Annotated in this window: 46 protein-coding genes and 1 tRNA gene; 20 read left to right on the top strand and 27 right to left on the bottom strand. The window is 74.9% G+C overall.

The window, feature by feature from the left end; genetic code table 11:
• Positions 1–45 precede the first annotated feature (45 nt).
• Entirely contained in the window at positions 46–2,607 is a 2,562-nt protein-coding gene (gene otsB, locus ACL02O_RS21735; protein ID WP_412819994.1) for a trehalose-phosphatase, read from the top strand.
• Positions 2,608–2,747: 140 nt separating this feature from the next.
• Here the strand turns inward: otsB and cobA are convergent, their stop codons facing one another.
• Genes cobA through cobC form a run of 3 tightly spaced genes read right to left on the bottom strand, consistent with a single transcriptional unit; the run spans position 2,748 to position 6,138 of the window.
• Positions 2,748–3,983, bottom strand: coding sequence for a uroporphyrinogen-III C-methyltransferase (gene cobA / locus ACL02O_RS21740; protein ID WP_412819956.1), 1,236 nt, complete (start codon positions 3,981–3,983; stop codon positions 2,748–2,750).
• Positions 3,980–5,050, bottom strand: a complete 1,071-nt coding sequence (gene cobT, locus ACL02O_RS21745) for a nicotinate-nucleotide--dimethylbenzimidazole phosphoribosyltransferase (protein WP_412819995.1) — start codon at positions 5,048–5,050, stop codon at positions 3,980–3,982. Before cobT ends, cobA begins: the two co-directional genes overlap by 4 nt.
• On the bottom strand, positions 5,050–6,138 hold the full coding sequence (cobC, locus tag ACL02O_RS21750; RefSeq protein ID WP_412819957.1) for an Rv2231c family pyridoxal phosphate-dependent protein CobC: 1,089 nt from the start codon (positions 6,136–6,138) through the stop codon (positions 5,050–5,052). The genes cobT and cobC overlap by 1 nt, the downstream gene beginning before the upstream one ends.
• Before the next feature lie 133 nt (positions 6,139–6,271).
• Between cobC and ACL02O_RS21755 the strand changes: the two genes are divergently transcribed.
• Complete coding sequence (locus ACL02O_RS21755) at positions 6,272–8,407, top strand: transglycosylase domain-containing protein (protein WP_412819958.1); 2,136 nt, start codon at positions 6,272–6,274, stop codon at positions 8,405–8,407.
• A gap of 201 nt (positions 8,408–8,608) precedes the next feature.
• Here ACL02O_RS21755 and ACL02O_RS21760 read toward each other — a convergent pair whose 3' ends face one another.
• Together ACL02O_RS21760 and ACL02O_RS21765 are read right to left on the bottom strand one after the other, a co-directional pair.
• Entirely contained in the window at positions 8,609–9,178 is a 570-nt protein-coding gene (locus ACL02O_RS21760) for a GNAT family N-acetyltransferase (RefSeq protein WP_412819959.1), read from the bottom strand.
• Entirely contained in the window at positions 9,175–10,542 is a 1,368-nt protein-coding gene (locus ACL02O_RS21765) for a cobyrinate a,c-diamide synthase (protein ID WP_412819960.1), read from the bottom strand. The genes ACL02O_RS21760 and ACL02O_RS21765 overlap by 4 nt, the downstream gene beginning before the upstream one ends.
• 205 nt (positions 10,543–10,747) lie before the next feature.
• On the opposite strand from ACL02O_RS21765, the gene ACL02O_RS21770 reads away from it, so the two are divergent.
• Positions 10,748–11,569, top strand: coding sequence for an SURF1 family cytochrome oxidase biogenesis protein (locus ACL02O_RS21770; protein WP_412819961.1), 822 nt, complete (start codon positions 10,748–10,750; stop codon positions 11,567–11,569).
• Between the two features lie 15 nt (positions 11,570–11,584).
• Here ACL02O_RS21770 and ACL02O_RS21775 read toward each other — a convergent pair whose 3' ends face one another.
• The 6 genes from ACL02O_RS21775 to ACL02O_RS21800 all read right to left on the bottom strand — a co-directional run bounded on the left by ACL02O_RS21775 (position 11,585) and on the right by ACL02O_RS21800 (position 17,544).
• The gene (locus ACL02O_RS21775) at positions 11,585–13,177 is read right to left on the bottom strand and encodes an ATP-dependent DNA ligase (protein WP_412819962.1); all 1,593 of its coding nucleotides are present in this window, start codon (positions 13,175–13,177) and stop codon (positions 11,585–11,587) included.
• A 331-nt stretch (positions 13,178–13,508) separates the two neighbouring features.
• Positions 13,509–13,715, bottom strand: a complete 207-nt coding sequence (locus tag ACL02O_RS21780) for a hypothetical protein (protein ID WP_412819963.1) — start codon at positions 13,713–13,715, stop codon at positions 13,509–13,511.
• A gap of 77 nt (positions 13,716–13,792) precedes the next feature.
• The gene (locus ACL02O_RS21785) at positions 13,793–15,145 is read right to left on the bottom strand and encodes a dipeptidase (protein ID WP_412819996.1); all 1,353 of its coding nucleotides are present in this window, start codon (positions 15,143–15,145) and stop codon (positions 13,793–13,795) included.
• Between the two features lie 36 nt (positions 15,146–15,181).
• The gene (locus ACL02O_RS21790) at positions 15,182–16,321 is read right to left on the bottom strand and encodes a M48 family metallopeptidase (protein WP_412819964.1); all 1,140 of its coding nucleotides are present in this window, start codon (positions 16,319–16,321) and stop codon (positions 15,182–15,184) included.
• 78 nt (positions 16,322–16,399) lie between these two features.
• The gene (locus ACL02O_RS21795) at positions 16,400–17,056 is read right to left on the bottom strand and encodes a uridine kinase family protein (RefSeq protein WP_412819997.1); all 657 of its coding nucleotides are present in this window, start codon (positions 17,054–17,056) and stop codon (positions 16,400–16,402) included.
• A complete protein-coding gene (locus tag ACL02O_RS21800; protein ID WP_412819965.1) occupies positions 17,023–17,544 on the bottom strand; it encodes a PadR family transcriptional regulator in 522 nt (173 codons plus the stop codon). Before ACL02O_RS21800 ends, ACL02O_RS21795 begins: the two co-directional genes overlap by 34 nt.
• A 55-nt stretch (positions 17,545–17,599) precedes the next feature.
• Between ACL02O_RS21800 and ACL02O_RS21805 the strand changes: the two genes are divergently transcribed.
• Positions 17,600–18,364: an alpha/beta fold hydrolase gene (locus ACL02O_RS21805; protein ID WP_412819966.1), complete on the top strand. Its 765-nt coding sequence runs from the start codon at positions 17,600–17,602 to the stop codon at positions 18,362–18,364.
• Between the two features lie 162 nt (positions 18,365–18,526).
• Complete coding sequence (locus ACL02O_RS21810) at positions 18,527–18,928, top strand: rhodanese-like domain-containing protein (protein WP_412819998.1); 402 nt, start codon at positions 18,527–18,529, stop codon at positions 18,926–18,928.
• Positions 18,929–18,968: 40 nt separating this feature from the next.
• On the opposite strand, the gene ACL02O_RS21815 is transcribed toward ACL02O_RS21810, so the two are convergent.
• From ACL02O_RS21815 to ssb, 3 genes are all read right to left on the bottom strand, one after another.
• Entirely contained in the window at positions 18,969–20,507 is a 1,539-nt protein-coding gene (locus ACL02O_RS21815; protein WP_412819967.1) for a cobyric acid synthase, read from the bottom strand.
• Positions 20,504–21,490, bottom strand: a complete 987-nt coding sequence (locus tag ACL02O_RS21820) for a cobalamin biosynthesis protein (protein WP_412819999.1) — start codon at positions 21,488–21,490, stop codon at positions 20,504–20,506. Before ACL02O_RS21820 ends, ACL02O_RS21815 begins: the two co-directional genes overlap by 4 nt.
• 227 nt (positions 21,491–21,717) lie before the next feature.
• A complete protein-coding gene (gene ssb / locus ACL02O_RS21825) occupies positions 21,718–22,473 on the bottom strand; it encodes a single-stranded DNA-binding protein (protein WP_412819968.1) in 756 nt (251 codons plus the stop codon).
• A 289-nt stretch (positions 22,474–22,762) separates the two neighbouring features.
• Between ssb and ACL02O_RS21830 the strand changes: the two genes are divergently transcribed.
• A complete protein-coding gene (locus ACL02O_RS21830; RefSeq protein ID WP_412819969.1) occupies positions 22,763–23,185 on the top strand; it encodes an HPF/RaiA family ribosome-associated protein in 423 nt (140 codons plus the stop codon).
• Between the two features lie 140 nt (positions 23,186–23,325).
• Positions 23,326–24,354 (top strand): alpha/beta hydrolase, encoded by a 1,029-nt coding sequence (locus ACL02O_RS21835; protein WP_412819970.1) that lies wholly within the window; start codon positions 23,326–23,328, stop codon positions 24,352–24,354.
• Between the two features lie 9 nt (positions 24,355–24,363).
• Here the strand turns inward: ACL02O_RS21835 and ACL02O_RS21840 are convergent, their stop codons facing one another.
• On the bottom strand, positions 24,364–25,104 hold the full coding sequence (locus ACL02O_RS21840) for a hypothetical protein (protein WP_412819971.1): 741 nt from the start codon (positions 25,102–25,104) through the stop codon (positions 24,364–24,366).
• A 167-nt stretch (positions 25,105–25,271) separates the two neighbouring features.
• Between ACL02O_RS21840 and ACL02O_RS21845 the strand changes: the two genes are divergently transcribed.
• A tRNA-Arg gene (locus ACL02O_RS21845) sits at positions 25,272–25,347 on the top strand.
• Positions 25,348–25,506: 159 nt separating this feature from the next.
• Here the strand turns inward: ACL02O_RS21845 and ACL02O_RS21850 are convergent.
• Positions 25,507–26,067, bottom strand: coding sequence for a hypothetical protein (locus tag ACL02O_RS21850; protein ID WP_412819972.1), 561 nt, complete (start codon positions 26,065–26,067; stop codon positions 25,507–25,509).
• A 511-nt stretch (positions 26,068–26,578) separates the two neighbouring features.
• On the bottom strand, positions 26,579–27,400 hold the full coding sequence (locus ACL02O_RS21855) for a phytanoyl-CoA dioxygenase family protein (RefSeq protein ID WP_412819973.1): 822 nt from the start codon (positions 27,398–27,400) through the stop codon (positions 26,579–26,581).
• A 157-nt stretch (positions 27,401–27,557) separates the two neighbouring features.
• On the opposite strand from ACL02O_RS21855, the gene ACL02O_RS21860 reads away from it, so the two are divergent.
• Positions 27,558–28,271 carry a class I SAM-dependent methyltransferase gene (locus tag ACL02O_RS21860; protein WP_412819974.1) on the top strand — a complete coding sequence of 238 codons (714 nt, stop codon included), beginning with the start codon at positions 27,558–27,560 and terminating at the stop codon, positions 28,269–28,271.
• Here ACL02O_RS21860 and ACL02O_RS21865 read toward each other — a convergent pair.
• The gene (locus tag ACL02O_RS21865) at positions 28,241–28,822 is read right to left on the bottom strand and encodes an alpha/beta hydrolase (protein ID WP_412819975.1); all 582 of its coding nucleotides are present in this window, start codon (positions 28,820–28,822) and stop codon (positions 28,241–28,243) included. The genes ACL02O_RS21860 and ACL02O_RS21865 overlap by 31 nt on opposite strands.
• A 300-nt stretch (positions 28,823–29,122) precedes the next feature.
• Here ACL02O_RS21865 and ACL02O_RS21870 point away from each other — a divergent pair, with 300 nt between their 5' ends.
• Together ACL02O_RS21870 and ACL02O_RS21875 are read left to right on the top strand one after the other, a co-directional pair.
• Positions 29,123–29,647 (top strand): SigE family RNA polymerase sigma factor, encoded by a 525-nt coding sequence (locus ACL02O_RS21870; RefSeq protein ID WP_412819976.1) that lies wholly within the window; start codon positions 29,123–29,125, stop codon positions 29,645–29,647.
• Positions 29,644–30,834 carry a hypothetical protein gene (locus ACL02O_RS21875; RefSeq protein WP_412819977.1) on the top strand — a complete coding sequence of 397 codons (1,191 nt, stop codon included), beginning with the start codon at positions 29,644–29,646 and terminating at the stop codon, positions 30,832–30,834. The genes ACL02O_RS21870 and ACL02O_RS21875 overlap by 4 nt, the downstream gene beginning before the upstream one ends.
• A gap of 69 nt (positions 30,835–30,903) precedes the next feature.
• On the opposite strand, the gene ACL02O_RS21880 is transcribed toward ACL02O_RS21875, so the two are convergent.
• Together ACL02O_RS21880 and ACL02O_RS21885 are read right to left on the bottom strand one after the other, a co-directional pair.
• Positions 30,904–31,518: a dihydrofolate reductase family protein gene (locus tag ACL02O_RS21880; protein ID WP_412819978.1), complete on the bottom strand. Its 615-nt coding sequence runs from the start codon at positions 31,516–31,518 to the stop codon at positions 30,904–30,906.
• A gap of 105 nt (positions 31,519–31,623) precedes the next feature.
• Entirely contained in the window at positions 31,624–31,863 is a 240-nt protein-coding gene (locus ACL02O_RS21885) for a hypothetical protein (RefSeq protein ID WP_412819979.1), read from the bottom strand.
• Between the two features lie 96 nt (positions 31,864–31,959).
• On the opposite strand from ACL02O_RS21885, the gene ACL02O_RS21890 reads away from it, so the two are divergent.
• On the top strand, positions 31,960–32,811 hold the full coding sequence (locus tag ACL02O_RS21890; RefSeq protein WP_412819980.1) for an alpha/beta fold hydrolase: 852 nt from the start codon (positions 31,960–31,962) through the stop codon (positions 32,809–32,811).
• 168 nt (positions 32,812–32,979) lie between these two features.
• Here ACL02O_RS21890 and ACL02O_RS21895 read toward each other — a convergent pair whose 3' ends face one another.
• Both ACL02O_RS21895 and ACL02O_RS21900 read right to left on the bottom strand, forming a co-directional pair.
• Complete coding sequence (locus tag ACL02O_RS21895) at positions 32,980–33,489, bottom strand: hypothetical protein (protein ID WP_412819981.1); 510 nt, start codon at positions 33,487–33,489, stop codon at positions 32,980–32,982.
• 370 nt (positions 33,490–33,859) lie between these two features.
• Positions 33,860–34,861, bottom strand: coding sequence for a sigma-70 family RNA polymerase sigma factor (locus ACL02O_RS21900; RefSeq protein ID WP_412819982.1), 1,002 nt, complete (start codon positions 34,859–34,861; stop codon positions 33,860–33,862).
• A 133-nt stretch (positions 34,862–34,994) separates the two neighbouring features.
• Between ACL02O_RS21900 and ACL02O_RS21905 the strand changes: the two genes are divergently transcribed.
• The gene (locus ACL02O_RS21905; protein ID WP_412819983.1) at positions 34,995–35,402 is read left to right on the top strand and encodes an SgcJ/EcaC family oxidoreductase; all 408 of its coding nucleotides are present in this window, start codon (positions 34,995–34,997) and stop codon (positions 35,400–35,402) included.
• A gap of 45 nt (positions 35,403–35,447) precedes the next feature.
• On the opposite strand, the gene ACL02O_RS21910 is transcribed toward ACL02O_RS21905, so the two are convergent.
• On the bottom strand, positions 35,448–35,900 hold the full coding sequence (locus ACL02O_RS21910) for an Rv0361 family membrane protein (protein ID WP_412819984.1): 453 nt from the start codon (positions 35,898–35,900) through the stop codon (positions 35,448–35,450).
• 78 nt (positions 35,901–35,978) lie between these two features.
• Between ACL02O_RS21910 and ACL02O_RS21915 the strand changes: the two genes are divergently transcribed.
• On the top strand, positions 35,979–36,794 hold the full coding sequence (locus ACL02O_RS21915; protein ID WP_412819985.1) for a class I SAM-dependent methyltransferase: 816 nt from the start codon (positions 35,979–35,981) through the stop codon (positions 36,792–36,794).
• 55 nt (positions 36,795–36,849) lie between these two features.
• Here the strand turns inward: ACL02O_RS21915 and ACL02O_RS21920 are convergent, their stop codons facing one another.
• The gene (locus tag ACL02O_RS21920; protein WP_412819986.1) at positions 36,850–37,737 is read right to left on the bottom strand and encodes an NAD(P)-dependent oxidoreductase; all 888 of its coding nucleotides are present in this window, start codon (positions 37,735–37,737) and stop codon (positions 36,850–36,852) included.
• Between the two features lie 175 nt (positions 37,738–37,912).
• On the opposite strand from ACL02O_RS21920, the gene ACL02O_RS21925 reads away from it, so the two are divergent.
• The 4 genes from ACL02O_RS21925 to ACL02O_RS21940 all read left to right on the top strand — a co-directional run bounded on the left by ACL02O_RS21925 (position 37,913) and on the right by ACL02O_RS21940 (position 41,822).
• Positions 37,913–39,091, top strand: a complete 1,179-nt coding sequence (locus ACL02O_RS21925) for a sensor histidine kinase (protein ID WP_412819987.1) — start codon at positions 37,913–37,915, stop codon at positions 39,089–39,091.
• Positions 39,081–40,319: a hypothetical protein gene (locus ACL02O_RS21930; RefSeq protein ID WP_412819988.1), complete on the top strand. Its 1,239-nt coding sequence runs from the start codon at positions 39,081–39,083 to the stop codon at positions 40,317–40,319. The genes ACL02O_RS21925 and ACL02O_RS21930 overlap by 11 nt, the downstream gene beginning before the upstream one ends.
• Positions 40,289–41,005: a response regulator transcription factor gene (locus ACL02O_RS21935; protein WP_412819989.1), complete on the top strand. Its 717-nt coding sequence runs from the start codon at positions 40,289–40,291 to the stop codon at positions 41,003–41,005. Before ACL02O_RS21930 ends, ACL02O_RS21935 begins: the two co-directional genes overlap by 31 nt.
• Before the next feature lie 73 nt (positions 41,006–41,078).
• Complete coding sequence (locus tag ACL02O_RS21940; protein ID WP_412820000.1) at positions 41,079–41,822, top strand: hypothetical protein; 744 nt, start codon at positions 41,079–41,081, stop codon at positions 41,820–41,822.
• Between the two features lie 138 nt (positions 41,823–41,960).
• Here ACL02O_RS21940 and ACL02O_RS21945 read toward each other — a convergent pair whose 3' ends face one another.
• From ACL02O_RS21945 to ACL02O_RS21955, 3 genes are all read right to left on the bottom strand, one after another.
• On the bottom strand, positions 41,961–42,881 hold the full coding sequence (locus tag ACL02O_RS21945) for a GlxA family transcriptional regulator (protein ID WP_412820001.1): 921 nt from the start codon (positions 42,879–42,881) through the stop codon (positions 41,961–41,963).
• A gap of 84 nt (positions 42,882–42,965) precedes the next feature.
• Positions 42,966–43,619 carry an isochorismatase family protein gene (locus ACL02O_RS21950; RefSeq protein ID WP_412819990.1) on the bottom strand — a complete coding sequence of 218 codons (654 nt, stop codon included), beginning with the start codon at positions 43,617–43,619 and terminating at the stop codon, positions 42,966–42,968.
• A gap of 74 nt (positions 43,620–43,693) precedes the next feature.
• Positions 43,694–44,443, bottom strand: coding sequence for a lysophospholipid acyltransferase family protein (locus ACL02O_RS21955; protein WP_412819991.1), 750 nt, complete (start codon positions 44,441–44,443; stop codon positions 43,694–43,696).
• A 121-nt stretch (positions 44,444–44,564) separates the two neighbouring features.
• Here ACL02O_RS21955 and ACL02O_RS21960 point away from each other — a divergent pair, with 121 nt between their 5' ends.
• Complete coding sequence (locus ACL02O_RS21960; RefSeq protein WP_412819992.1) at positions 44,565–45,212, top strand: alpha/beta hydrolase; 648 nt, start codon at positions 44,565–44,567, stop codon at positions 45,210–45,212.
• 19 nt (positions 45,213–45,231) lie between these two features.
• The gene (locus ACL02O_RS21965; RefSeq protein WP_412819993.1) at positions 45,232–45,624 is read left to right on the top strand and encodes a VOC family protein; all 393 of its coding nucleotides are present in this window, start codon (positions 45,232–45,234) and stop codon (positions 45,622–45,624) included.
• Positions 45,625–45,631: the final 7 nt, after the last annotated feature.

The raw sequence follows: 45,631 nt of genomic DNA on the forward strand, positions 1-45,631 counted from the left end.
GGTGATCCAGTGAGCTCCCCCACCGCCACCCCGCACAGCGGCGTGATGGATCCGGAGCTGCGCGCCGCCATCGGGCGGATCGCGCGGGTCCCGCAGCTTCTGGTCGCCTGCGACTACGACGGCACCCTCGCGCCGATCGTCGAGGACCCGAGCAAGGCCGTACCGCTGCCGGAGTCGGTGGCCGCGGTGCGCGCGCTCGCCTCGCTGCCGCAGACCAGCGTGGCGGTGGTCTCGGGCCGTGCGCTGCGCGACCTGGCCGCGCTCTCCCGGCTGCCCAGCGAGGTTCACCTGGTCGGCAGCCACGGCTCCGAGTTCGACATCGGCTTCGTCGAGCGGCTCACCCCCGAGCTGATCGCGACCCGGGCGCGGCTGCGCGACACGCTGCGCGAGATCGCCACCGCCCACCCCGGCGTACGGCTGGAGCGCAAGCCGGCCAGCGTCGCCGTGCACACCCGCGGGGTGGACCCGCAGATCGCCGCGTCCGCCGTCGAGGCGGTCCGTAGCGGCCCCGCCACCTGGGACGACGTCACGGTCACCCAGGGCAAGGAGGTCATCGAGCTGTCCGTGGTGGCCACCCACAAGGGCACCGCGGTGGACCAGTTGCGGACCCAGCTCGCGGCCAGTGCGGTGCTCTTCATCGGTGACGACGTCACCGACGAGAACGCCTTCGGCAATCTCCACGGCCCGGACGTCGGCATCAAGATCGGCCCGGGCGACACCCAGGCCGACTACCGGGTGGCCGAGCCGATCGAGGCGGCCCGGGCGCTGGGTCTGCTGCTGGAGACCCGGCGGCACTGGCTCTTCGGCGAGCGGGCGGTGCCCATCGAGCGGCACTCGATGCTCGCCAACGGGCGGACCGTCGCGCTGGTCACCCCGGAAGCCAAGATCACCTGGCTCTGCCACCCGAAGCCCGACTCGGCGGCGATCTTCGCCGACCTGGTCGGCGGCAGCCCGGCCGGGCATTTCACCGTCGGCCCGGAGCGCGGCGGCATCCCGCTCGGCCAGCGGTACCGCAGCGGCACGATGACCGTGGAGACCCGCTGGTCGGGGCTGACCGTCACCGACTGGCTGGACCTGCCGGCCCGGGAGACCACCCCGGACGGCCCGGCGATCGTCACCGGCGACTCGACCCTGGTCCGGGTCCTCAGCGGCACCGGACGGGCCCGGATCGAGTTCGCCCCGCGCCCCGAGTTCGGCCAGGTCGCGGTGCAACTCCAGCCGCTGGACGACGGGCTGCTGGTGCTCGGCTCCAACGAGCCGGTCGCGCTCTACGCGCCCGGCGTCACGTGGGACGTCACCAACGACGGCGGGTACGAGACCGCCAAGGCCGTGGTGGACCTCTCGGCCGCGGGCGGCCAGGTGGTGCTGGAGCTGCGCTTCGGCACGCAGAGCCTGGAGCACCATCACGTCCCGATTCACGATCGGCAGGTCAGCGCCGAGCAGCCGTGGAAGGGCTGGGTGGCCGGGCTGCGGCTGCCCGGCAGCGCCCGGGACCTGGTGGCCCGCAGCGCGCTCACCCTGCGCGGGCTCTGCCACGAGCCCAGCGGCTCGATCCTGGCCGCGGCGACCACCTCTCTCCCGGAGGAGTTGGGCGGCGTCCGGAACTGGGACTACCGCTACTGCTGGCTGCGCGACGCGGCGATGACCGCGCGGGCGCTGGTCGACCTCGGCTCCACCGAGGAGGCGGAGGCGCTGCTGCGCTGGATCGACGGCGTGGTCGAGCGGACCGGCGGGCACCCCGAGCGACTGCACCCGCTCTACACCGTCGACGGGTACGAGCTGGGCGCCGAGGCGGTCATCGACACCCTGCCCGGGTACGCCGGCTCCCGGCCGGTCCGGGTCGGCAACCTCGCCAACCACCAGCTCCAGCTGGACGTCTTCGGCCCGATCGCGGACCTGATCGCCGCGGTGGCCGACGCCCGGGGCTCGGTCCGGGAGGACGAGTGGCGGGTGCTGGACAACATGGTCGAGGCGGTCCGCCGCCGCTGGCACGAGCCTGACCACGGCATCTGGGAGGCCCGCCTCCCCCCGCGGCATCACATCTTCTCCAAGGTCATGTGCTGGATGACCGTGGACCGGGCGCTGCACGTGGTGCGGCAGCACGGGCACGAGGACCGGCCGGAGTGGGTGGAGCTGCGCGACCGGATCGGGTCCAACGTGCTGGAGTACGGCTGGCACGAGGAGGCCGAGGCCTACAGCGTCGCGTACGGGCACGACGAGATGGACGCCTCGTCGCTCTGGATCGGCCTGTCCGGGCTGCTGCCGGGGGACGACCCGCGCTTCCTGTCCACGGTGCTGAAGATCGAGGCGGAGCTGCGCAGCGGCCCGGTGGTCTACCGGTACCACTGGGACGACGGTCTGCCCGGCCGGGAAGGCGGCTTCCACATCTGCACGGCGTGGCTGATCGAGGCGTACCTGCGCACCGGCCGGCGGACCGACGCGGAGGAGCTGTTCGCCCAGATGATCGACACGGCGGGCCCGACCGGGCTGCTGCCCGAGCAGTACGATCCGCTCGCGGAGCGCGGGCTGGGCAATCACCCGCAGGCGTACAGCCACCTCGGCCTGATCCGCTGCGCCCTGCTGCTGGACAACATGCTCAAGCAGTGACCTGACCGGCGACGACGGCGGCCCGCGGCCTGACGGTCCCGGGCCGCCGTCCGTTTGTCCGCGCTTTGACGACTCGGTTTGCGGCAGCTCGGCTTTACCCAGTCATGGGAAGGGCCGACCTGCCGCAGCCCGGGTGTCGGTCAAGGAGTGGTGGGCGGGGTCGTGAGGGTGTGGACGACGTCTCCGACGACGACGATGGCGGGCGGGCGGAGGGCGGCGGCGGTCACGTCGGCGGCGACGTCGGCGAGGGTGGAGCGCAGCGTGCGCTCGGCACGGGTGGTGCCCTCCTGGATCACCGCCGCCGGAGTCGCCGGCGGTTTCCCGTGGGCGATCAGGGTGGCGCTGATCGCGGCCAGGTTCTTCAACCCCATCAGGATCACCAGGGTGCCGCGCAGGCCGGCGAGCGACTCCCAGCGCACCAGCGAGGCCGGCGAGTCGGGCGCGACGTGCCCGGAGACCACGGTGAACTCGTGCGCCACCGCCCGGTGGGTGACCGGCACCCCGGCCACCGCGGGCACCGCGACGGCGCTGGTCACCCCGGGCACCACGGTCACCGGTACGCCCGCCCCGGCGCAGGCCAGCAACTCCTCCCCGCCCCGGCCGAAGACGTACGGGTCGCCGCCCTTGAGCCGCACCACGGCACGGCCGGCGAGGGCCCGGTCCACCAGGATCCGGTTGATCTCCTCCTGCGTCCGGGACGGTCCGTACGGAATCTTCGAGGCGTCGACCAGCTCGACGTCGGGGCGCAGCTCGTCGAGGAGCAGCCCGGGGACGAGCCGGTCGGCGACCACCACGTCCGCCTCGGTCAGCAGCCGCCAGCCCTTGAGGGTGATCAGCTCCGGATCGCCCGGTCCAGCGCCCACCAGCGCCACCCGGCCGGGGGTGCCGCCGGTCGTACCGCCGGGCAGGTCGGGCCGGACGCTCAGCAGGTCGCGGACCGCGTCGCGGACGGTCATCGCCCGGCGGGGATCGCCGCCGCCGAGCACGGCGACGGTGACCGGGCCGTGCCGGGTGACCGCCGGGGTCCACGCGGTGGCCGCCGCCCGGTCGTCGGCGCGGACGCAGAAGATCCGGCGTTCGGCGGCGGCGGCGCTGACCGCGGCCGCGGCGGCCCGGTCGTCCACCGCGACCTGGACCAGCCAGGCCCCGTCCAGGTCGTCGGGGGCGAACCGGCGCGGCTCCCAGTGCAGCCGGCCGGCGTCGACGTGGGCACGCAGCGCCGGGGTCAGCTGGGGCGACACCAGCAGCACGTCCGCGCCGGCGTCGAGCAGTGCCGGCACCCGCCGGGTGGCCACCGCTCCCCCACCCACCACGACCACCCGCCGGCCGGCCAGCCGCAGCCCCAGTGGGTACGGGTTGCCGCTGCGCCCGCTCACTTCTCGGCCACTCCCGCCGAGTCGAAGGTGGCCACCTCGTGCAGCACCCGGACCGCGCCGGTGACCACGGGCAGCGCGAGCAGCGCGCCGGTGCCCTCGCCGAGGCGCAGCCCGAGGTCAATCAGCGGGTCGAGGCCGAGGTGCCGCAGCGCCGCCGTCGCGCCCGGTTCCGCCGAACGGTGCCCGGCGACCATCGCCCCGACCGCGTCCGGGGCGAACGCGGCGGCGGCGAGCGCGGCGCTGACCGCGATCACCCCGTCCAGCAGCACCGGCACCCGGCGGGCGGCGGCGCCCAGGATCAGCCCGCACAGCGCGGCGTGCTCCAGCCCACCCACGGCGGCCAGCACCCCCAACGGGTCCGCCGGGTCGGGGGCGTGCCGGTCCAGCGCGGCCCGCACCACACCGACCTTCCGGGCGTACGTCCGGTCGTCCACCCCGGTGCCGCGCCCGGTCGCCTCGGCCGGGTCGACGCCCGCGAAGGCGGCGATCAGCGCGGCGGCCGGGGTGGTGTTGCCGATGCCCATGTCCCCGGTGAGCAGGATGCCCGCCCCACCGTCGATCAGCTCCCCGGCCACCCGGATGCCGGTCTCCACGGCCGTACGCGCCTCGTCGCGGGTGAGCGCGGCGGTGACCGTCAGGTCGCGGGTGCCGGCCCGCACATTCGCCGCCACCAGGCGCGGACCGGCCGCGGCCGCGGCCCCGCCCACCGGCAGCGGGGTGGCCACCCCCACGTCCACCACGGTGACCGAGGCGCCGGCCTGCCGGGCGAACGCGTTGACCACCGCGCCGCCGGCCAGGAAGTTTCCGATCATCTGGGCGGTGACCTCCTGCGGCCAGGGGGTGACGCCCTGGGCGTGCACGCCGTGGTCACCGGCGAAGATCGCCACCGCGGCCGGCTCGGGCAGTGGCGGCGGGCAGGTCCCGGCCAGGCCGGCGAGGCGTACCGAGAGGGGCTCCAGGGCGCCGAGGGAGCCGGCCGGTTTGGTCAGCCGGCCCTGGAGCTCGCGGGCGGCCGCCGTGGCGGCCTCGTCGAGCGGACGGATCGCCGCGACGGTGGACTCCAACATCATGCCTCCAGGATCTCCGCCAGCACGTCGCTGAACGCGTCGGTCGTCGCCGGATCGCGCACCGCGATCCGCAGCCAGTCCGGGCCGAGCCCGGGAAAGGTGTCGCCCCGGCGTACCGCCCAGCCGTGCTCGCGCAGCCGCTCCCGCAGCGCGGCGGCACTGGGCCGGTGAACCAGGACGAATGCGCTGGCCGGGCGGCCCGCGACGCGTACGCCCGGCAGGCCGGCGAGGCGGGCCACCAGGTGCTCGCGATCGGCGGCGAGTTCGGCGGCGATGGCCCGCTCGGCCGCGACGGCGGCCGGGGCGGCGCAGGCGGTCGCGGCGGCGAGTGCCGGGGTGGAGACCGCCCACAGCGGCTGGGCCTCGGCGCACCGGGCGAGCAGGCTCGCGTCGCCGAGCAGGTAGCCGACCCGCAGCCCGGCCAGCCCCCAGGTCTTGGTGAGGCTGCGGACCACCACGAGGCCGGGCAGGTCACGACGGGCGGCGAGGGACTCGGGTTCGCCGTCGACGCCCGGGGCGATCGTGGTGTCGGCGAACGCCTCGTCGACCACCAGGACCCGGCCGGGGCGGGCCAGCGCGGCGAGCGTCTCGGCGGGGTGCAGCACCGAGGTGGGGTTGGTGGGGTTGCCGACCATCACCAGGTCGGCGTCGGCCGGCACCCGGGCCGGGTCGAGCCGGAACTCCTCGGCCGGGTCGAGCAGCACCCGCTCCACGGTGTGGCCGGCGGCTCGCAGGGCGGCCTCCGGCTCGGTGAACTGCGGGTGCACCACCACCGGTCGCCGGGCGTCCCGCAGCGCCCGGGCGAGCAGCACGAAGCCCTCGGCCGCCCCGGCGGTGAGGAGTACCTCCTCCGCGGGTCGCCCGTGCCGGTGAGCGACGGCCGCCCGGGCCGGTGCGGGGTCCGGGTACGCGGAGAGCCGGCCGAGGGCGGCGACCAGCGGATCGGCCAGCCAGTCGGGCATCGGGGCGCGACGGACGTTGACCGCCAGGTCGACCAGGCCGGGGGTGGCCTCGACGTCCCCGTGGTGCCCGAGGTCGGGCTCGTCCGGCGCGGCGGCCGGCGCGGTCCCGGTGAGCTGAGCGCGCATGTCCGCGATCCTGCCGGGAAGCCGCCGCCCGGGACAGCGGATCCCGGCGTGGGCCGCGTCACCACCACTGCGCCCGCTCGCCCGTTTATGAATTCTTCTCATTTTCGAATCGGAAATGTCATAGCTTGACCTTGTGAGCAACCGACCCCTTGCCTCCGCTGGTCGTGCCATTCCTCTCCTCCGCGCCGGACTGATCGCCGGCATCGTGGTCGCCGCCGCGGCGTACCCGCTCGCCGCCGTCACCGGCATCGGCGCCAAGGCCACCGCACACGCGGTGGAGCAGAAGACGAACATCCTGAAGACGGCGCTGCCCGCCGAGACCTCGTACGTCTACGCGCCCGACGGCAAGACGGTGCTGACGATGTTCTACGAGGAGTACCGGCAGTACACCAAGATCGACGACATGTCGCCGAACATCCAGCAGGCGATCGTCGCCGCCGAGGACAACCGCTTCTACCAGCACCACGGCGTCGACCCGAAGGGTGTGGCGCGGGCCTTCGTGTCCAACGCCCGCTCCGGCGGCGTCTCCCAGGGCGCCTCGACGATCACCATGCAGTACGTCCGGATGGCCCTGCGGGACAGCGCCACCACGCCCAAGGAGGTCCAGGAGGCCACCCAGCAGACCAGCCTGCGCAAGGTCAAGGAGATGCGCATGGCGCTGGACATCGAGAAGCACCTCAGCAAGGAACAGATCCTGGAGCGCTACCTCAACTCGGCCTACTTCGGCCACCGGGCGTACGGGATCTACGCCGCCTCGCAGATCTTCTTCTCCAAGACGCCGGCCACCCTGAGCGCGGTCGAGGCGGCCACCCTCGCCGGACTGGTCAAGTCCCCGTCGGAGTACGACCCGATCACCTCCGACCAGAAGGACGCCACCGCCCGGCGCAACTACGTCCTCGACAACATGTCCCGCCTCGGCTACCTGTCCCCGGACGCCGCCGCGCAGGCCAGGTCCGAACCGATCAAGCTCAGGCTCACCAACCCGCCGAACGACTGCGCCGCGCTCGACGAGAAGTACCGGGCCACTTGGGGCTTCTACTGCGACTATCTGAAGAACTGGTGGAGCTCCCAACCCGCGTTCGGCAGCAACCGGCTGGAACGGATGGACAAGCTGCGCCGCGGCGGCTACCGGATCGTGCTCGCCCTCGACCCCAAGATCCAGGCGTCGGCCGAGAAGTACGTGGGGGCCAAGGACGGCACCGGCAGCCCGTTCGCCAACGGGATCGTGGTGGCCGAGCCGGGCACCGGGCGGATCAAGGCGATGGCGGTGAACCGGACCTACTCGCTGGACATCAGCGAGAACCCGAGCAGCTCCAACCCGGAGGCCGGCCCGAAGGTCAAGGCGAACTACCCCAACACGGTCGCGCCGTTGCTCGGCGGTGGCACGCTCCCCGGCTACCAGGCGGGTTCGACGTTCAAGATGTTCACGATGCTCGCCGCGCTCAACTCCGGGACGAAGCTCTCCGACACCATCAACTCGCCGTTCAAGTACCAGTCGAGGGTCTACGACGGGTGGGCCCCGGTCAACGCCAGCGGCGCGATGACCGGCGTGCAGACCATGTGGTCCGGCTTCGGCAAGTCGGTGAACACCTTCTTCGTCCAGCTGGAGGAGAAGATCGGCGCGGAGAAGGGGGTGCGCATGGCCGAGCAGCTCGGGCTGCGCTGGCGTACCGACGTGGACCGCGAGCACGCCGCGCCGGACAAGGCGAACAAGTGGGGCGCGTTCACCCTGGGCGTCTCCGACGCCACTCCCCTGGAGATGGCGAACGCGTACGCCGCCGTCGCCGCCGACGGGCGGTACTGCGAGGCGATCCCGGTGAACTCGATCATGAACCGGGACGGCACGCCGGCCACGTACACCACGGCCGGCGGGGTGCAGCGGGAGATCGCCAAGCCGCGCTGCCGGCAGGTGGTCAGCGCGGACGCCGCCCGGGCGGCCACCGACGCGGCCCGCTGTCCGACCGGAGACACCCCGGCCAAGGGGGGCTGCGGCGGCTGGTCGACCGCCGACAGCGTCCGGGGCACGGTCGGCCGCCCGGTCGCCGGCAAGACCGGTACCACGGACAGCACCCGGTCCGCCTGGTTCGTCGGCTACACCGCGGAACTGGCGGCGGCGAGCTTCATCGCTGACCCCGACAATCCGTTCAACGCGGTGGGCGACGGGTTGTCCCAGGTCCCGGTGAACGCGGTGGCGATGACCCTGCGCGACGCGCTCAAGGGGCAGCCCACCCGCCAGTTCACCCCACCGTCCGACCAGATCGTCGGCTGACCCGCCGACCACCCCGACGGCTCCGGCTCGGCGCGTCCGCAGCCACGCCCCGACCGGAGCCGTCGCCCGACCGCCCGGGGGTGCGCCCGGGCTGATGGTCAAGAGGTTCGCGGCCGCTGCCCGCGAACCTCTTGACCGCTTCCCGCCCGGGTCGGCGGCGCTCAGGGCAGGTCGGCGGTGCTCGGCGCGGATCGGCCGCGCTCAGCGCAGGTCGGCGGCGACGAACGACCAGAGTTCGAGATCGACCCGGGCGCCCCGGACGAAGGCGGCGTTGCGCAGCAGGCCCTCGTAGCTGAAGCCGGCCTTCTCGGCGACCCGCCGGGAGGCCACGTTTCCCGGGGCCACCCGCAGCTCGACCCGTTGGAAACCGTGCTCCAGGATCAGCGCGATGGCCACCGCGTCCACCGCCTCGGCGGCCAGGCCGAATCCGCGGGCGTGCGGGGCGAGCGCGTACGAGACCTCGGTCAGCCGGGCGCCCCAGTCGGTGCGCCGGGTCCACAGGCAGCCGATTACCCGCTGGTCCTCCCGGCGGACCACCCCGTAGTGGTCGCCGTCGCCGCTGTCCCGGCGCTGCCGGGCCAGCTCGGTGCACCAGGCCCGCCCCTCGATCCGCCCGGAGGGGTCGGCCAACGGCAGCCAGCGCTGGGTCTGCCGGTCGGCGAACACCTCGTCCGCCGCCTCCGCGTCCCCCGCCACCAGCGGCCGCACCTCGGTGCGCGGGGTGGACACGGTCAGCGCCGGGAAGCGGCGGACGGCCACCTGCCCGATCACGCCGGGGCCTCCGCCGGGGCCGCGGCCGCCGCGACCAGCCGGGCCGCGATCTCCGGGTACGCCGCCCAGTGCGGGACGAGCTGCGACGCGTGCACGCCCCGCCAGACGAAGCCCTCCGGCGCGCCGCCCGCCCAGCTCCACGCCGCCCGCTCGCCGGCCCGCGGGGTGAGCACCGCGGCGTGCTGCTTGTGCCCGACCACGGCGGCGCCGGCCCGGGCCACCACGCTGTCGGTGGCGGCGGTCGCCTCCCGGTAGCCGATCACCAGGCCGTCCCGGCTCGTGCCGACCGCGTCGAGCACTCCGCACATCGGCAGCCCGTCCAGCTCCCGGGCCAGCCAGAGCAGGCCGGCCCCCTCGGCGATCACCGGCCGGCCGGTCCGGGCCAGCTCGGCCACCGCGATGCAGAGCCGGCGGTTGGCGGAGAGCCGGTCCGCGTACGTCTCGGGGAGCCCGCCGCCGACGACCAACCCGCGGGTCCCGGCGGGCAACGCCTCGTCGCGCAGCGGGTCGACGGTGACCACCTCGGCCCCCGCGGCGCGCAGCAGCTCCGCCGTCTCCGGGTGGCTGTAGCTGCCGCCCGGGCCGCCGGCCAGCGCGATCACCGGCCGCTCCCCGGTCGGTGGATCATCGGCCGGGGCCGGCGACCACGGCTGCACCGTCAGCGCCGGCGCGGAACGGGCCAGCCCCAGCAGCCGGTCCAGGTCGACGGTGGCGGCCACAGCCTCGCCGAGACGGCGCACCGCGCGCAGCGCCTCGGCGTCCCCCTGGACCACCAGGGCCGTCCCGTGACGGCGGGCGGGGAGCACCGGCGGCAGCTCGTGCCGGCGCAGCGCGCCGTAGACCGGCACACCGACGTCGTCGAGCGCCTCGCGCAGCATCGCCTCGTGCCGGGGCGACGCCACCCGGTTGAGGATCACCCCGCCCAACCAGAGCTGCTCGTCGTACGCCCGGAAGCCGTGCACCAGTGCGGCCACCGACTGGCCCATCGCGGCGACGTCCACCACCAGCACCACCGGGCTGCGCAGCGCGACGGCCACGGCGGCGGTGGACTCGGACTCCGGTCGGCCGGCCACCGAGTCGTACAGGCCCATGCTGCCCTGCACCAGCGCGACGTCGGCGTCGGCCGCACCGTGCGCGAAGAGCGGCGCGACCCGTTCCGGGCCGACCAGCCGAGGGTCCAGGTTCCGGCCCGGACGCCCGGCGGCCAGCCCCAGGTACGCGGCGTCCACCTGGTCCGGCCCGACCTTCCAGCCGGACACGTCCAGCCCCCGGTCGGCGAGGGCCGCGAGCAGCCCGAGGGCCAGGGCACCGGTGCCGTGCCCCGAGGAGGGCGCGCTGAGCACGACGCGCGGCACGAGGGTCATCATCGGCTCCTGGTCTGGGGTCGTTTCCGCCCGCGTGACCATACCCGCCCGGACCGACGCGCGGCGGCCGCCGACCGGCCGGGTCCGCGGCGCGGCATCCGCCCCGCCCCTCTCCCGTGCCGGCCGCCAGACAATCCGGCTCCCGGACCGGCTCGCGGGCCGGCGCGGGCCGGTGGCGCCGCTCACACGGGTAGCCTTGGCAAACGTGTACCGGTTCCTGCTGACCCCGCGCTGGCTGGGCTATCTCGCGCTGACCCTGGTCGCCGCCGCGTTGATGGTGTTCCTCGGCAACTGGCAGCTGGACCGCTACCGCGGCCGTACCGCCATCAACGAGCGGATCGACGTCGGGTCGACGATGGCCCCCGCGCCGCTGCGCGCCGCCCTGCCCGCCCCGGGCGGCGGCCCCGGCAGCATCGGGCCGGCCCCGGCCGAGCGGCTGACCTGGACCAAGGTGACCGCCACCGGCCGGTACGACACCGCGAACCTGGTCCTGGTCCGCGCCCGTACCGTCGACAGCGAGGTCGGCTTCGAGGTGCTCACCCCGCTGGTGCTCACCGACGGCAGCGCCGTACTGGTGGACCGGGGCTGGATCCCGCCGGCCCCGGACGGCAACGCCACCACCCAACCGCAGGTACCGGCCGCGCCCACCGGCGACGTCACGGTCACCGGCCGGGTGGTGGCCGGCGAGAGCGGCGGCGGCGCGGTCGACCGGCGCGCGGGCAAGCTGGAGACCCGGCGGATCAACATCCCGCGGATCGCGAAGCAGCTCCCCTACCCGGTGGCCGGCGGCTACGTGCTGCTCGACCAGCAGACACCGGCCGCCGACCCGGCGTTCCATGCGGTCCCGATCGGGCACACCAACAACTGGCAGAACTTCGGGTACGTGGTGCAGTGGTGGCTCTTCGCCGGCATGAGCCTCGTCGGCTACGGCTGGGTGGCCCGCCGGGAGGCGCACCGGACGGCCGGCCTCGACCGGCCGCGTACTCCGGTGGACCGGGCCGCCGAGCCGGCGTCGCCTTCCGCCTGACCCCGCCGATCGGCCTCAGCCGGTGACCCGGCCCTCGTGGATGGCCCGGACGGCGTCGATGGTGTCGGCCTCGGCGGCGGCCTTGTCGTCGCGGTAGCGCACCACCCGGGCGAACCGCAGCGCCATCCCACCCGGATAGCGGCTGCTCGTCTGCACCCCGTCGAAGGCGATCTCGACCACCTGCTCCGGGCGGACCCGGACCACCCAGTCCCCCTTCTCCACCGCCAGGCCGAGGAAGCGCTCGGTCTGCCAGCGCAGCAGCTCGTCGGTGAGCCCCTTGAACGTCTTGCCGAGCATGACGAACTCCCCGGTGCGCGGATCGCGGGCACCGAGGTGCAGGTTGGACAACCAGCCCTGTCGGCGGCCGCTGCCCCACTCGACCGCCAGCACCACCAGGTCGAGCGTGTGCCGGGGCTTGACCTTGACCCAGGCCGAGCCGCGCCGCCCGGCGTCGTAGGGCGCGGCCGGATCCTTGACCACCACCCCCTCCTGGCCGGCGTCGACCGCCGCGGCGAATGCCGCGCCGGCCTGCTCCGCGTCGTCCACCTCCACTCGACCGACCAGCAGCGTCGGGTCGACCACCCGGGCCAGCGCGGCCCACCGTTCCCGACCCGCCAGGTCGATCAGATCCGCACCGTCGAGGTGCAGCAGGTCGAAGAAGTACGGCGTCAGCACCGTGTCGCCGCTCCGCTCGGCGGCGGCGAGCACGCCGGGCGCCACCGGCGTGGCCCCGGTGGTGCTGGGGGTGGTCCGCCGGGCCACCCGGCTGGAGGTCTGCTGGAAGGGCAGCGGGCGGCCGGTGGCGTCCAGCCCGATCGCCTCGCCGTCGAGGACCAGTTCCCGGGCGGGCAGCGCGCGCACGGCGGCCACCACCTCGGGCAGCCGGGTGGTGATGTCGTCCAGGCTGCGGGTGAAGACCGCGATGTCCTGGCCGGACCGGTGCACCTGGATCCGGATGCCGTCGAGTTTGACGTCGACCACGGCCGGGGTGCCGGTGGCGGTGAGCGCCTCGTCGACCGTGGGGGCGCTCTGGGCCAGCATCGGGGCGAGCGGACGGCCCACCTGGAGCCCGAACCCGGCCAGCGCCGCGGCACCGCCGGTGAGCGCGGCGACCGCCACGGCCCGCAGGTCACCGGCGAGCAGCAGGGCCCGACGGACGGCCGCCACCGGCACCTCGGCGGCCCGGGCCACCGCGTCGGCGAGCAGGCCGGCCTGGGCACCCTGGCGCAGCTCGCCGCGGAACAGGCCGACCAGCAGCCGCTGTTCGTCGGCGGTGGCGGCGGCGAAGAGCCGGCCGACCAGCTCCCGCCGACGGGCCTGCGAGCCGGGACCGTGGACCGCCGCGATCTCCTCGACCGCCGCGTCGACACCGCCCACGGTCAGCGTCGGCTCGGCCGCCGGTGGCGGCAGGTCGCGCAGGCCCGCCCAGCCCACCCCGGTCTGCCGCTGGCGCAGCTCCCCGGCGAGATAGCCGGCGCCCGCCGGCACCTCGTCGGGGTCGAGCGACCGCAGGGCGGCGGCGAGCAGCTCCACCTTGGCCCGCCGGCCGCCGGTGGCACCCACCGCGGCGGAGGTGGCCGCCAGGTCGAGGAACCGCACGGCACTCATCCTGCCAGCCACCCCCGACCCGGCGCGGCATCCCGGCCGGCGACGGGTCCCGCACGTCACCCGACCGGGCCGGCCGGCCGCTGATCCACCCCGGGATGCGGCACTCCGCGGCCTCCGGCCGGACGATGGGGCCGGCCTGCCGCATCCCGAGTTGATCATCGTCGACCGTCCGGGCCGGCGACGCCCAGCGACGGCCCAGCCGTGGTCGGCCGGGCGGGCCGGGCGGGCGGGCGGGCGGGCGGGCGGGCCGGGCGGGCGGGCGGGCGGGCGGGCCGGGCGGGCGGGCCGGGCGGGCGGGCGGGCGGGCCGTGGCGATCGGGGGCCGGCCCGGTCAGGCCGAGACCGGCTCCTCGATCCGCAGGCCGCGGGCCCGGACCTCGTCGGCGACCCGGGTCAGCAGCGTGTCGAGCGTGACCAGCGCGGTGGACAGCTCACCGAGCTGCTCCTTGAGCGTGTCCTCGGGCCACGCGGAGACATCGACGTCCCCCAGAGCACTGACGGCGGCCTGGAGCCGCGCCATCTCGTTGTTCGTACGCATGTTCGAAAGGCTATAACACCTCGTCGGCCGACACACCGGAAACTCCGACATCGGCCCCGAAGTTACGGTTCCGACACCTAACTCCTGCTCGCGCCGGCCTCGGCGACCTTCGCCAGCAGCAGCGCCTCGGCCAGGCAGACCCGGGCGAACTCGCCCAGATGCAGGCTCTCGTTCGGGCCGTGGGCCCGGGCGTGCGGGTCCTCCACGCCGGTCACCAGGATGGCCGCTGCCGGGAACATCTCCTGGAAGGTGGCGATGAACGGGATCGAGCCGCCGACCCCGATGTCCACCGGATCGGTGCCGTCCCACGCCCCGCGGAACGCCGTCCGCGCCGCCTCGAACATCGGGCCGCTGGCGTCGATGACGCAGGGCGCCCCGTCGTGCTCGAAGGTCACCGTCACCTGCGCTCCCCACGGGGCGTGCCGCTCCAGGTGGGCGGTGAGCGCCGCGTACGCCTTCTTCGGGTCGTCGCCCGGCGCCAGCCGCACGCTCAGCTTCGCCTTGGCCGACGGGACCAGCGCGTTCGGCGCTTCACCGGTGGCCGGGGCGTCGACGCCGAGGATCGCCAGGGCCGGCTTGGTCCAGAGCCGGTCGGTGATCCGGCCGGTGCCGAACAGCTCGGCGCCGTCGACCAGGCCGGCCTCGGCGCGGAACCGGCCCTCCGGGTAGTCGACGCTGGCGCCCTCCCGGCCGACCAGGCCGTCGACGGTCACGTTCCCGGCCTCGTCGTGCAGCGTGCCGAGCAGCTTGACCAGCGCGGTCAACGCGTCCGGCACGGCACCGCCGAACATCCCGCTGTGCACCGCGTGGCCGAGGGTGCGCACCTCCACGAAGCAGTTGACGATGCCGCGCAGCGAGGTGGTCAGCGCCGGCACGCCGATGTCCCAGTTGGTGGAGTCGGCGATCACGATGACGTCGGAGGCCAGCTCCTCGCGGTGCTCGGCGAGCAACCGCTCCAGCGAGTCCGAGCCATACTCCTCCTCGCCCTCGATGAACAGGACCACGCCGACGGGGAGCTGGTCGCCGAAGGCGCGCAGCGCGGCGACGTGCGCCATGATGCCGGCCTTGTCGTCGGCGGCGCCGCGCCCGTAGAGGCGGCCGTCCCGCTCCACCGGCTCGAACGGGTCGGACTCCCAGAGCGAGAGGTCGCCGACCGGCTGGACGTCGTGGTGGGCGTACATCATGACGGTGGGCGCGCCGGACGGGGCGGCCTTCTTCCCGATCACCGCCGGCTGGCCGCCTGAGCGCACGATCTTCGTGTCGAGGCCGCAGCCGCGCAGCAGCTCCGCCACCGCCTCGGCGGAACGCTCGACGTGCGAGTGGTCGAAGCCCTCGAAGGCGATACCCGGGATGCGGACGAGGCGTTCGAGGTCGGCACGGACTCCGGGCAACTCACGCTCGACGGCGGCCCGCAGCTCGGACTCGGACATGATCGGTGTGGTCATGACCGGCATCGTATGCCGGCCTTACCCGGCGGCACCGTCCGAGCCCGTCGGCGCAGCTCCGGCCGTACCCCGATCGGGCTCCCCGGTGGCGCGGCGGGCCCGGGTCGCGGCCTCCGCCGCGCCGTCCATCCAGGAGCGGGCCCGCCCGGCCGCGCCACCGATCCGTTCCGCCACGTCGCCGGCCACGTCGCCGGCCCCGTCGCCCAGCTTGCGCAGCAGCCCGACCAGCGGGTCGGTCGAGCGGCCGAACTCTTCCCGGTACGCCTGTGCCGCGGCCCGGATCTCCGCCGAGACACTGGCCGTCGCGTCGTCGACCCGCCGGGGATAGTCACCGGCGAGAATCCGCCCGTACGCCCCGGAGTCGATCCAGCGGCGCAGCTGCGCGGCCCGGGCCACCGGCACCGGATGGGTGCTCCACGCGGTCATCCGGATCTTGTGCAGGCTGTCCCGCAGGTCGCCACCGCCCTCGTACTCGGCGGCCTGCTCCAGGAACGCGGCGGTGTCGATCTCACTCAGATCGCCGCCGCCGGCCAGCTTCATCAGCAGCCGCACGGCGGCGGCCGGGTCCTGCCCGGCGAGCAGGCCGGCCCGGTCGGCGGAGAGCTCCGCCTTGCGCCACCACTCCAGCATCGCCGCGATGATCGCCCGCAGCGCGAGCGCGCCCACCGGCAGCCAGCTCAGGTTTGCCGCCCACCTGGTCAGGATCATGAGCATCGTCTTGTGCACGGCGTGCCCGCTGCCCACGTGCCCCAGCTCGTGCCCCAGCAGGCAGCGCAGCTCGTCGTCGTCGAGCTGCTGCAGGCAGGCCGAGCTGACCACCACGAACGGCCGGTCCAGGCCGATCGCCTCGGCGCTGAGCCAGGGCGACGCGGTGACGTACAGCTCGGGCAGCTCGGCCACGTCGAGCGTCGCCGCCGCCTCGGTCCACCGCTGGTAGACCCGCGGGTACTGGCGGTGGTCGACCCGGATGCCCGCGGCCAGGAAGGAGAGCCGGAAGGCCCGCTCGTTCCACATCCCGAAGAAGGCCCGGACCACCTCGTCGAAGCCGCGCAGCTCGCGCAGCGCCACCAGGGCGCCCCGGTCGGCCGGGTGCTCCCAGGCCCGTGAGCTGATGCCGGTCAGGGTGACCCGGCGACGCGCGGGCGCGTCGGCTGCCGACATGGTGAACCCCCGATCCCCGTGTCCCGGTCTCCCCGCATCGTGCCCCACCCGCCGCCCGCCGTCCATGCCCCCATTGGGTCACCGGCGACGGACGAAGTACCGGGTGGGGTCGTGGGGCAGCTGGGGCGCGCCGTCGATCACCAGGTCCGCCGCCGCCTCGGTGCCGTCGGCGGCGAAGTGCGCCCGCTCCCCGGCGTGCCAGCGACGCAGCTCGGGAAGGATCTCCGCACCGTCGCGGTCGAGCGCGCGGGACAGCCGCAGCTCCGCCGGCGCGGTGACGAAGACCGACCGGGTCAGCTCCGGGCGCGCCCGCGCCCGCGCCGCGCTCACCCCCTCGACGATGAGCACCGGACCGGCCGGCACCGGGACCGGCCGGTCCAGGAACCGGCGCCGCACCCAGCTGTACCGGCGGTAGACCCCCGGCCGGCCGCTGCGGACCGGGCCGAGCACCCACTCCTCCAGCCGGGACCAAAAGGTGAGCTGATCGTCCCACCCGTCGAGCAGGTCGTCGGTGCGGACCACCGGTGGCCGATCGCCGCCGGGCAGCCCGGCGAAGGCCTCCGCGAGCCGCGTCGCGAACAGGCTCTTGCCCGCGCCGCTCGGCCCGTCGACCGCCACCAGTCGGGTACGCCCCAACCGCGCCGGCCCGGCCAGCACCACCCGGGCCAGCCCGGCGTACGCCTCGGCCACCGCCAGCGGCCTCACTCCGGCTCGCCCAGCGTCTCCCGGAGCCAGGCCAGCTCGGCCCGGCTGGTGGCCCGGGCGATGGTGAGCAGCCCGCGCCGGTACGGGTCGTCCAGTTCCTCCGCGCGCACCGGCCGGCCACCCTCGTAGAAGAAGCTGCTCGGGGTGCGGAGGAAGGCCAACCGGCGCCGGAGCACCGCGTCGCGGGCCGCCGGGTCGTCGAGGTGGCGGAGGAAGGCGAGCAGGGTGAACCAGCGGTTCTCGTCGCTGATCTCCACCTCCTCGGGCTCGGCCAGCCGGCGCCGGAGCTCGGCCCGACCCGGCTCGGTCAGGACCAGCATCTGGCGGGGCGCCGCCCGGCTGCCGGGCTCGGCGCGTCGGGTCAACCAGCCCGCCCGTTCCAGCCGCTTGATCGCCGGATAGAGCGTGCCGTCGGCGATCGGCCGCACGTGCCCGGTCAACTGGGCCACCCGCCGCTTGAGGTCGTAGCCGTGCAGGGGCTGCTCGGCGAGGAAGCCGAGGATCGCGAGTTCGAGCACCCGCCAATGATATCCCGGTCCCGAGATACCTCGGCACGGATGTATTGTGACCGCCATGCGTGCGGCAACTGTGGGCCCGGACGGGGCCCGGATGCGATGGGTGGAGATCGCCGGCGAGGAGCCGGCCCGGGTGTACGTGCACGGGTTGGGGGCGACGTCGGCGGCGTACTTCGTGCCGGCGGCCACCCGCCCCGGGCTGGCCGGGCACCGGTCACTCCTCGTCGACCTGCTCGGCTTCGGCTTGAGCGACCGGCCGGCCACCTTCGGCTACACCCTCGAGGACCACGCCGCGGCGCTGGCCGCGACGCTCGACGTGGCCGGGGTGCGGGGCGCCGACGTGGTGGCGCACAGCATGGGCGGCGCGGTCGCGATCGTGCTCGCCCACCGCCGGCCGGATCTCGTCGGCCGGCTGGTGCTCGTCGAGGCGAACCTCGACCCGAACCCGCCGACAACCGCCGGCAGCAGCGGCGTCACCCGGTACGCCGAGTCGGACTTCCTGGTCGGCGGCTACGCCGAGACGCTGGACCGGGTCGGGCCGCTGTGGGCCGCCACCATGCGCCTCGCCGACCCGGTCGGCCTGCACCGCACCGCGGTGGGCCTCGTCGCCGGCACCCGGCCCACGATGCGCCACCTGCTGGAGCGGCTGCCGATGCCGCGGACGTACGTGCAGGGCGGCCGGAGCGGTCCGGTGACCGGCGCGGCCGGGCTGTCGGCCGCGGGCGTGCGGGTGGTCACCGTCCCCGGCGCGGGGCACAACGTCATGCTCGACGCGCCCGAGGAGTTCACCGCGGTGGTGGCGGCGGCACTCGCCACGACCTGACGCCACCGGGCCCACACCCGGTAGTGGTAGTCCCACGCCCTGACCCGCCGCCGCCGGCTACCGCCTCCGAGGGATTTCGTCGGGGCGGCCCGGCGCTGGCCGGTCGTTCACCCGGCGTGGCCTGCGGCCGGCCGGCATCATCGGGTGGTGCTCCATGACGTGATGAGTCCGGGCGTCGACGCCCTGCTGGAACAGGCCCGGGCCGGGCTCCGCCGGCTCACTCCGAACGAGACCGTCGAGGCGGTCCGCGCCGGGGCGCTGCTGATCGACACGCGTACCGAGGCGCAGCGACGCGAGCAGGGCGAACTGCCCGGGGCGATCGTTGTCGACCGGACCGTGCTGGAGTGGCGGCTGGACCCGGCGAGCGTCTCGCGGATCCCCGAGGCGACCGGGTACGACCGCGAGATCGTGGTGGTGTGCCGCCACGGCTACAGCTCCAGCCTGGCCGCCGCCAGCCTGCAGGCGCTCGGTCTGCGCCGGGCCACCGACATGATCGGCGGCGTGCAGGGTTGGCGGGAGGCGGGGTTGCCGATGTCCGACCGTCCCGCCGACCTCCGCTGCTGAGTCGGTCCGCCGGGCAGCCGGCCGACCCGCCCGAGGTGGGCTAGCGCGGCGCGCCGGGCGGGATGAACGGCAGGCCCGGCGGCGGGCCCGACTCGACGAGCCGCCACAGGGCACCGGTGTCCAGGTGCTCCTCGACCAGGTCGCCGAGGAGGTCCAGGGTCCGCTCGCGGACGGCGGCGAACTCGGTGTCCGGGGCGACCTTGAAGCCGGTCCGGCCGGCCACCAGGGCGACCTCGGTGAGGAACCGGCGGCGGAAGCCGTCGGACTCGAAGGCGCCGTGCCAGTGGGTGCCGTACACCGCGCCGGTCCGGGCTCCCTCGGCGGTGCCGTCGGCGTAGCGCAGCAGGGGCGGCAGGCCGGGGTCGGCGGCGGAGACCTGCCCGTGGTGGATCTCGTAGCCGTGCACGGGGACGTCACCGTCGGCCGTGCCGCCGGCGCGACGGACCGTCTTGCGCGGGTCGAAGGTGATCTCGACGGGCAGCAGCCCGAGCCCGGGGACGCTGCCCTGCCGACTCTCCACCGGATCGTGGATCGCCCGGGCCAGCATCTGGAACCCGCCGCAGATGCCGAGCAGCGGACGGCCGGCGGCGGCGTGCGCTGACACGGCGTCGGCCAGGCCGGTCTCCCGCAACCAGGCCAGGTCGGCCACGGTCGACTTGGAACCGGGGAGCACGACGAGGTCGGCGGCGGCCAGTTCGGCCGGCTCGATGGTCAGCCGCACCCGGACGCCCGGCTCGGTGGCGAGCGCCTCGACGTCGGTGGCGTTGCTGATCCGGGGCAGCCGGACGACGGCGACGTCGAGCCAGTCGGTGCCGCGCGGCGCGGCCGGCCGGCCGAGCACCCGGCCGTAGGCGAGCGAGTCCTCGGCGTCCAGCCAGAGGTCCAGCGCCCAGGGCAGCACCCCGTACGTGGGGCGGCCGGTGACCTGGTGGAGCATGTCCAGCCCGGGCTGGAGCAGCCCCCGCTCGCCGCGGAACTTGTTGATCACGAAGCCGGCGACGAGGGCCTGGTCGGCCGGGTCGAGCAGGGCCACGGTGCCGAACATCGAGGCGAACACGCCACCCCGGTCGATGTCGCCGACCACGATCGTGGGCAGCCCGGCGTGCCGGGCCAGCCCCATGTTCACGTAGTCCCCGGCACGCAGGTTGATCTCGGCCGGGCTACCCGCCCCCTCGCAGATCACCACGTCGTAGGCGGCCCGCAACTCCTCCAGCGCGTCGTACGCGGTGGCGGCCAGCCGGGGACGCAGCTCGCGGAAGTTGCCCGCGGTGACCGTGTCGACCGCCGCGCCGAGCAGCACCACCTGGCTGGCGTGGTCGCTGCCGGGCTTGAGCAGCACCGGGTTGAAGCGCAGGTCCGGGGCGAGCCCGCAGGCGGCGGCCTGCATCGCCTGGGCCCGGCCGATCTCCCCGCCGCGCCCGTCCGGGCCGACCACCACGGCCGAGTTGTTGGACATGTTCTGCGCCTTGAACGGCGCGACGCGCACCCCCCGGCGGCGCAGCCAGCGGCAGATGCCGGCGGTGAGCACGCTCTTGCCGGCGTCGGAGGTGGTGCCGGCGACCAGCAGTCCGCCGCTCACCGCCCGCTCCCCCGCCGCGCCCGGCGCAACGCGGACCGGCCGGCCGCCCCGACCAGACGCCCCGCCGTCACCGGGTACGCCGCGGCGAGGCCGAGCGCGGCCAGCCCGACCGCACCGGAGATCCGGGCGGCACGCTTCAGGTGTCGCGCCTCCGGCCGGGGACCGTCACCGAGGAACGGGCGGGTCTCGGAGCGGCCGAAGTAGACGTTGCGCCCGCCGAGCCGGACACCCAGCGCCCCGGCCATCGCCGCCTCGCACTGACCGGCGTTGGGGCTCGGGTGGTCGTTCCGGTCCCGCCGGAAGACCCCCCAGGCCGCCCGGCGGTCCCCGTGCGCGCTCGGCGCCACGGCCACGGTGAGCAGCCCGGTCAGCCGGGCCGGGGCCAGGTTGAGCAGGTCGTCCAGGCGGGCGGCCGGGGTGCCGAAGCGGGCGTAGCGGGGCGAGCGGTGGCCGACCATCGCGTCGAGCGTGTTCGCCGCGCGGTAGCCGAGCAGGCCGGGAAGCCCGGCGACCGCGCCCCAGAACAGCGGCGCGACGACGGCGTCGGAGGTGTTCTCGGCGACCGACTCGACGGTGGCCCGGGCCAGTTCCGGCTCGTCCAGGGCCGAGGGGTCCCGCCCGCACAGATGGTTGAGCCGCCGCCGCGCGGCGGGAAGGTCACCGGCGCCCAGTGCCCGGGCCATCGCGCGGGACTCGTGGCGCAGGGTGCGACCGCCCAGCACGGTCCAGGTGCCGGCCGCCACCAGCGCGGCGCGGGCCAGCGGTCGACGCCGGGTCGCGAGGGCGCCGGCCACCCCGAGCAGCACCGGGGCGCCGACGGCGAGCGCGGTGAACGCCGCCCCGGCCGCCCGGTCCGGCCGGTACATCCGCCGCTCCAGGGCGCCGGCGGCCCGGCCGAAGCCGGCCACCGGATGCCACCGGCGCGGATCGCCGAGCAGCGAGTCCAGGGCGTAGCCCGCCGCCAGTCCCGCGGCGCTCGCCATGGCGGTCACCTGCCGCACCCGCACCACCTCCGGGCGGCCAGCCTAGGCCATCTCCCGCCGATCATCGTCCGGACCGTGGCGGGCCCGGGCGACGACCGACGGCACTGTCGGGACCGCCGCCTGGGTTCCACCGCACCGGCACGATCGGGCGGACCCGGCCTGGCCGTGCGGCGGGGTGGCCACGTCGGCGTCGCCACCCCGCTGCCCGTCGCACGATCGGTCCGGGCTCAGGCGGGCACCGGGGCCCGCCGCCCGCCCCGCCGGCCGCGGCCGGTCGGGGTGACGCCCTCGGCGTCGCTGGCCGGAGCCGGCTCACCGGCCTCGCCGGGCCCGGCGGGCGCGGCGGTGTCCGCGTCGTCCGGCTCGTCACCGTCCCCGTCGGCCGGGTCGTCGAAGGGGTCCGCCGCCTCGTCGAAGTCACCCGTCGGCGGCCCGTCCAGGTCGTCGGGGAGCCCGTGCCCGGCACGTGGCCCGGCGAGCGCCAGCCCTTCGAACTCGTCGTCGAACGGCCGGTCGTCGAGCGAGACCGGCGCGTGCGCGTCCGGCACCGGCTCGGTCGCCTCACCGTGCACCCGGCGCTCAGCCTCGGCATCCTCCACGCTGCTGGTCGCCGCGCTCGGGCGGTTGCGCAGGAAGCGGCCGCGGCCCCGGGACAGGTCGTGCCCGACCGCGACCGCCTCCAGTTCGTAGAGGGTCCGGTGGTTGCCCGCGTCGTCGGTCCAGTCACGGGTGTAGAGGCGGCCGGCGACGACCACCGGGTCGCCGACCATCACCGAGGCGGCCACCCCCTCGGCCAGCTTCCGCCAGCAGTTCACCCGCACCCGGAGGCTGTTCCCGTCGACCCAGCGGCCGGAGTCCCGGTCGAGCCGGCGGGCGGTCGAGGCGACCTTGAAGTTGGCCACCAGCGTGTTGCTCTGGGTGGTACGGCGCCACTCGGGCGCGGTCAGCACGTTGCCGACGATGGTGACGTACGTATCGAACATCGCCCCTCCAGAAAGACTCGGCTTGTCGGGCCGAGCCTCGACCGCCGGCGGTCACGCCACCAGCGGCGACGGCGGGAGCTGTGGACGACGGGACGGGCTGTGTACAGCGACCTGATCAAGGTCCCGTCTGCTAGGGACCACGGTCCCTGTGCCGCCGGCCTGCGACGCAACATGATCGAAAGGGCCCACGGACGATGCGGTTCCGGACGCGCGCCGACTGGGTAAGGAGTTGATCAACCGAGAGAAAGGGAGCGACGATGCTTCTCCGAGACGTCTGCGAGGCCGGTCGATGAGCGCCGTGGCGAACCCCGCGACCGTGGCCGAGTGCCTGCGGGTCGGCGCCGGGTTCTCCCAGGGCGACCGGAACTGGATCGCGGAGCAGTTCGCCACCCTCGACGCCCGGCTCGCCGGGTTCCACGCCGACGCCACCGAGTTGGAGGTGTCGGTGAAGGACCGCGAGTCGCGGGGCCAGAAGGTGACCCTGGAGTGCTGGATCGCCGGCCGGCAGAAGATCGTCACCACCTCCGCCGAGGAGGATCTGCACGCCGCGCTGAACGACGTCCGGGACGACCTGCGCCGCCGACTCAACGACGCGAAGACGAAGCAGGAGCCGCGGCACAACAAGCACATCCGGCAGCTGGCCCAGGGCGGCGCCGGCCAGGCGGCGGACGACGACGCCGATCTCGGCCGGGTCGACGCCGAGACCGCCTGACCGCGCGGGAGAGAGATCCGTTCGGGGTGCGGCAGGTCGCGGGTGCCGGGAGACCGGGACACCGCGACCTGCCGCATTCGGGCTCCGGACGGTCCGGCGGGGGCTACCGCCGGGTAGCGTGGCGGCGTACCGTCGCGGTCGTGGAACCCGACGTGCTGGGCCCGCCGTACGAGCGGCAGACCATCGACCTGGGCACCGACGACGAGGGCCCGGTCGTCGCGACGCTGGTGCGCCGCCGGGCCGACCGCCCGACCGGCCGGGCCGTGCTCTACGTGCACGGCTTCGTCGACTACTTCTTCCAGACCCACGTCGCCGACTTCTTCGCCGAACGGGGCTGGGACTTCTACGCCCTCGACCTGCGCAAGTACGGCCGCAGCCTGCAACCGCACCAGACCCCGAACTTCTGCTGGGACCTGAGCGAGTACTTCCCGGAGCTGGACGCCGCCGCAAAGATCATCCGCGACGAGGAGGGGCACGACACCCTCCTCGCCATGGGTCACTCCACCGGCGGCCTGATCATCTCGCTCTGGGCGCACGCCCGCCGCGAGGCCGGCCTGGTCGACGGGATCTTCCTCAACAGCCCCTTCTTCGACATCAACGCGCCCTGGCCGATCCGTCGACCCCTCGCGGCCGCCGTCTCCCGGCTGGGCCGCCGGGCGCCGCACCGCATCCTCCCGTTCGGGCTCGGCACCGTGTACGGCGAGAGCCTGCACGCCGACCACCGCGGCGAGTGGCGCTACGACCTGGCCTGGAAGCCGCTCGCCGGATTCCCGGTACGGGCCGGCTGGATCAACGCGATCCGGACCGGCCAGCGGCAGCTGCGGGCCGGCCTGGACATCCGGGTGCCGGTGCTGCTCGCCTGCTCCACGCGCAGCTACCGGGGCACCAAGTGGCACGATTCGGCCACCCTCGCCGACGCGGTGCTCGACGTGGAGCACATGGTCCGCTGGGCGCCCCGGCTCGGCCCGCACGTCACCCTGGCCCGCTTCGACGGCGGACTGCACGACCTCACCCTCTCCGGCCCCGCCGTACGCGAAAAGGTCTTCGCGGAGGTCGGACGGTGGGCGGAGGGATTCCTCGGGGCGGGGCCGACCGACCCGGAACCCGACGGCCCGCCGGCCGCGCGCCGGCCGGTCGAGGACCGGGCCGGCGCAGGCGCCGACGGCTGAGCCGACCGGTCAGCGGAACCCGGCCGTCGCCTCGACGAGGGCTGCACGGATCCGGTCGAACGTCGCCACCGGGTGACCGCCGGCCTCGGCCGGCAGCACCAGGCCGAGGCAGTGCAGCGCCGGCTCACCGTCGGCACCGGCCTCGACGGAGAACACCGGCGCGCCGACGTACCCGGCGGGCAGCTCCGTGGTGATCCGCAACGCGCCGCCGTCCCGGACGACCCGCTCGATCACCGCTTCGAGGGGCCGCGAGCCGTCGTCGGCGACCCCCAGCGCCAGCACGAAGGCCGAGCCGGGCTCCGCGCCGAGCCGGGCGACCGCCTCGGCGTCCGCGGCCACCGCGTCGGTCACCTGCTGGGTACGCCACCGCCAGCCCCGATCCTCGGCGTGGCCGTGCAGCCCACCGGTGGGCAGCGCGGCCAGACCGACCGCCGGCAGGTGCAGCCACCGGTCGGCGAACCCGGGCAGCTCGACCGCCTCCGCCGCCGCGTCCGCCGGGTCGGTGACGCTGGCCCGCAGCCCGATCTCCCCGTATCCGGCCCGGGTCACCTCGTCCGCGGTCAGCAGCCACTCGTGCACCACCTCCCCGTCGTCGGTGGCGCCGACCAGCTCGGTGTAGAAGAAGGCCGTGCCGAAGCCCTCGGCGGCCCGGTCCGGCCGGTCGGACCGACTCACCGGCAGAATGGCCCGCCCGAGCAGCCGGCACAGCTCGTAGACGATCGCGTTCTCGGTTTCCTGGTCGAGCAGCACGCCGCCGAGGGTACGGACCCGGCCCCCGCCGCCCGCCCCTGACCCGCGTATCCGGGATGCCGCCGACGGGGTGCCCATGGCACTCTGATCATCGACGTGGCCACGACCACCCGTTCCCACGGTGAACCGGGATACGGCGGTACCCTCTTGGCGCGACACGTCGCCGCGCGCCCGTAGCTCAGCGGATAGAGCAGGGGACTTCTAATCCCAAGGCCGCAGGTTCGAATCCTGCCGGGCGCACCACCGTCATCCCAGGTCAGCGGCCGGTTGCTCCCGGTCGGGTCGATCATCACGGCCTTCGTACAGCCAGGTCAGGCGAAGAGGGGCTTCGCGGCCTCGTTCACGGCGGCCCGCTCTCCTCGGAGATGTCGCCGCGGATCCCCTCGCGTCACCCCACTGGGGCTATGCGTGGCGCTCGCACATGCTCAGCGCATCGCGCTCCCAGTCGCTTCCTACCAGAGCGACGGGGTAGGTGACCTCGCTGACCCGCTTGTCACCGGTCTCAACCGAAACCCGTAGCGACAACGGCTCTGGCCGGAATGCGATCGAGCACTCGAACCGCAGCTCGACCAGGACCTGACCGGTGCCGCCAGGGGGTAGCAGCCGGGGTTGTCCCGTGCTGCGTACGTCGACGCCCGGCCTCTCCGCTTGGACCCGTCGGACCGTTATCGGCGCGGGGCCGGCGTTGATCAACATCAAAAGCCCGGACAGTTGGACCGATCCCTGGGCGGACGAGCCCCCGAAGTCGGCCGATCGAGGTAAGGCCACGAGTGCGACCGCACCGTTCCGCTCCCGCTGATCACGCGAGTCGCGCAATTCGCTGACACCGAAACCGCCAAGCACAACGCCGACCACGAACGCAGCGACGAGCCGCAGGGCCATCTTCCGTCTGGCCATCAGGCGGTCAGCAGTGGTAGTTGCCGACTTTGCCGCCTGGTGATTCTGCTCGTCCAGATCGATCACTGCGTGCTCCGCGACATGGTCGTCAGCCTAGAATCCCCGTGCACCGGCGCGCCGCCCCGCCGTACAGCCAAAGGCCGTCCGCAGACGTCGGCGAAGCCGGCAACGGCGAACAGCCTAATCAGGCGAGAGCGCACCGCCATCACTCCACGTCAACGGGTTGCCGCTTCCGACCCAGTCGATCTTCGACCCTCCGGGCCGGACGGAGTTCGTGCTCGTCCACGTGCGGCACCGCCCCTCAGCGGCCGGACACCTGATCGTGTCGAGCAGGTTGCGGTTGCCCGCCGCGATCAGTCCCGCCAGCGCCGACCTGCCGGCGGCGCCTGGGGAGGTTCGGCCCCCTCACGGACCTGACCGCCCTGGTGGCACCTGGACGGCCGACAGCAGACTCCCGGTACTCGTTCAGCAGCTCCGTCAACCGCCCGAAGCCCGAGGGGCGACCCGGGCGCACCCTGTCGGGCATGCCCCGTGACAGACACAGCTCACCGGACGACGTCCGCGAATTTCACCGGTATCAGCTTGCGGCGGCCGGCACCGTCTCATCCCGCTCGGTGTGCCGGTGTCGGAGCCCATCGCGAATGATGCGCCCGACGGGCGAGGGTTCGTTGTCGACCACGGTGAGGTCGAAGGGCCGTTGTTCGTGGGACGGCGGCGGTGGCAACCCCGGCTGTCCGAGGAAGCGGGGTCTGCGGCCGTGATTGGGTTGCGCCGCATGCACCAGGAACGGGTGGCACACGTACACGTCCCCGGGGCCACCGGTGGCGAGTGCCACCGGCCGGTGCGCCGAGGCGGCGTCGACCCGCGGACTCAACCGATGCCCGTGCTCGCCTCGATCGCCGTACGGCAGCAGCACCGGCGGCACGTCCCAGTGCGACCCGACCCTGATCCGCGTCGGCGCGTCACCCTCGTCCACCTCGGTGAAGAGGAAGAGCATCAGCAGCACCCGCGCCCTGGAGTGGATGTTCGTCCAGTAGCCGGAGGTGCCGGGAACCTCGTAGCTGCCCTCGATGTGCCAACCGGCGTCCGGTGGTTCCACCGGGTGCGGGAACCGCAGCGGAAACGACCCGATCGAGTTCCGCGCGGCCCACCGACCCGGTCCCACCAGCGCGTCGAACGCGTCGTGCAGGACCGGGACGTTCACGGCATGGACGAAGGGCTCCTGGCTCATGCCCCCGACCCAGACGACCGGCCGCGTCCAGGTCGACGGATCGTCCGGGTCCGCGCCTGTCTCGGCCCACAGCAGGTCGACGCACGCGTCGATCACATCGCGCGGCACCGCCTGGTCCAGTTTGACGAACCCGTCCCCGACGAAACGCTGAACGAGAGCTGCGTCCATCTGCTCACCGTCGTGTGTCGACAGCCCTCGGCTCAAGCCAATTACCGCCCGACCGCCCCCGTCGCCGGTTGCCCGCCTCCACACCGTGCTGATGCCAGCGCCGCGGTGATCGGCTGCCCAGCCCCCAGAGAGCAGCGTCGCGTGCGACCCTGACGCGATGAGTGCGCTGAGGTCCGCTTCCGAGGCCTGGAACGAGGAGTACCGGCGAGGGCGGTACGTCGATGAACCACCCGTCGCCTTCGTCGACGACATCCTCGTCAGCGCCGCCACGGCGGGCATCACCACTGGTCTCTACGTCGGCTGCGGCAACGGCCGGAACCTCCTGCCGCTCGTCGACGGCGGCCTCGACGTGCTCGGCCTGGACGTCTCCGCCGAGGCGGTCTGCCAGCTCTCACGACGCCGTCCCGACCGTTCCGACCGTCTGCGGCACGGCGACCTGGACTCGCTGCCGGCCGGCCACACCTGGCCCCTGGTGATCGGAATCCAGGTGTTCCAGCACGGCAACCGCGCGCAGGCGCACCGGCACATCCGGGCCGCGCAGCAGCGGGTCGAGCCCGATGGCCTGTTCTGCCTGCGGGTCAACGCGACCGGCACGGACCTCTGGCCGGCGCACGAGGTCACCGAGCAGCATCCCGACGGGGGGTTCACGGTGCGCTACGCCGCCGGACCGAAGGACGGCCTCAGCATCCACTTCTTCAGCGACGCCGAGCTTCACCAGTTGTTCGACGGGTGGCCCGTACTGCTCCCGATCAGAGCGGACCGCACGCAGCGCAGGCCACCTGCCCCCGGGCAGTGGACACAGTGGGAGGCGATCTGGCGGCGACCGGCCGGCGGCGCTCCTCAACCGGTCGCGCCCACCCGCCCGGGGTGATTCCCACCGGGCGGTGTGGGCCAGAGAACGCGGTCGAGGAAGTCCTCCACCGCCGTGGCGATCTCGCCCAGCGCCGCCGCGGACAGCGCGAGCGGCCCCGGCACGCGGAGTCCGTGATCGGCGTCCGCCAGCTCGCACACGTACGGCGACAACTGGCGGGCGAGATCCGGACGCCAACTGGGGTCCGCCGTACCGCCGATCAGGAGGCGGGGCGCGGCCGCCCGGCGAAGGCCGTCGACCACCTCCGGCCGGTGCAGCAACGGCGTGATCCAGACCGCCGGCAGTCCACGGTCGGCGGCGAGACCGGCGGCGAGGGTGCCGAGGGAGTTCGCGATGATCAACGGCTCGGCGAGCTCCCGCAGCGCCGCCGCGATCTGCCCGACCGCCCACGGCCCCCGGGCCGCCGGCTCGGCCGGCACCTCGCCGCGCCAGGTCAGCTGGTGCGGGTGCGCGCCGCGCACCCGTGCCGCCTCGACGGCGAAGAACTGATGGGGTACGTGCCAGCAGCCCCCGCTGCCCGGAATGACCAGCGCCGTCCGCTGCGCCGACATGGTGTCCTCCCCCGTGGCCGGGATCCGACCGGCAGCCCCGCAGCGGTCTCCCGGACTCCCTTCACCTGGCAACCTATCCGCCCGGGCTCCGGCGCATCGGTCAGCCCGGTCGGTCCACGGGCTCCGCCCGTCGTACCAGCAGGGTGACCGCGAGTCCGACCGACATGGCCGCCGAGGCTGGGGCACCGGGGGTGGTTGACTGCAAGCAACCTGACCGGCCCGTGCAACCTTCCTCCTCGCCGCTTCCGACAAGGAGACGACGGAAGCCCAACATCCGAACCGGCTGACCAAGGGAGCACGATGCGGCCCGACCTCGAACGGGAGTACGTCGAGTACGTGACGGCGCGGTTACCGCGCCTGCATCGCACGGCGTACCTGCTCTGCGCGGACACCTTCCAGGCGGACGACATCGTCCAGGCCACGCTCACCGCGCTCTACCTGAACTGGAAGCGGGCCGCCGGGGCCGAGAATCTAGACGGGTACGTGCACCGGATCCTGGTACGGCGCTATCTCGACGAGCGGCGGCGCGGGTGGTCCCGGGTGCTGCTCGGCGACCGCCTGCCGGACCTTTCCGCTCCCGCCGACCACGGCGTCGAGGAGCGGGACACGTTGTTGACGGCGTTGCGCGCGCTGCCCAAGGGGCAGCGGGCCGTCGTGGTCCTGCGTTACTTCGGTGACCTGTCGGTCGAGGCGACCGCTGAGGCCCTCGGCTGCTCGGCGGGCAACGTCAAGAGTCAGTGCTCACGGGGCCTCGCCGCGCTGCGCGAGGCGCTCGACGCGGGGCGCCCGGTCCCGGTCGCACAGGGAGGGAGGACCCGGTCGTGAACGAGGAGCAGGAACTGCGGGACCGGCTGCGCGCGGTCGACGTGCCGGCCAGCCGGATCGAGATCGACGCGCTGGTTCGCGCCGGTCGCCGGCGCACCTTTCGCCGCCGCTCGTTTCAGGGGGCCGGAGGCGTGGCGCTGGCGACAGCCGTGCTGCTGGCGGTGCCGTCGATCGTGACCAGGGCGGGCGCGCAGCCGGGTGCGGCCCCCGCCACCGGCCTGCCGGCGGAGGCGACCGCGTCGGCGCGGCCGACCGTCACGGCGGACGGGAGCCGGCCGGCGGGGGGCCTCACCGGCCGCTGTCCGGTGGTGGAGCTGCCGGTGCCGTCCGGGATGAAGGACGTCACGGCTGTCGGTGTGGATCCGGCCGGGCGCTACATCATCGGTTACGACGTGGTCGGGCAGGACTTCCGGCCGGTGCTGTGGACCGACGGGAAGCCGCAGGCGTTGCCGGTGCCCGGCACGTCGGTCGAGCTGTCCGCCGTCAACGCCGACGGGGTCGTGGTCGGCGTGGTGCAGGACGCCCGGCAGGAGTATGTGTTCCGCTACCGGAACGGCGTGTACACGCGGCTGCGCACGCCGCAGGGGAACTGGCACGTGTACCCGGAGCCGGCGATCAACGCGACCGGCGACGTCGTCATCAACGCGGAGCCCCAGGGAAACTCGGGGGGCAAGGACAGCATCGCCCTGTTCTGGAAGGCGGGGTCGACGACCGCGGTCAAGCTGCCGCTTCCCGACGGCGCCAACGTTTTCGGCATCACCGACGACGGAACGATCGTCGGCACGATGTACCGGAACGGCATCGGGATCGCGGCTTACGCCTGGGACCGGCAGGGCAACGGCCGGAAGCTGAAGGCGCCGGACGGCGAGACCGCCGCCGGCTACGCGGTGCGGGGCGGCTGGGCGACGGGCGGCTTGTGGCCGTCCCACTCCGCGGCGCGGTGGAACCTCCGGACCGGCGAGGTCACGCAACTCGCGGCGGACGGTCCGGGAGAGGCGGTCAACGCCGCCGGCTGGGTCGTCGTCAACGGCTCCGTGCTGCGCGACGGCGACGCCGCCGAACTCGAGGTGCCCGACGGGCAGACCAGCCTGGCGAGGGCCGTGTCCGACACCGGGATGGTCGTGGGGCAGGCGCGGGCCGGTGGCCGCACCGGCGAGAATCTCGGGCCTCGAGCGTGGCGGTGTTGACGGGACCATGAGGACGGCGCGGCCGGTGGGAACCGCCACCGGCCGCACGCTGTCCGCCCCGCACCGCGTTCATTCCCCCACGGTGCCGAACGCCGGCGCGCCGGCGCTGTCGTACGTCAGCATGGTGACCCCGCTGGCGGAGCTGCGGCTGTCGGTGAGCCGCAGCCCGGCCGGCCGGACGCCGTCGGCGAAGAGTCGCTGCCCGCGGCCCAGGACCACCGGGAAGATCAGCAGGTGGTACGTGTCGATCAGCCCCTCGCGCATCAGCGACCGCGCCAGCGCGCCGCTGCCGTGCAGCTGGAGTTCTCCGCCGGGGCGGTTCTTCAGGTCGCCGACCGCGGTGGCGAGGTCGCCGTCGAGGCGGTGTGAGCCCGACCAGGTCAGCTCGTCGGACCGGTTGGTGGCGACGTACTTGGGCAGCCGGTTCAGCGGGTTGTCCGGGCCGCCCTCGGCCGGGTCGGTGACGTGCGGCCAGTAGGCGGCCATGATGTCGTACGTCCGGCGTCCGAGCAGCAGGGCATCGGCGTGGTCGAGGATCTCGCCCATCCACCCGCCGACCGTCTCGTCGAAGTGTGGGGGCAGCCAGCCGCCCAGGTCGAACCCGTCGCTGACGTCCTCGTCCCGCCCGCCCGGGGCCTGCATGACGCCGTCCAGGGTCAGGAACGTGGTGGCGGTGAGTCGCATGGTGCTGCCTCCTTGGGCTGGCCGGCCCGGCGCCGGCTCTCATTCACTCGACGGGCGGGGACCACCCGATTCGACAGGCCCACGACCGTAGAATTGTGACCTGAGTCACTCCGGTTCGGCGGCGCCGGGCGGACCCTCCGCGGACGGCAGCGGCACCACCCGTTCCTCGTGCACCTGGATCTCGGCGCGGGACCGGTGTGCGGTCGGGTGCCAGATCTCGTCGAACGGGCCCATGACGTCCCCGCCGACCCCACGCCGGCGCACCCGGGAGCCCAGCCACACCAGGCACGTCAGGACGGCCGCGAGTACGCCCACCACCAGCAGGACAGTCGCGAACTCCGCCATCCGCCCACGATACGGCGGACACCTGCGGTCGTCCGCCCGCCGCGGCCGGGTTCCGCCGCCCGCTTCCTGTCCGCCCGAGCCGTTACGCTCCCGCCCATGGTGACCGAGACAGATATCCGGCCGGGCGGCGACCGGCTCCTGCACGTCTACGACACCGGCGGCGCGGACCGGCTCACCGTCTTCTGGCACCACGGCACGCCGAACATCGGCGCACCACCCGCGCCCCTCTTCGCCGCCGCCGACCGGCTCGGCCTCCGCTGGGTCTCCTACGACCGCCCCGGTTACGGCGGCTCGACGCCGCTACCTGGACGGGACATCGCCTCGGCCACCGCCGACGTCGCCGCGATCGCCGACACGCTGGGCATCGCGCGGTTCGCGGTAGTGGGCCACTCCGGCGGCGGCCCGCACGCGCTGGCCTGCGGCGCGCTCCTGCGGGAACGCGTGATCGCCGTGGTCAGCGGCGCCGGACTGGCGCCCTACGACGCCGAGGGGCTGGACTGGTTCGCGGGGATGGTGCCGTCCGGGGTGGCGTCGCTGCGTGCCGCCGCCGCGGGCCGGGCGGCCAAGGAGGCGCACGAGTCCTCGGGCGTTGCGTACGACCCGGGATTCACCCCGGCCGACCTGGCCGAGCTGCACGGGGACTGGTCCTGGTTCGACAGTGTCGTCGGCCCGGCGACGCAGGCCGGCCCGGGCGGGCTGATCGACGACGACCTGGCGTACGTCGCGCCGTGGGGGTTCCGGCCCGACCGGGTGACGCCACCGGTCCTGCTGCTGCACGGCGAGCGGGACGGGGTCGTGCCGGCGGCGCACGGCGCCTGGCTGGCCCGGCACTGTCCCGCCGCCGAGTTGCGTCGCTACCCGGAGGACGGCCACATCTCGGTACTGCGGCACGCCGGGGCCGCCCTGGCGTGGCTGCGTGATCGCGCCGACGAGGCGGCCGCCGGCTAGCGGAGGGAGTTGGGTGAGGCGGCGGCCGCGGGACCCGGCCGCCGCCTCGCCGCGCCCTGGAGCGCGGATCGCGACCTCCGCCCGGAGGACCGGGGGGGGGTGATCATCCGGGCGGCGCCGCGGGCCGGCGCCGGGCGGGCGGGGGGGGTGCCCGCCCGGCGCCGGAGGTCAGTTGGTCGGTCGAGCGGTCGGCTTGTGGCTGGCCTCCGGGGCGTCGGTCCCGGCGATGGTCGGGCGGGCGCTGGGCTTGCCGGTCGGGTGGCTCGGAGTGGCGGTCGGCCGGGCCGCCTGGCTCGGCTTGCCCTTCTCGTTGGCGAGCAGCGTGTCGCAGTACGCCGCCACCTTCTCCGCGTCACCGGCGGTGTTGATCAGTACGCGGAACGCCGGGTTCTCCAGCGCCTTGCCCGGGTTGTCACCCGCGCCGGCCTGGAACGCGCGGCAGAGGCCGACCAGGTTCGGCGAGGGCTCCCCCTTGGCACCGGCCGGTCCCTTGCCATGGTCGGCCGCGTCGGACGGCGTGCCCGTGGCCGCCATCGACGGCTTGGCGCTCGACTCGGTGAGCGGGTTGGGCAGGGTGCCGGTCGCGGCGGCGAGCGCGACCCCACCGGTGGCGGTGACGGCGAGCACCGCCGTGCCGGCCTTGAGGGTGAGCAGTTTCGCGAGGGCGAACTGTGACATCGATCGGCTCCGTTTACGGTATGGACGTGCGGACGTGCCGCCCGGCGTGCCTCCGGACCAGCGCACGCCCCGGCAGGGCTGCCGGAACGTGGGACGGACGCATCGGACGACCCGGGGCCGGGTCGGGAGGGCCGGCCACCGCGTACCGGCGACACCGCTGAGTGATCAGCCGACGACGCCGGGGATGTGCTGGTCGTGGGCCCGGTGCGTTCGTTCCGTGCCCCTCAGCGCCACCCCTCCCCCAGATGTCACACCGTCACGTCGGGGCACCGCGACCCGACGGACAGCGACGGCCACCGAGGGCCGGACACGCCGACGCGGGGCCGTATCGAGGACGTCGGCCGGGCCTGAAGAAGAGCTTCCCGCTCGGTCAAGGGTGGCGGCATCCGGGTGCCGCCGACCGGCTGACCGCCGTCGACACCTCGACCGGCAGCGGAGCCAGCCCGAACGCGGCGAACACCGCCCGGTCCTGGAAGACCACGTTCCGGCTGATCCGCCCGTGCCGCACGGTGAACACCTGCACCGTGTGCGGCAGGTGGACGTCCCCTTCGCGCACGTAGGCGGCCAGCGCGGGCTGCCCGTTCGCGGCGGTGGGCACCAGCCGCCAGTCGGTGCCGCGCAGCGCGAGGATCCGGGCGATGAACCGACCGTAGCGCTCCCGGCCGACGTACCAGTTGAGCACCGGCGGCATCTCCAGCACGGCGTCGTCGGTGAGCAGCCGGGTCAACGCGGCCAGGTCGGCCCGCTCGAACGCGGTCACGTAGCGGTCGAGCAGCGCCCGCTGCTCCGGGTCGGCCGGCTCGGCGACCTGCTCCTCGCGGACGGCCACCGCACCGAGCCGCGCCCGGGCCCGTTGCAGCCCGCTGTTCACCGCCGCGGGGGTGGTGCCCAGGGCCTCGGCGACCTCGGTGGTCGACCAGTCGAGGACCTCCCTGAGGATCAGCATGGCCCGCTGCCGGGGCGGCAGCAGCTGCATCGCGGCGACCAGCGCGAGCCGCAGGCTGCCCCGGGCAGCCACCACGGTGGCCGGGTCGAGCAGCGCGTCCGGCAGCGGCTGCAGCCACAGCACCTCGCCCACCACCATGGGCGCGTCGGGATCCGCGCTGGCCGCCACGAAGTCCGACGGCAGGGGTCGGCGGGCCCGGCTGCGCAGCGCGGTCAGGCAGGCGTTGGTGGCGATCCGGTGCAGCCAGGTGCGCAGCGTGGCACGCCGGTCGTCGTACCGGTCGAAGGCCCGCCAGGCGCGCAGCAGCGTCTCCTGCACCAGGTCCTCCGCCTCGTGCACCGAACCGAGCATCCGGTAGCAGTGGGCCAGCAGCTCCGGCCGGTACGGGCCGGTCCGCCGGTCGAAGTCCTCGCTGGTCACCGTCACCGCTCCGCCCTCTCCGCCGCGCCTCCCCCATACCTACCGGCCGAGTGCCCGGATTTCATCGCCGGCCGGCCGATGAGTTCGGGCGGGTCGCCGAGTAGGTACCGGCGAGGTTCCCGAACAGGAGAGGACGATCATGACCGACACCGCGACCATCGAGACCCGCGCCGAGCGGGAGGTACGCGAGGTGCTGCACGCCCTCGTCGCGGCCTGGACGGCGGGCGACGCCGACGCCTTCGCCGACCGGTACGCCGACGAAGCCACCGTGGTGCTCCCCGGTGGCGTGTTCCACCAGAGCCGGGAGGAGGTACGCCGGTACCTGGCCGGGGCGTTCGCCGGCCCGCTGCGGGGCTCGACCTCGGTGGACGAGCCGGAGCGGGTCCGGATCGTCGGCGGCGACACCGCGGTGGTGGTGAGCCGCAGCGGCTTCCTGCTGCCCGGCGAGGACACCCTGCCAGCCGACCGGCGCCGCCGGGCGACCTGGGTGCTGTCCCGGGGCGACGCCGGGTGGCGGGTCGAGGCGTACCACAACTGCCCCGCCTGACCGGCGGTCCGGCCGCCCGGCGACGGGTCGGGCGGCCGGACCCGGTCACTCGCAGATCCGCCAGACGCCGTCCTCCTTGACCAGGGAGTACGACTGGGTCTCGGTGGTTCCGCTCGGCGGGGTGAAGCGGACTCTCGCCGATCCGCGTACCACCCCGTTGTTGTTGCTGACGTTCAGGCCGACGATCTGGTAGCCGGTCGGCGCGGGCCGGGCGGACTGCTGGCGGGTGAACGCCTCCTGGCTGACCCGGTCGCGCACCTCGCCACAGAGCTGCCCGTACGCCGTCGGGAAGTCGCGGGTGACCAGGGCGCCGGCGTAGGTGTCCACGGTGCTGCGGGCCGGGCCGGTGGCCTCCCGCACCGCGTGGTAGACGGCGAAGCCGCCGACGGCTCCGCCCACGCAGCAGAGCGCGAGCACCACACCGACGACGATGAGCACGATCTTCGTCGTGTTCGACTTCCTGGGCGGCGGGGGCACCATGGCCGGCTGGTATGTCATGCCCGCAGGGTAGAAGGGGGACGCGACGCCGCCGGCAAAGGAGATGATCCGCCGGACCGGAACGTCCATCATCGACGGATGCCGCAGCATCGACCGGCGGAGCCGGACATCCAGCGTTACTACACCGAGGTCTTCGCCGAGGCGGACCGCCTGCACTGCAGCCCGCAGGGCCGGCTGGAGGCGCGGCGCACCCGGGACCTGCTCGCCCGGCTGCTGCCCCCGCCACCGGCGGCCGTGCTCGACGTCGGCGGCGGCACCGGCGCGTACGCGGGCTGGCTGGCCGAGGCCGGTCACCGGGTGCACCTGGTCGACCTGGTGCCGGCGCACGTGGCCGCCGCATCGGCGGCGTACCCGGACCTCACCGCGACCGTCGGGGACGCCCGCGACCTGCCGCTTCCCGACGACTCGGTCGACGCGACCCTGCTGCTCGGCCCGCTCTACCACCTGCCCGGGCGGGCGGACCGGGTGACCGCGCTGCGCGAGGCGGCCCGGCTCACCCGGCCCGGCGGGCCGGTGGTCGCGGCGGTGATCAGCCGCAACGCCGCCCTGATCGGCCTGACCGCGCAGGGCCGGGTGGACGAGCACAGCCGGCCGCTCCTGCACCGGGCGTACCGGACCGGGGTGAACGATCCGGAGACCGGCTTCACCACCGCGTACTTCCACCGGCCCGAGGAGGTGGTGGACGAGTTCACCGCGGCGGGCCTGCCGGCCCCGGCCGTTTACGGCGTGGAGGGTCCACTCTGGCCGCTGCTGAACGTGCTCGACACCGCCCCGGACGACCGGCTCTTCGCCGACGCGGTTGCCTGCGCCGAGGCGTTCGAGCGGGATCTGGCGGTGCTCGGTGCCAGCTCCCACCTGCTCGCGGTCGCACCCGCCGGCCCCACCGGCGGCTGACCGGTGCCGGGCGGGATCCCGGTACGACGCCCGGCGTCAGGAAGGGCTCTTCCGCTCACGCTCGGCGGGCGTCGCGCATCCGCAGCGGCAACGCGCGGGTGTCGTCCTGGCCGTGGCCGTCGGCGTGGGCCGACTCCCCCACCTGGCGGGCGGCGTCGACCAGCGGCAGCCGGGGCTCGGCGGCCAGGCAGAGCCGCAGGTCCTTGGTGAGCATGTCCACGGTGAAGCCGGCGGTCTCCGGTGGTCCGGCGGCCAGGACCTGCCGGACGGGCGGGAACGCCGCGCCGAGCGGGCCGGCCGCCATCAGCTCGTCCACCACGTCGGCCGGGAGGTCGAGGCTGGCGGCGAGGCGGAGCGCGTCGCCGATCCCGGCCAGGGCCAGCCCGAGGCTGAGGTTGCGGACCAGCTTCGCCGCGCTGCCGGCACCGGTCGGCCCGACGTGCCGCACCTGCTTCGGGTCGCCCCAGAGTTCCAGCAGCGGCCGGGCCGCCGCGACGTCCGGCTGGTCGCCGCCGGCCAGCACGCCTAGGGTGCCCTCGGTGGCCGGCCCGACGGAGCCGTAGACCGGCGCGTCCACGTACCGCAGCCGGTGCTCGCGCAGCCGGGACGCCATCCGGCGGGAGGCGTCCGGCCCGATGGTGCTGGCATCCACCACCAGGGTGTCCGGGTCCGCCCCGGAGGCCACCCCGTCCGGGCCGAGCAGCACCTGTTCGGCGGCCCCCGGGTCCGCCAGCATGAGCACGATCACTTCCCGGCCGGCCGCGGCGGCGGCCGGCGTCTCCGCCACCGCGGCCCCCTCGGCGGCCAGGGCGTCGGCCTTGCCCCGGGTGCGGTTCCAGACGGTCAGGTCGTGCCCGGCCCGGAGCACGTGCCGGGCCATCGGCGTGCCCATCCGACCGATTCCGAGGAAGGCGACCCGGAGTCGCCGCGTGTCGTCAGCCATGCCGGCAGTCAACCGCATCACCGGCCCACCCGCGCGCCAACCGCCCCGGTCCCGGGTAGCCGGGGGTGCACGCCGCGCACCGAAGGTGACCAGTTGGCGGCCTACATGTTATTCTCCGTCGTCGATCTAGGCCGTGCGGACCCGACCGGGTCACTGCCGGAAGGACGCCTCCCCGATGCCGGTCGTTGCCGCCACGACCTCGCCGCCAGGTCCGCTGGACCGGCCGGCCGGCGGCGCGTTCACGCTCATCTTCACCACCCTGCCGGCGTTGCTCCGGCTGACCTGCGGCCTCGTCGGCGCGGTGGCGGCGCTGGCGGTGCGTGGCGGGCAGGTGCGGGTGGGGCTGCTGGTGCCGGCGGTCGCCGCGCTGACCGCATGGTCGGTCTGGTACGCGATCCGGGCGCTGCGGCACGGCATCGGCCCCGCCCTGGTGGCCGGCGACGTCACGCTCACCACCGTGGCCGCGGCGGCGATCCCCTGGCTGGTGGCGCCGGAGGTGCTGCCGGGCGAGGGGAGCTGGATCGCGGTGCTGGCCAGCACCACGGTGATCAACGCGCAGGCCACCGCCCCGGCCCGCTGGTCGGTGCCGGCCGGGCTGCTGGTGACCGCCGGGTACGTCGGGGGCGCGGCCGCGGCCGGCAACCCGGTCGAGGCGCGGGCGCACGCGGCCACGCTGCTGGTGCAGGCCGGCTGCACGGCGATGATGACGGCGGTGATGCGCCGCCGGATCGGGCGGGCGGACGCCGTCTTCGCCGACTACCAGCGGCTGACCCGCGCGGCGCTGGTGGCGCGGGCCGCCCGGGAGGCCGAACGGCGGCAGAACCGGGAACTGCACGACACCGTGCTGGCCACGCTGACCATGGTGGGGCTCGGCGCGGTGCCCGGCCCGTCGGCCGCGCTGCGCGCGCGGTGCGCGACGGACCTGCGTACCCTCGCCGAACTGGCCGACGCGCGCTCGACGCCGACGACCGGTGCGGCGGCGCTGGACGACCGGCTGCGGGCGGTCCTCGCCCGGACGCCGGAGCTGACGGTGACCGCGGCACTGGAGCCGTGCGCGGTGCCGGCGGAGGTGGCCGGCGCGCTCGCCGCCGGCGTGGCCGCCGCCCTGGCGAACGTGGCCCGGCACGCGCCGGGCGCGTCCGTCACCCTGCGCCTGGCCCGGGTCGCCGACACCGCCGTGGTCGAGGTCGCCGACGACGGCCCCGGCTTCGACCCGGCCACCGTCCCGGCCCACCGGTACGGGCTGCGCGAGTCCATCCACGGCCGGATGTCCACGGTGGGCGGCCGGGCCGAGGTGACCTCCGCCCCGGGTGCCGGTACCCGGGTGCGGTTGGAGTGGCCGGGTGTCGACTGAGTCCGGCACGGCGCTGACCGCCGCGGCGTCCGACCCAGGGGCCGGGTCGGTCCCCCGCCGCGCCCCGCGACCCCGGACGCCGGAACCGGTCGGGCCGGCGGCGGACCGGCCGGCGGACGCGTCGGCGGCGAGCGTGGTCGCGCACGCCTCCGACCAGGGCGCCCGGATCGCCGCGGTCGCGATCGCGCTGGCCTGGCACCTGGTCATCAGCCTGCCGGCGGTGCTCGGCGCCGGCCCGGGGATGGCCGCCCCGGCGGTGGTCGCGGTCGGCTGGCTGGTGACCGCCGCGGTCGGCGCCGACGCCGGCGTACGTCTGCTGCGCGGCGGGCTGCCCCGGGCCCGGCGGCTGGCCGTGGTGCTGCTGGCGGTCGACGCGGCGGTCTTCGCGGCGGCCGGCGGGCGGTACCTGTTCACCACGGCGAACTGGGTGTGGGGCGGGCTGGCCTGGTTCCTCCTGCTGGTGCTCTGGCGGCGGCCGGTGTGGTGGCTGCTCGTGCTGCTCGGCCTGCACGCGGCGATCGCGCTCGGCGCGGTGCTCGGCTTCGGTGCCACCGCCGCCGCCGATCTCACCCGGTACGCGATGTACGTCTACGGCACCTCCTCGCTGCCGGTGGCGGTCTTCGTCGGGGCGGCGTCGATCGCCGCGCTGGCCCGGGACCGGGCGCGCACCGCCGCGGCGGCCCTGGCCGTCGAGGCGGAACGGGACGCGGCGGAGCGGGCCCGCCGGGAGCGGCGCGACCGGCTCACCCTGGTCGGCGGCACCGCCGAGGAGGTGCTCGCCGCCCTCGCCGCCGGTGCCGCCGACCCCGCCGATCCGGAGGTGCGCCGCCGCTGCGTGCTGGCTGCGGCCCGCCTGCGCCGGCTCATCGCCGAGTCGGACGACGTGCCGGACCCGCTGCTGCACGAGCTGCGCGCCGCCGCCGACCTGGCGGAGCGCAACGGGCTGCCGATAGAGCTGATCGCCCTCGGCACCCCGCCGGAGTTGCCCGTCGAGGTACGCCGACGGCTCGCCGACCCGCTCACCGCGGCGCTCGCCGACGCCCGGGGCCAGGCCCGGCTGACCGTGGTCGCCGGACCGGACGAGGTGGTGGTCAGCCTGGTCACTCCCGACCACGACGGACCGGAGGCCACCGGCCCGCCCGGTACGGACGGCGACGGGCAGGTGGAACACGTGCACGAGCGGGACGGGGAGATCAGATGGACGCAGACCCGGTGGCGGAGGACGTGACCGGCGGCCGGCCGATCGGGGTGGCGATCGTGGACGACCATCCGGTGGTGATCGACGGGGTACGCGCGTGGCTGGCCAGCGAGCCACGGCTCCGCGTACTGGCCACGGGGGACGATCCGGACGAGGTGCTGCGGCTCGCCCCGAGTGCCGACGTGTTCCTGCTCGACCTGCGGCTGCACGGGCGGATGGCGCTCGACAAGCTGGCCGAGCTGAGCGCGGCGGGGCGGCGGGTGGTGGTCTACTCCGAGCACACCGATCCGGACACCATGCTCGCCGCGCTGGACGCCGGGGCGGTGGCGTTCCTGGCCAAGCACGAGGGCCGCGAGCACTGCGTGGCGACCGTGCTCGCCGCGGCGACCGACCGTTCGTACGTGTCGCCCACGCTGGCCGGGGCGATGGTGTGCGATCCCCGACCCGACCGGCCGGCCCTGTCCGACAAGGAGCGGGAAGCGCTGCTGCTGTGGTTCCAGTCCATGTCGAAGGCGTCGGTGGCTCGCCGGATGCGGATCAGCGAACACACCGTGAAGCAGTACGTGGACCGGGCACGGATCAAGTACACCCGGGCGGGTCGGCCGGCTGCCACGAAGGCGGCGCTGCTCGCCCGGGCGATCGAGGACGGGCTCGTCCGGCCGGAGGAGATCGGCATCTACCGGTCACAGGCACAGACCGACCGGCCGACCCCCTAACGGGTGTCATGACAGCCACTGTGGTGTGGGCCACGCTCTACGTACCGCAACCGTCCCACGGGAGGTCGTGACCGTGCAGGAGGACGCCGCTCCCTTCTTCATCGGGCCGCACCGCTTCGACGCGGAGGACGACGCCGCCCGCCCCGTGCTCGACCGGCGGTACGCGCTGGCCCCCGAACCGGGTGAGCAGGTGCTCGGGCAGCACCGGCTCCGGGTGACCGGGCACCTGCTCGGCCCGACCGAGAGCGACCGGGCCTGGAGTCTTCCCGGCCCGGCGGCGGTGACCGTGACCGACCGGCGCCTCGCGTACGTCTGCACCGGCTCGGAGCTGTCCCTGGTCTCCGGGCGGGACGGCCGGACGGGCGCCCGGCACCGGCGCCCGGTCCGGCCGTCCCGCCTGGTCAGCGGTCAGATCCGCTGGCAGTGGCCGTCCCGGCTGGAGCTGGCCGACGGCCCGGACGGCGGGGTCGACCTGCTGGTGGTCTGCGACGCGCTGCGCACCATCCGGCAGCCGGCACTCGCCCTGGCTGGCCCGACCGCCCTGGTCGACGCGCTGGCCCGGCAGGTGCGCCGCGCGGTGGCCGCGTTCCGGCTGGTCCACCCCGAGCTGGTGGACCTCTCCCCGCCGGAGCGGGACATCCTGTTGGCCCGGGTGAGCACGGTGCCCGGCCCGGCCCGGGGCGCGACGACGCTGCCGGGTTCGCTGCCGGTGGAGTTCCTGTCCCGGGACGACTACTACCGCCCGGCCCTGGAGGAGACGCCGGTCTGGCCGCGTCTGGCGTTTCCGGCGCAGGGCCGTCCCGGCTCGGCCTGCTGATTGCGGCCACCCCAGGGTGATCCGCTCGGTTCTGCGGCCTGTCACGGTGTCCGCGCGTGGGGATGCCCCGACCTGCCGCAAGCGGAGTCGATCAAGCCGAGCCGTCGGGGATGGTGACCAGCCCGGACCCGCGGGTGGTCAGCCCGCGAGCTCCAGGGTGGGCCGGGCGCGGGCGCGCAGCCGGCGCAGCATCCGGGCGTCGGTGAAGCCGACCGCCCGGGCGGCGGCCTCGACGGTTGACCCGTGCCCGATCAGGTGCTCGGCCCGCTCCACCCGCAGCAGCTGCTGGTAGCCGAGCGGGGTCAGCCCGGTGGCCTGCCGGAACAGCCGGCTCAGTGTGCGCTCGGAGACCCCGCAGGCGGCGGCCAGCTCGGCCAGCGGCAGCGGTTCCGCGTACCGCGCGTCGATCAGGTCCTGCGCCCGGTGCACCGCGTCGGACAGGTGCGAGCGGTGCCGCATCATCGCGCTGGTCTGCTGCTCGTGGCCGTTGCGCCGGGCGTACACGACGAGGGCGCGGGCGATCCGGGCGGCCGCCGCCGGGCCGTGCCGGGTGGCCACCAGGTGCAACGCCACGTCGATGCCGCTGGCGATGCCGGCCGAGGTGACCACCCGATCGTCGACCACGTAGAGCACGTCCCGGACCACCCGGGCCGCCGGGTGCCGCCGGGCCAGATCGTCCTGGACCTCGTGGTGGGTGGTGCAGCGCCGCCCGTCGAGCAGGCCGGCCCGGCCGAGCGCGAACGCCCCGGCGCAGACGCTCGCCACGGTGCCGCCGGCCGCGTGGTGCGCGGCCAGCCGCCGCAGGTCCGCCGGACCGACCGGGCCGCCCGGGTCGCCCGGGTCGTGCGCCGAGGGGCGCCACCCGGGTACGACCACCAGGTCGTCCCGGTCGAGCGCGGGCCATTCGGTGTCGGCCCGCAGGGTCACCCCCTGCACGGTCGGCACCTCGCTGGTCGCGGCGACGTAGTGCAGCCGGTAGTCGTACCCGAGGTCGGCCGCAGTGGAGAAGACCTGGGCCGGGCCGGCGAGGTCCAGCAGGTGCACCTGCGGGACCAGCAGGAAGACGACCGCCCTGGCGACGGCTTCAGGTCGCGGCGCGGCGCCGGACGCGCCGAGCTGGAGTCGTCCGGCCCGGGCCACGGGTCAGGCTCCGGTCGGGACCGCGTCGGCGGCGGCTCCAGATCGCGGCGCGGCGCCGGACGCGGCGGGCCGGAGTCGCACGACCTCGGCGACGGTACGCACGGTGGCGAACCGGCCGGCCAGGGCGTACTCGGTGCGAGCGATCATGTCCGCGGTGGACAGGGTGCGCGGATCGGCGAGGACCTGCTCCAGGGGAGCGTCCGCCGGCAGGTCCCGGTGCGGGGTGGGGAAGGTGACGGTCGCGTCGGTCACGAAGGTCATCTCGTAACCGAGGTCGGAGCCGACCCGGGTGGTGGTCTCCACGCACTGCTCGGTGCGGATGCCGCAGACGGTGATCTCCCGGACCCCGGCGAGGGTGAGGATCTGCTGGAGGTTGGTGGTGGTGAAGGCGTTGTGCGCGGTCTTCACCAGCGTCGGCTCCCCGGCGGCCGGGACCAGGCCCTCGATCAGCCGGACGTGCCCGCTGGCCGGGTCGAAGACGTTGCCGGTGCCCGGCTCGGCGTGCAGGACCCAGACCACCAGGTCACCTCGGCGGCGGGCCGCGTCGACCAGCCGGTTGACCTGGTCGACGATGTCCGGCTGCGAGGCGTACGCCCAGATCGGGCGCTGCCGGAACGACTCCTGGACGTCGATGACGACGAGTGCTGCTCTGCTCATGGCCTCGATCCTGGTCGGGCGGGTGCCGGACCGGCAGGCACTATCAGGCCCGGATGCGGAACGATCCGGTCAGGTCAGGCAGGGGTGGCGCGGCGGCCCGACCGGTCCAGCGCGGCCGCCTCCTCGGGAGTGGGCGCGGTGCCGCCGAGGTGGGCCGGCTGCCACCAGGCGTCCTCCGGGCCGGCGGGCTGCTCCGGGTACTCCCGCTGCGCCCGGTCGACCAGCGCGGCGAGCCGGCTCTTCAACTCGGCGGTCATCGCGTTCGCGTCCGGGAACCCGGCCGGATCCATCGGCTCGCCGACCAGGATGGTGACCGGGGTGTGCCGGCGGGTCAGGGTGCGCGGCCGGCCCTTGGTCCAGAGCCGCTGGGTGCCCCAGAGGGCGACCGGCAGCAGCGGCACAGCGGCCTCCCGGGCCATCCGGGCGGCGCCGTTCTTGAGTTCCTTGACGGTGAAGGAGCGGCTGATGGTCGCCTCCGGGAAGACGCCGACCACCTCGCCGCGCCGCAGCGCGCTCACCGCGGTGGCGTACGACCCGGCCCCCGCCGCCCGGTTCACCGGGATGTGCTTCATCCCCCGCATCAGCGGGCCGGAGACCCGGTGCCGGAAGACGGAGTCCTTCGCCATGAACCGGACCAGCCGGCGGGACTCGAGCGCGCCGTACCCGCAGAAGATGAAGTCCAGATAGCTGACGTGGTTGCTGGCCATGACGGCGCCGCCGCTGCGCGGGACGTGGTGGCTGCCCTCCACGGTCAGCCGCAGGTCGAGGACCCGGAACATCGTCTTGGCGGCGGCGATCACAGGCGGGTACACGAGTTCCGGCATCCGCCAACTTTACCCCGAGTAGGTTACGGGACCGTAGGGGCGAGGAGTGCGGTCCGACACTCCGGTCTGCCCTCGGCAGAGCGGGCTCGCGGGCCGTCTCCCGAGCCGACACCATGACCGGATGACGGAACGCGCAGTGCTGCTCTGGATCCACGGCGGCGGCTGGCGGGCCCGGTCGACCGAGGACGGGGCCGCGCTCGCCCCGCTCGGGCTGCGGGTGATGGCGGCCACCTACCGGTTCGCGCACGAAGCCCGATGGCCGGCCCAGCTCGACGACGTACGCGCGGCGGCGCGGGCGGCCCGGGTCGCGGCGGACGGCCTGCCGCTGCTGGTCGGCGGCGACTCGGCCGGCGCGATGCTCGCCTTGCACCTCGCGCTGCGCGGGGTGGACCGGCCCGGCGACGTGGCGGCGGCGCTGGCCTACTGGGCGCCGGTCGACCCGCTCGACCCGGAGTTCCGGCGGCTGCGCCCGCACGACGACCCGTGGACCGACCTGCTCGGCCACCGGCCCGCCGAGGGCGACCCGGCCACCGTCGACGCGACGGTCGCCACCCACCTCGGCTCCGGCGTGCCGGTGCTGCTGGTGCACGGCCGGGAGGACGTGGCGGTGCCCGCCGGCCAGTCGGTCGACCTCGCCCGCCGGCTGCTCGCCGCCGGGCACCCGGCGCACGCCTGGGTCACCCACGGCGGGCACGCCCTCGACCTGGCCCGGCCGGACATCCAGGCGGTCACCGCCGCGTTCCTGGACACCGTCCTGCCGCCCGACTGAGCCGACTACCGTCCAGGACATGCCCGATCTCACCTCGATCGTCATCCACTGCCGCGACCCGTACCTGCTCGCCCCGTTCTGGAGCGTCGTGACCGGCCTGCCGGCCGTCGGGGAGGATCGGGTGAAGCTCGCCGAGCGGTCCCTCGATCCGGGCGAGTCGGTGCTGCTGCGCGACCCCGACGGACGCCAGCCGGATGTGTGGATCACGCCCGTCGAGGAGCTGCCCGGCCCCGGCCGGATCCACCTCGACCTGGTCGGCGACGCCGAGGAACGGGCGGTTGTGCTGGAGGCGGGCGCGACCGTGGTCCGCGAGCTGCCCGGATGGACCGTGCTGGCCGACCCGGAGGGGAACGAGTTCTGCCTGCTCCCCCGCACCGAGGCCCACGCCAACCCGCTGCCCGCCGGGCCCTGACCCCGGA

Origin of the sequence: Micromonospora mangrovicola (assembly GCF_047200535.1) — a bacterium.
Taxonomy (GTDB): Bacteria; Actinomycetota; Actinomycetes; order Mycobacteriales; family Micromonosporaceae; genus Micromonospora.

Coding starts and splice junctions, on each gene's coding strand:
- otsB (WP_412819994.1), top strand. CDS start 46: ATGGATCCGGAGCTGCGCGCCGCCATCGGGCGGATCGCGCGGGTCCCG.
- cobT (WP_412819995.1), bottom strand. CDS start 5,050: ATGTTGGAGTCCACCGTCGCGGCGATCCGTCCGCTCGACGAGGCCGCC.
- cobC (WP_412819957.1), bottom strand. CDS start 6,138: ATGCGCGCTCAGCTCACCGGGACCGCGCCGGCCGCCGCGCCGGACGAG.
- ACL02O_RS21765 (WP_412819960.1), bottom strand. CDS start 10,542: ATGACCCTCGTGCCGCGCGTCGTGCTCAGCGCGCCCTCCTCGGGGCAC.
- ACL02O_RS21775 (WP_412819962.1), bottom strand. CDS start 13,177: ATGAGTGCCGTGCGGTTCCTCGACCTGGCGGCCACCTCCGCCGCGGTG.
- ACL02O_RS21780 (WP_412819963.1), bottom strand. CDS start 13,715: ATGCGTACGAACAACGAGATGGCGCGGCTCCAGGCCGCCGTCAGTGCT.
- ACL02O_RS21785 (WP_412819996.1), bottom strand. CDS start 15,145: ATGTCCGAGTCCGAGCTGCGGGCCGCCGTCGAGCGTGAGTTGCCCGGA.
- ACL02O_RS21790 (WP_412819964.1), bottom strand. CDS start 16,321: ATGTCGGCAGCCGACGCGCCCGCGCGTCGCCGGGTCACCCTGACCGGC.
- ACL02O_RS21805 (WP_412819966.1), top strand. CDS start 17,600: ATGCGTGCGGCAACTGTGGGCCCGGACGGGGCCCGGATGCGATGGGTG.
- ACL02O_RS21810 (WP_412819998.1), top strand. CDS start 18,527: ATGAGTCCGGGCGTCGACGCCCTGCTGGAACAGGCCCGGGCCGGGCTC.
- ACL02O_RS21820 (WP_412819999.1), bottom strand. CDS start 21,490: ATGGCGAGCGCCGCGGGACTGGCGGCGGGCTACGCCCTGGACTCGCTG.
- ssb (WP_412819968.1), bottom strand. CDS start 22,473: ATGTTCGATACGTACGTCACCATCGTCGGCAACGTGCTGACCGCGCCC.
- ACL02O_RS21830 (WP_412819969.1), top strand. CDS start 22,763: ATGAGCGCCGTGGCGAACCCCGCGACCGTGGCCGAGTGCCTGCGGGTC.
- ACL02O_RS21855 (WP_412819973.1), bottom strand. CDS start 27,400: ATGGACGCAGCTCTCGTTCAGCGTTTCGTCGGGGACGGGTTCGTCAAA.
- ACL02O_RS21860 (WP_412819974.1), top strand. CDS start 27,558: ATGAGTGCGCTGAGGTCCGCTTCCGAGGCCTGGAACGAGGAGTACCGG.
- ACL02O_RS21865 (WP_412819975.1), bottom strand. CDS start 28,822: ATGTCGGCGCAGCGGACGGCGCTGGTCATTCCGGGCAGCGGGGGCTGC.
- ACL02O_RS21870 (WP_412819976.1), top strand. CDS start 29,123: ATGCGGCCCGACCTCGAACGGGAGTACGTCGAGTACGTGACGGCGCGG.
- ACL02O_RS21880 (WP_412819978.1), bottom strand. CDS start 31,518: ATGCGACTCACCGCCACCACGTTCCTGACCCTGGACGGCGTCATGCAG.
- ACL02O_RS21885 (WP_412819979.1), bottom strand. CDS start 31,863: ATGGCGGAGTTCGCGACTGTCCTGCTGGTGGTGGGCGTACTCGCGGCC.
- ACL02O_RS21890 (WP_412819980.1), top strand. CDS start 31,960: ATGGTGACCGAGACAGATATCCGGCCGGGCGGCGACCGGCTCCTGCAC.
- ACL02O_RS21895 (WP_412819981.1), bottom strand. CDS start 33,489: ATGTCACAGTTCGCCCTCGCGAAACTGCTCACCCTCAAGGCCGGCACG.
- ACL02O_RS21905 (WP_412819983.1), top strand. CDS start 34,995: ATGACCGACACCGCGACCATCGAGACCCGCGCCGAGCGGGAGGTACGC.
- ACL02O_RS21910 (WP_412819984.1), bottom strand. CDS start 35,900: ATGACATACCAGCCGGCCATGGTGCCCCCGCCGCCCAGGAAGTCGAAC.
- ACL02O_RS21915 (WP_412819985.1), top strand. CDS start 35,979: ATGCCGCAGCATCGACCGGCGGAGCCGGACATCCAGCGTTACTACACC.
- ACL02O_RS21920 (WP_412819986.1), bottom strand. CDS start 37,737: ATGGCTGACGACACGCGGCGACTCCGGGTCGCCTTCCTCGGAATCGGT.
- ACL02O_RS21925 (WP_412819987.1), top strand. CDS start 37,913: ATGCCGGTCGTTGCCGCCACGACCTCGCCGCCAGGTCCGCTGGACCGG.
- ACL02O_RS21935 (WP_412819989.1), top strand. CDS start 40,289: ATGGACGCAGACCCGGTGGCGGAGGACGTGACCGGCGGCCGGCCGATC.
- ACL02O_RS21950 (WP_412819990.1), bottom strand. CDS start 43,619: ATGAGCAGAGCAGCACTCGTCGTCATCGACGTCCAGGAGTCGTTCCGG.
- ACL02O_RS21955 (WP_412819991.1), bottom strand. CDS start 44,443: ATGCCGGAACTCGTGTACCCGCCTGTGATCGCCGCCGCCAAGACGATG.
- ACL02O_RS21960 (WP_412819992.1), top strand. CDS start 44,565: ATGACGGAACGCGCAGTGCTGCTCTGGATCCACGGCGGCGGCTGGCGG.
- ACL02O_RS21965 (WP_412819993.1), top strand. CDS start 45,232: ATGCCCGATCTCACCTCGATCGTCATCCACTGCCGCGACCCGTACCTG.